General features: G+C 66.3%; 54 protein-coding genes, 4 tRNA genes and 1 pseudogene. 35 read left to right on the top strand and 24 right to left on the bottom strand.

Annotation, left to right across the window (positions count from 1 at the left end; all coding sequences use genetic code 11):
• Positions 1–70: 70 nt before the first annotated feature.
• From AC5Y36_RS21795 to fdxA, 3 genes are read right to left on the bottom strand one after another with little or no spacing between them, the layout of a single operon-like run.
• Positions 71–496 (bottom strand): hypothetical protein, encoded by a 426-nt coding sequence (locus tag AC5Y36_RS21795; RefSeq protein ID WP_500043041.1) that lies wholly within the window; start codon positions 494–496, stop codon positions 71–73.
• On the bottom strand, positions 493–1,167 hold the full coding sequence (locus tag AC5Y36_RS21790; protein ID WP_500043040.1) for a helix-turn-helix transcriptional regulator: 675 nt from the start codon (positions 1,165–1,167) through the stop codon (positions 493–495). Before AC5Y36_RS21790 ends, AC5Y36_RS21795 begins: the two co-directional genes overlap by 4 nt.
• Positions 1,167–1,520, bottom strand: a complete 354-nt coding sequence (gene fdxA / locus AC5Y36_RS21785) for a ferredoxin (protein WP_500043039.1) — start codon at positions 1,518–1,520, stop codon at positions 1,167–1,169. The genes AC5Y36_RS21790 and fdxA overlap by 1 nt, the downstream gene beginning before the upstream one ends.
• Positions 1,521–1,616: 96 nt before the next feature.
• Between fdxA and AC5Y36_RS21780 the strand changes: the two genes are divergently transcribed.
• From AC5Y36_RS21780 to AC5Y36_RS21770, 3 genes are all read left to right on the top strand, one after another.
• Entirely contained in the window at positions 1,617–2,213 is a 597-nt protein-coding gene (locus AC5Y36_RS21780) for a DUF2249 domain-containing protein (protein ID WP_500043038.1), read from the top strand.
• Positions 2,213–3,007, top strand: a complete 795-nt coding sequence (locus AC5Y36_RS21775; protein WP_500043037.1) for a class I SAM-dependent methyltransferase — start codon at positions 2,213–2,215, stop codon at positions 3,005–3,007. The genes AC5Y36_RS21780 and AC5Y36_RS21775 overlap by 1 nt, the downstream gene beginning before the upstream one ends.
• A 129-nt stretch (positions 3,008–3,136) precedes the next feature.
• Complete coding sequence (locus AC5Y36_RS21770; RefSeq protein ID WP_500043036.1) at positions 3,137–3,931, top strand: enoyl-CoA hydratase/isomerase family protein; 795 nt, start codon at positions 3,137–3,139, stop codon at positions 3,929–3,931.
• Here AC5Y36_RS21770 and pcaC read toward each other — a convergent pair.
• Positions 3,921–4,304, bottom strand: a complete 384-nt coding sequence (gene pcaC / locus AC5Y36_RS21765) for a 4-carboxymuconolactone decarboxylase (RefSeq protein ID WP_500043035.1) — start codon at positions 4,302–4,304, stop codon at positions 3,921–3,923. The two genes, AC5Y36_RS21770 and pcaC, sit on opposite strands and share 11 nt — an antisense overlap.
• Positions 4,305–4,384: 80 nt before the next feature.
• Here pcaC and AC5Y36_RS21760 point away from each other — a divergent pair, with 80 nt between their 5' ends.
• The 3 genes from AC5Y36_RS21760 to AC5Y36_RS21750 all read left to right on the top strand — a co-directional run bounded on the left by AC5Y36_RS21760 (position 4,385) and on the right by AC5Y36_RS21750 (position 8,420).
• Complete coding sequence (locus tag AC5Y36_RS21760; RefSeq protein ID WP_500043034.1) at positions 4,385–4,990, top strand: TetR/AcrR family transcriptional regulator; 606 nt, start codon at positions 4,385–4,387, stop codon at positions 4,988–4,990.
• A 146-nt stretch (positions 4,991–5,136) separates the two neighbouring features.
• Positions 5,137–5,541, top strand: coding sequence for an MmpS family transport accessory protein (locus tag AC5Y36_RS21755; RefSeq protein ID WP_500043033.1), 405 nt, complete (start codon positions 5,137–5,139; stop codon positions 5,539–5,541).
• On the top strand, positions 5,538–8,420 hold the full coding sequence (locus tag AC5Y36_RS21750; protein WP_500043032.1) for an MMPL/RND family transporter: 2,883 nt from the start codon (positions 5,538–5,540) through the stop codon (positions 8,418–8,420). Before AC5Y36_RS21755 ends, AC5Y36_RS21750 begins: the two co-directional genes overlap by 4 nt.
• A 40-nt stretch (positions 8,421–8,460) precedes the next feature.
• Here the strand turns inward: AC5Y36_RS21750 and AC5Y36_RS21745 are convergent, their stop codons facing one another.
• Genes AC5Y36_RS21745 through AC5Y36_RS21730 form a run of 4 tightly spaced genes read right to left on the bottom strand, consistent with a single transcriptional unit; the run spans position 8,461 to position 11,725 of the window.
• On the bottom strand, positions 8,461–9,702 hold the full coding sequence (locus tag AC5Y36_RS21745; protein WP_500043031.1) for a lyase family protein: 1,242 nt from the start codon (positions 9,700–9,702) through the stop codon (positions 8,461–8,463).
• Positions 9,702–10,229 (bottom strand): protocatechuate 3,4-dioxygenase subunit alpha, encoded by a 528-nt coding sequence (pcaG, locus tag AC5Y36_RS21740; protein ID WP_500043030.1) that lies wholly within the window; start codon positions 10,227–10,229, stop codon positions 9,702–9,704. The genes AC5Y36_RS21745 and pcaG overlap by 1 nt, the downstream gene beginning before the upstream one ends.
• Positions 10,222–10,992: a protocatechuate 3,4-dioxygenase subunit beta gene (gene pcaH / locus AC5Y36_RS21735; protein ID WP_500043029.1), complete on the bottom strand. Its 771-nt coding sequence runs from the start codon at positions 10,990–10,992 to the stop codon at positions 10,222–10,224. Before pcaH ends, pcaG begins: the two co-directional genes overlap by 8 nt.
• 10 nt (positions 10,993–11,002) lie before the next feature.
• Positions 11,003–11,725 (bottom strand): hypothetical protein, encoded by a 723-nt coding sequence (locus AC5Y36_RS21730; RefSeq protein WP_500043028.1) that lies wholly within the window; start codon positions 11,723–11,725, stop codon positions 11,003–11,005.
• Between the two features lie 183 nt (positions 11,726–11,908).
• Here AC5Y36_RS21730 and AC5Y36_RS21725 point away from each other — a divergent pair, with 183 nt between their 5' ends.
• Genes AC5Y36_RS21725 through phtC form a run of 5 tightly spaced genes read left to right on the top strand, consistent with a single transcriptional unit; the run spans position 11,909 to position 15,440 of the window.
• Entirely contained in the window at positions 11,909–13,204 is a 1,296-nt protein-coding gene (locus tag AC5Y36_RS21725) for a Rieske 2Fe-2S domain-containing protein (RefSeq protein WP_500043046.1), read from the top strand.
• Positions 13,201–13,725, top strand: a complete 525-nt coding sequence (locus AC5Y36_RS21720) for a 3-phenylpropionate/cinnamic acid dioxygenase subunit beta (RefSeq protein WP_500043027.1) — start codon at positions 13,201–13,203, stop codon at positions 13,723–13,725. Before AC5Y36_RS21725 ends, AC5Y36_RS21720 begins: the two co-directional genes overlap by 4 nt.
• Positions 13,722–13,946 (top strand): dihydrodiol dehydrogenase, encoded by a 225-nt coding sequence (locus AC5Y36_RS21715; RefSeq protein ID WP_500043026.1) that lies wholly within the window; start codon positions 13,722–13,724, stop codon positions 13,944–13,946. Before AC5Y36_RS21720 ends, AC5Y36_RS21715 begins: the two co-directional genes overlap by 4 nt.
• Positions 13,943–14,731, top strand: a complete 789-nt coding sequence (gene hcaB, locus AC5Y36_RS21710; RefSeq protein ID WP_500043025.1) for a 3-(cis-5,6-dihydroxycyclohexa-1,3-dien-1-yl)propanoate dehydrogenase — start codon at positions 13,943–13,945, stop codon at positions 14,729–14,731. The genes AC5Y36_RS21715 and hcaB overlap by 4 nt, the downstream gene beginning before the upstream one ends.
• Positions 14,718–15,440: a 3,4-dihydroxyphthalate decarboxylase gene (gene phtC, locus AC5Y36_RS21705; protein WP_500043024.1), complete on the top strand. Its 723-nt coding sequence runs from the start codon at positions 14,718–14,720 to the stop codon at positions 15,438–15,440. Before hcaB ends, phtC begins: the two co-directional genes overlap by 14 nt.
• On the opposite strand, the gene AC5Y36_RS21700 is transcribed toward phtC, so the two are convergent.
• Positions 15,428–16,207: an IclR family transcriptional regulator gene (locus AC5Y36_RS21700; RefSeq protein ID WP_500043023.1), complete on the bottom strand. Its 780-nt coding sequence runs from the start codon at positions 16,205–16,207 to the stop codon at positions 15,428–15,430. The two genes, phtC and AC5Y36_RS21700, sit on opposite strands and share 13 nt — an antisense overlap.
• A gap of 111 nt (positions 16,208–16,318) precedes the next feature.
• On the opposite strand from AC5Y36_RS21700, the gene AC5Y36_RS21695 reads away from it, so the two are divergent.
• From AC5Y36_RS21695 to AC5Y36_RS21685, 3 genes are all read left to right on the top strand, one after another.
• Complete coding sequence (locus tag AC5Y36_RS21695; protein WP_500043022.1) at positions 16,319–17,908, top strand: HNH endonuclease signature motif containing protein; 1,590 nt, start codon at positions 16,319–16,321, stop codon at positions 17,906–17,908.
• Positions 17,909–18,229: 321 nt separating this feature from the next.
• Positions 18,230–18,340, top strand: coding sequence for a hypothetical protein (locus AC5Y36_RS21690; protein ID WP_500043045.1), 111 nt, complete (start codon positions 18,230–18,232; stop codon positions 18,338–18,340).
• A gap of 51 nt (positions 18,341–18,391) precedes the next feature.
• Positions 18,392–19,048 (top strand): DedA family protein, encoded by a 657-nt coding sequence (locus AC5Y36_RS21685; RefSeq protein WP_500043021.1) that lies wholly within the window; start codon positions 18,392–18,394, stop codon positions 19,046–19,048.
• A gap of 13 nt (positions 19,049–19,061) precedes the next feature.
• Here AC5Y36_RS21685 and AC5Y36_RS21680 read toward each other — a convergent pair whose 3' ends face one another.
• Positions 19,062–19,541 carry a VOC family protein gene (locus AC5Y36_RS21680; protein WP_500043020.1) on the bottom strand — a complete coding sequence of 160 codons (480 nt, stop codon included), beginning with the start codon at positions 19,539–19,541 and terminating at the stop codon, positions 19,062–19,064.
• A 198-nt stretch (positions 19,542–19,739) separates the two neighbouring features.
• Between AC5Y36_RS21680 and AC5Y36_RS21675 the strand changes: the two genes are divergently transcribed.
• On the top strand, positions 19,740–20,360 hold the full coding sequence (locus AC5Y36_RS21675) for an antibiotic biosynthesis monooxygenase (RefSeq protein ID WP_500043019.1): 621 nt from the start codon (positions 19,740–19,742) through the stop codon (positions 20,358–20,360).
• A gap of 97 nt (positions 20,361–20,457) precedes the next feature.
• A complete protein-coding gene (locus tag AC5Y36_RS21670; protein ID WP_500043018.1) occupies positions 20,458–23,241 on the top strand; it encodes an FAD-binding and (Fe-S)-binding domain-containing protein in 2,784 nt (927 codons plus the stop codon).
• On the opposite strand, the gene AC5Y36_RS21665 is transcribed toward AC5Y36_RS21670, so the two are convergent.
• Both AC5Y36_RS21665 and AC5Y36_RS21660 read right to left on the bottom strand, forming a co-directional pair.
• Positions 23,224–24,327 carry an AurF N-oxygenase family protein gene (locus AC5Y36_RS21665; protein WP_500043017.1) on the bottom strand — a complete coding sequence of 368 codons (1,104 nt, stop codon included), beginning with the start codon at positions 24,325–24,327 and terminating at the stop codon, positions 23,224–23,226. The two genes, AC5Y36_RS21670 and AC5Y36_RS21665, sit on opposite strands and share 18 nt — an antisense overlap.
• A gap of 76 nt (positions 24,328–24,403) precedes the next feature.
• The gene (locus tag AC5Y36_RS21660; RefSeq protein ID WP_500043016.1) at positions 24,404–25,582 is read right to left on the bottom strand and encodes a DUF7159 family protein; all 1,179 of its coding nucleotides are present in this window, start codon (positions 25,580–25,582) and stop codon (positions 24,404–24,406) included.
• Positions 25,583–25,675: 93 nt separating this feature from the next.
• Between AC5Y36_RS21660 and AC5Y36_RS21655 the strand changes: the two genes are divergently transcribed.
• A complete protein-coding gene (locus AC5Y36_RS21655) occupies positions 25,676–25,972 on the top strand; it encodes a DUF732 domain-containing protein (RefSeq protein ID WP_500043015.1) in 297 nt (98 codons plus the stop codon).
• A gap of 660 nt (positions 25,973–26,632) precedes the next feature.
• Here AC5Y36_RS21655 and AC5Y36_RS21650 read toward each other — a convergent pair.
• From AC5Y36_RS21650 to AC5Y36_RS21625, 6 genes are all read right to left on the bottom strand, one after another.
• The gene (locus tag AC5Y36_RS21650; RefSeq protein WP_500043014.1) at positions 26,633–28,921 is read right to left on the bottom strand and encodes an AAA family ATPase; all 2,289 of its coding nucleotides are present in this window, start codon (positions 28,919–28,921) and stop codon (positions 26,633–26,635) included.
• Positions 28,922–28,971: 50 nt separating this feature from the next.
• Positions 28,972–29,229, bottom strand: a complete 258-nt coding sequence (locus AC5Y36_RS21645) for a hypothetical protein (RefSeq protein ID WP_500043013.1) — start codon at positions 29,227–29,229, stop codon at positions 28,972–28,974.
• Between the two features lie 282 nt (positions 29,230–29,511).
• On the bottom strand, positions 29,512–30,216 hold the full coding sequence (locus AC5Y36_RS21640; protein ID WP_500043012.1) for a hypothetical protein: 705 nt from the start codon (positions 30,214–30,216) through the stop codon (positions 29,512–29,514).
• Positions 30,216–31,238: a PIN domain-containing protein gene (locus AC5Y36_RS21635; protein ID WP_500043044.1), complete on the bottom strand. Its 1,023-nt coding sequence runs from the start codon at positions 31,236–31,238 to the stop codon at positions 30,216–30,218. Before AC5Y36_RS21635 ends, AC5Y36_RS21640 begins: the two co-directional genes overlap by 1 nt.
• A 2-nt stretch (positions 31,239–31,240) precedes the next feature.
• The gene (locus AC5Y36_RS21630; RefSeq protein ID WP_500043011.1) at positions 31,241–31,705 is read right to left on the bottom strand and encodes a helix-turn-helix domain-containing protein; all 465 of its coding nucleotides are present in this window, start codon (positions 31,703–31,705) and stop codon (positions 31,241–31,243) included.
• Between the two features lie 169 nt (positions 31,706–31,874).
• A complete protein-coding gene (locus tag AC5Y36_RS21625) occupies positions 31,875–32,078 on the bottom strand; it encodes a hypothetical protein (RefSeq protein WP_500043010.1) in 204 nt (67 codons plus the stop codon).
• 900 nt (positions 32,079–32,978) lie between these two features.
• Here AC5Y36_RS21625 and AC5Y36_RS21620 point away from each other — a divergent pair.
• The 5 genes from AC5Y36_RS21620 (at position 32,979) to AC5Y36_RS21600 (ending at position 37,311) form a co-directional block, all read left to right on the top strand.
• Positions 32,979–33,491: a hypothetical protein gene (locus AC5Y36_RS21620; RefSeq protein ID WP_500043009.1), complete on the top strand. Its 513-nt coding sequence runs from the start codon at positions 32,979–32,981 to the stop codon at positions 33,489–33,491.
• A gap of 18 nt (positions 33,492–33,509) precedes the next feature.
• The gene (locus tag AC5Y36_RS21615) at positions 33,510–33,965 is read left to right on the top strand and encodes a hypothetical protein (RefSeq protein ID WP_500043008.1); all 456 of its coding nucleotides are present in this window, start codon (positions 33,510–33,512) and stop codon (positions 33,963–33,965) included.
• 479 nt (positions 33,966–34,444) lie between these two features.
• Positions 34,445–35,221, top strand: coding sequence for a GntR family transcriptional regulator (locus AC5Y36_RS21610; RefSeq protein ID WP_500043007.1), 777 nt, complete (start codon positions 34,445–34,447; stop codon positions 35,219–35,221).
• Positions 35,222–35,929: 708 nt separating this feature from the next.
• Positions 35,930–36,154, top strand: a complete 225-nt coding sequence (locus AC5Y36_RS21605) for a helix-turn-helix transcriptional regulator (protein WP_500043006.1) — start codon at positions 35,930–35,932, stop codon at positions 36,152–36,154.
• Positions 36,154–37,311: a site-specific integrase gene (locus AC5Y36_RS21600; RefSeq protein WP_500043043.1), complete on the top strand. Its 1,158-nt coding sequence runs from the start codon at positions 36,154–36,156 to the stop codon at positions 37,309–37,311. Before AC5Y36_RS21605 ends, AC5Y36_RS21600 begins: the two co-directional genes overlap by 1 nt.
• 353 nt (positions 37,312–37,664) lie before the next feature.
• Here AC5Y36_RS21600 and AC5Y36_RS21595 read toward each other — a convergent pair.
• Positions 37,665–37,736 (bottom strand) — tRNA-Val (locus tag AC5Y36_RS21595).
• A 159-nt stretch (positions 37,737–37,895) separates the two neighbouring features.
• Here AC5Y36_RS21595 and AC5Y36_RS21590 point away from each other — a divergent pair.
• The 4 genes from AC5Y36_RS21590 (at position 37,896) to AC5Y36_RS21575 (ending at position 39,242) form a co-directional block, all read left to right on the top strand.
• Positions 37,896–37,968, top strand: a tRNA-Gly gene (locus AC5Y36_RS21590).
• Between the two features lie 29 nt (positions 37,969–37,997).
• Positions 37,998–38,071 (top strand) — tRNA-Cys (locus AC5Y36_RS21585).
• A gap of 14 nt (positions 38,072–38,085) precedes the next feature.
• Positions 38,086–38,160, top strand: a tRNA-Val gene (locus AC5Y36_RS21580).
• A 155-nt stretch (positions 38,161–38,315) separates the two neighbouring features.
• On the top strand, positions 38,316–39,242 hold the full coding sequence (locus AC5Y36_RS21575) for an HNH endonuclease family protein (RefSeq protein WP_500043005.1): 927 nt from the start codon (positions 38,316–38,318) through the stop codon (positions 39,240–39,242).
• Positions 39,243–39,339: 97 nt separating this feature from the next.
• On the opposite strand, the gene AC5Y36_RS21570 is transcribed toward AC5Y36_RS21575, so the two are convergent.
• A complete protein-coding gene (locus AC5Y36_RS21570) occupies positions 39,340–40,818 on the bottom strand; it encodes an alanine/glycine:cation symporter family protein (RefSeq protein WP_500043004.1) in 1,479 nt (492 codons plus the stop codon).
• 165 nt (positions 40,819–40,983) lie between these two features.
• Between AC5Y36_RS21570 and AC5Y36_RS21565 the strand changes: the two genes are divergently transcribed.
• Entirely contained in the window at positions 40,984–41,730 is a 747-nt protein-coding gene (locus tag AC5Y36_RS21565; RefSeq protein WP_500043003.1) for a Clp protease N-terminal domain-containing protein, read from the top strand.
• Between the two features lie 97 nt (positions 41,731–41,827).
• On the top strand, positions 41,828–42,349 hold the full coding sequence (locus tag AC5Y36_RS21560; protein WP_500043002.1) for a hypothetical protein: 522 nt from the start codon (positions 41,828–41,830) through the stop codon (positions 42,347–42,349).
• On the opposite strand, the gene zapE is transcribed toward AC5Y36_RS21560, so the two are convergent.
• Complete coding sequence (zapE, locus tag AC5Y36_RS21555) at positions 42,334–43,407, bottom strand: cell division protein ZapE (RefSeq protein ID WP_500043001.1); 1,074 nt, start codon at positions 43,405–43,407, stop codon at positions 42,334–42,336. The two genes, AC5Y36_RS21560 and zapE, sit on opposite strands and share 16 nt — an antisense overlap.
• Here zapE and AC5Y36_RS21550 point away from each other — a divergent pair.
• The 4 genes from AC5Y36_RS21550 to msrB all read left to right on the top strand — a co-directional run bounded on the left by AC5Y36_RS21550 (position 43,406) and on the right by msrB (position 47,687).
• Positions 43,406–44,170, top strand: coding sequence for a pyrimidine reductase family protein (locus AC5Y36_RS21550; RefSeq protein WP_500043000.1), 765 nt, complete (start codon positions 43,406–43,408; stop codon positions 44,168–44,170). The genes zapE and AC5Y36_RS21550 overlap by 2 nt on opposite strands.
• 134 nt (positions 44,171–44,304) lie before the next feature.
• On the top strand, positions 44,305–45,861 hold the full coding sequence (locus AC5Y36_RS21545) for an alpha/beta fold hydrolase (protein WP_500042999.1): 1,557 nt from the start codon (positions 44,305–44,307) through the stop codon (positions 45,859–45,861).
• A gap of 129 nt (positions 45,862–45,990) precedes the next feature.
• The gene (gene aftC / locus AC5Y36_RS21540) at positions 45,991–47,277 is read left to right on the top strand and encodes an arabinofuranan 3-O-arabinosyltransferase (protein ID WP_500043042.1); all 1,287 of its coding nucleotides are present in this window, start codon (positions 45,991–45,993) and stop codon (positions 47,275–47,277) included.
• Positions 47,274–47,687 carry a peptide-methionine (R)-S-oxide reductase MsrB gene (gene msrB / locus AC5Y36_RS21535; RefSeq protein WP_500042998.1) on the top strand — a complete coding sequence of 138 codons (414 nt, stop codon included), beginning with the start codon at positions 47,274–47,276 and terminating at the stop codon, positions 47,685–47,687. The genes aftC and msrB overlap by 4 nt, the downstream gene beginning before the upstream one ends.
• A 75-nt stretch (positions 47,688–47,762) precedes the next feature.
• On the opposite strand, the gene hemQ is transcribed toward msrB, so the two are convergent.
• From hemQ to hemE, 3 genes are read right to left on the bottom strand one after another with little or no spacing between them, the layout of a single operon-like run.
• Positions 47,763–48,458: a hydrogen peroxide-dependent heme synthase gene (hemQ, locus tag AC5Y36_RS21530; protein WP_500042997.1), complete on the bottom strand. Its 696-nt coding sequence runs from the start codon at positions 48,456–48,458 to the stop codon at positions 47,763–47,765.
• Positions 48,459–48,473: 15 nt separating this feature from the next.
• Positions 48,474–49,835 carry a protoporphyrinogen oxidase gene (locus AC5Y36_RS21525; RefSeq protein WP_500042996.1) on the bottom strand — a complete coding sequence of 454 codons (1,362 nt, stop codon included), beginning with the start codon at positions 49,833–49,835 and terminating at the stop codon, positions 48,474–48,476.
• Positions 49,832–50,893: a uroporphyrinogen decarboxylase gene (gene hemE, locus AC5Y36_RS21520; RefSeq protein ID WP_500042995.1), complete on the bottom strand. Its 1,062-nt coding sequence runs from the start codon at positions 50,891–50,893 to the stop codon at positions 49,832–49,834. The genes AC5Y36_RS21525 and hemE overlap by 4 nt, the downstream gene beginning before the upstream one ends.
• 130 nt (positions 50,894–51,023) lie before the next feature.
• On the opposite strand from hemE, the gene AC5Y36_RS21515 reads away from it, so the two are divergent.
• The 3 genes and pseudogenes from AC5Y36_RS21515 to AC5Y36_RS21505 all read left to right on the top strand — a co-directional run.
• Positions 51,024–51,626 carry a DUF3000 domain-containing protein gene (locus AC5Y36_RS21515; protein WP_500042994.1) on the top strand — a complete coding sequence of 201 codons (603 nt, stop codon included), beginning with the start codon at positions 51,024–51,026 and terminating at the stop codon, positions 51,624–51,626.
• A gap of 1 nt (position 51,627) precedes the next feature.
• Positions 51,628–52,857, top strand: a complete 1,230-nt coding sequence (locus AC5Y36_RS21510) for an HRDC domain-containing protein (protein ID WP_500042993.1) — start codon at positions 51,628–51,630, stop codon at positions 52,855–52,857.
• A gap of 198 nt (positions 52,858–53,055) precedes the next feature.
• Positions 53,056–53,481: pseudogene (locus AC5Y36_RS21505) on the top strand (IS30 family transposase); the annotation flags it as partial.

The raw sequence follows: 53,481 nt of genomic DNA, 5'->3' as shown, positions 1-53,481 counted from the left end.
GCTTTTCGGAGGCCAGGCTGGTCAGCGAGATGGTGTCCATGGTCAAGTCCTTCCGTTGGCGGATCGGCCGTCAGCTGGATAGTAGGAGTATCCCGGCCGCTAACAAGCTGAACATCTTGATCGCCTCAAGACCCACGTAGTAGTAGTGGCCGTGCGATCGGGGGCCTTCGGCTCCGGCGAGCACGCGATCGGATCGCCGATTCAACCGGGGACGCACCACCACCAATTGAACGGCCAGCGCCGCAACGGCGATCGCGTAGGCGACCAGTGCCGCCGTCGACGGCGGCCGCAGCACGACAGCCACCGCCAGCACCACCGCGAAGACGAGCTCGATGCGGTTCAGCGCCCGAAACACCAGCCGGCCGATACCCAACCCGACCTGCAAGGTCACACCGGGCGCCCGAAACTTCAACGGCGCCTCCAGAAATGAGATCGCCGCGACCATGCCCAGCCAGACGAAGACGACGGCTATCCCGACGCCCTGCGCGGTGCTCACCGGGCGCCTCCCTTCACCATCGACAGGTGGGCCAGGCACAGGTCCGGTTCGACGAACGCGTCGAGTCGATCCACGGCGACCGGGGCCTGCCAGGATTCCAGCGCGCCCTGCATCAGACCCAGATGAATCGGGCAGATCACGTTCCTGCGGGTGTCGGCAAGCTCCAGGAACGGGCAGTGCCGCAGCCCGACCTGCTGCTCCCCGGCGACGTCACGACGTTCCGGCGCGAACCCGAGTTCGTCGAGCAGGTCGACCAGATGGTCGATCGATTCCTCGGCCTCGGCCGGAGCCGACCGGGCATTCGGCGCGTCGAGCCGCTGACCCCAGGCCCGGCCCGCGGCGAGCGCCTTGGTACTGGGATCCTGGTCAGCCGCCAGGCCGATGGACAGAATCTCGGCCAGCAATTGATAACTGCGCGGGCCGCCGGGGTCCATCTGGCGAACCGGACGAAACATCAGCGCGGGCCGCCCGGGGCCCTGGTGATCGCGTTCGGCATGCTCCACCCGGCCTTCACCGAGCAGGGTATCCAGGTGGAAACGGACGGTGTTGGGATGCACACCCAGCGCCTCGGCGACCTGGTTGATGCTCATCGGCGCGGACGCGGCCTTCAACACCCGCAGGACGTCGAGACGACGGCCAGCGGATTCACTGGTTGCCTTGGCGATCTCCATCACCCTTCCTCCGCGTCCCCTCTAGGCAGATTAGCCACCAGCGGGGTGTCGACGCCCAGCGGACCGATTTTGGCGGCACCACCGGGCGATCCCAACGGTTGGTCGCGGCCCGGCAGGGTCTCCGCGAAGAAGGCCGCGTTGTCGGCCTGGTAGGGCTGCAGATCCTCGGGCAGGTCGTCCTCGTAATAGATCGCCTCGACCGGGCAAACCGGTTCGCACGCCCCGCAATCCACGCACTCGTCGGGGTGGATGTACAAGGCACGGCCACCCTCGTAGATGCAGTCCACCGGACATTCCTCCACGCAGGACCGGTCCATCACATCCACACACGGCTTGCCGATCACGTACGTCATGCGTTGGAGTTTACACAAGCTATATTGTAAAAACTAGCAGGTTTGGTTACCCTAAGGACCTACCCTCGGCGGTAGCGGCGACAGACAGGAGCGGCAATGAGCGACGGCGAACTCGATGTGCGGGAACTACGCAAGCCGGACAAACACCCGACGATCTTCGCCCGCTACACCAAATTGGGTGTCGGAGAGTCGTTCGTGCTAGTCAACAACCACGACCCGAAGCACCTGCGCGACGAATTCGACGTCGATCACCCCGGTAGCTACGGCTGGGAGTACCTGGAGCGCGGCCCGGTCTGGCGGATCCGGATCAGCAAGCTGACCGCTACCCCGCTGCCGCGGATTCTGGTGAACACCGCGGCCCTGGCCGAGGCGGAGGCCGACATCACCGGGGCGGCGTGGAAGCTGCAACTGCGGGATCGGGATCTGGACTCCAACCTGATCGCACTGCCGCCCGGCGGCGGTATCGGGGAGCACACCGGCGCCGATGTCGACGTGCTGATCCACGTGCTGGCGGGCAGCGGGGAGCTCACCACCGAGCAGGGGGTGATCGAGTTGCAGCCCGGCGCACTGCTGTGGCTGCCACGGCTGTCCCGGCGACAGCTATCCGCCGGACCGGACGGGTTGCGGTATCTGACCGTGCACCAGCACCGGGAGATCGGCGGGCTGATGCCAACAGTGAGGCAGGCGATCTGATGACCGACACCACGTTGCCGTCCGGCGGTCGCGCCGACGAAGACATGCAGGGCCACTGGATCCTCGCCCGGCTCGGCAAACGCGTGCTGCGCCCCGGCGGCATCGAGCTGACCCACACCCTGCTCGGCCGGGCTCGGCTGACCGACGCCGACGTGTTGGAGTTGGCGCCGGGCCTCGGCCGCACAGCAACCGAGATCCTGGACCACCGCCCGCGCTCGTATGTCGGCGCCGAACAGGACCCCGACGCGGCCCGGCTGGTCGAGGGGATCGTGTCCGGACACGGCGGGAGCGTGCGGGTCGCCGACGCACAGGACACCGGACTGCCCGACGCCAGTCGCGACGTCGTCGTCGGCGAAGCCATGCTGACGATGCAGGGCGCAAAAGCCAAGGGCGCCATCGTCGCCGAGGCGGCGCGGGTGCTGCGTCCGGGTGGCCGCTACGCCATCCACGAACTCGCGTTGACCCCGGATTCGCTGTCCGACGACATCAAGACCGATGTCCAACAGGCGCTGGCCCGCTCGATCAAGGTCAACGCCCGCCCGCTGACGATCGCCGAATGGACGCGGCTGCTGGCCGATCACGGCCTCGTCGTCGACCAGATCGAAACCGCCCCGATGGCGCTGCTGCAGCCCCGGCGGCTGATCTCCGACGAGGGCCTGCTGGGTGCGCTGCGGTTCGCGAAAAACCTGCTCATCCAGCACGACGCCCGACGCCGCGTGCTCACCATGCGCGGAGTCTTCCGCAAATACCGCAGGGAGTTGGCCGCGGTCGCGATCGTCGCGCACAAGCCCTGACGTTCGTTGCACCGAAATTGCACACAGGTACCCGCCTCTCGAACTTCTCGTACCTAGACGCAATCTCGCGGCAGTAGGCGCCCGCCCGTATCGTCGGACCGAACGGTTCACCACGGGAGGAGCGACGAGATGCCCCAGGACTACCAGGATTTCCCGAGTCTTCGATTGGAGCGGGGCGGCCACGGGGTGCTTCATCTGGTCCTGGACGCACCCGGGCTCAACGCGGTCGGTCCGCAGATGCACCGCGACCTGGCCGACGTCTGGCCGGCAATCGACCGCGACGACGAGGTGCGCGCGGTACTCGTGCGTGGTGAGGGTAAGGCGTTTTCGGCCGGCGGCAGCTTCGATCTGATCGACGAGACCATCGGTGACTACGCCGGGCGGATCCGCATCATGCGCGAAGCCCGCGACCTGGTGCTCAACATGGTCAACTTCTCCAAGCCGGTGGTGTCGGCGATCCGCGGCCCGGCCGTGGGGGCCGGCCTGGTGGTGGCGTTGCTGGCCGATATCTCGGTCGCCGGGCGCGGTGCCCGGATCATCGACGGCCACACCAAACTGGGGGTGGCCGCCGGCGATCACGCCGCGATCTGCTGGCCGCTGCTGGTCGGCATGGCCAAAGCCAAGTACTACCTGTTGACCTGCGAGCAGGTGCTCGGCGAGGAGGCCGAACGGATCGGGCTGGTGTCCAAGTGCGTTGACGACGACGAGGTGCTCGACACCGCCACCCAGATCGCGGAGAACCTGGCGCAGGGAGCGCAGCAGGCGATCCGGTGGACCAAGCACAGCCTCAATTACTGGTACCGGATGTTCGCGCCGGCCTTCGAAACGTCGCTGGGGCTGGAGTTCATCGGGTTCGGCGGGCCCGATGTCGTCGAAGGGCTGGCCGCCAACCGGGAGAAGCGACCGCCGCGGTTCACCCCGTGACCGGTCCGTCGAGTTCGTCGAACACCCGCTGGGCGACCCGGAACGCCGAGTTGGCGGCCGGCACACCGCAGTAGACGGCGGACTGCAGCAGCACCTCTTTGATCTCGTCGCGGGATAACCCGTTGCGCAACGCACCCCGCAGGTGCAACGCGAGTTCGTCGTGGTGGCCGCCGGCGACGAGCGCAGTCACCGTGATCATCGACCGGCTGCGCCGGTCCAGGCCGGGGCGTGTCCACACGCCGCCCCAGGCGAATTCGGTGATGAACGCCTGAAACTCGCGGGTGAAGTCGCTGGCCTGCGCCTCCGCGCGCTCGACATGCGCATCGCCGAGCACCTCGCGCCGTACCGCCCGGCCGTCGTCGTAGTGATCCATAGCGGTCCAGCCTGCCCGCCCCGCCGGGCGCGGCCACCGCCGGGTCAAGTAGTACTGGTCAGTACCGCCTCTGCGGTTCTATGGTGGGCGCTGTGACTGAGCTTGTCGATCCCGCTACCAACGCCTCGCCGTGGTCGCCCCGCGAGGCGGAATTGCTGGCCGTGACATTGCGGCTGCTACAGGAGCACGGATACGACCGGTTGACCGTGGACGCGGTCGCGGCGGAGGCCCGCGCCAGCAAGGCCACCGTGTACCGGCGTTGGCCCTCGAAGGCCGAACTGGTGCTGGCCGCGTTCACCGAGGGCATCCGCCAAGTCGCGGTTCCACCCGAAACGGGGACGTTGCGAGGCGATCTGATGCAGCTCGGGGACGTGATACGGCAACAGACCCAGCAACACGCAAGCACGATTCGCGCCGTGCTGGTCGAGGTGTCGCGGAATCCGGCACTCAATGACGCGATGCAGGGTCAGTTCATCCAGCAGCGCAAGGCCCTGCTCCGCCACATCTTCGGGCAGGCTGTCGATCGCGGCGAGATAGCGGCCGAGGCGATCAACGACGAGCTCTGGGATCTGCTGCCCGGCTACCTCATCTTCCGGTCGATCATCCAGGGCCAGCCCCCTACCCGGCAGACCGTCCAACTGCTGGTCGATGACGTCATCATGCCCAGTCTGACGCGCCCCTTGTGACAGTACGGTCCAGTACCGTATTGTGAGGCGATCGGTCCTCGGACGTGTACTGGAGCCCCGGTCGCGCCGGGACGGTCTGTTCACCGGCGTCGAAAGGCTAGCGGGTGCAGAAGTTTTCGGTGATTCGCCTGATACGACGTGGGTGGATGGTGTTGGTCGCGGTGGCCGTCGTCGCGGCGGCGGGCGGCGCTGTCTATCGGCTGCACGGCATCTTCGGCTCGCAGGCCGACGCCTCGGCCGAGGGAGGCATCGCCAACGAGATCAAGCCGTTCAATCCCAAACACATCACCCTTGAGGTCTTCGGCGACCCCGGCGCGGTGGCCACCATCAACTATGTGGACATCAAGGTCGAGCCGAAGCAGATCCTCGACGCTCCGCTGCCCTGGTCGCTGACCATGGTCACCACCCAGCCGGGGGCGTTCACCAACCTCGTTGCCCAGGGCAACGGCAGGTCACTGGGCTGCCGGATCACCGTCGACGACGAGGTCAAAGACGAAAGGGTCGTCGCGCAAGTGAACGCCTACACCTACTGCCTGGTGAAGTCGGCATGACCGACGAAATCACGCGGCGACCCCGGTCGGTACATGCGCTGCGCCGCCTGGCGGTGCCGATCGTGTTGATCTGGATCGGCCTGGCCGCCGTCACCAACATCTTCGTGCCGAACCTCGAGGAGGTCGGCAAGGCCCACAATGTGGCGCAAAGCTCCCCCGATTCGCCCTCGCTGAAGGCGATGCTGCGGATGGGCAAGGTTTTCCAGCAGTTCGACTCCGACAGCGCGGCCATGGTTGTGCTGGAGGGTGAGCAGCCGCTCGGCGACGAGGCGCACCGCTACTACGCCACCCTGGTGCACAACATCGAGCAGGACACCACCCATGTTCAGCATGTCGAGGACTTCTGGGGAGACCCGCTGACCGCGGCAGGTTCGCAAAGCAACGACGGCAAAGCCGCCTACGTCCAGGTGTATCTGGCCGGCAACCAGGGTGAGGCGGAGTCCATCGCGTCGGTGGATGCGCTGCGCCACATCGTGGAGAACACGCCACCGCCACAGGGAATCAAGGCCTACGTCAGTGGCGCGGCACCGCTGATCACCGATCAGTTCGAAGTCGGCAGCGAAGGCATTCTGAAGGTCACCCTGGTCACGCTGGTGGTGATCCTGCTGATGTTGTTCTCCGTCTATCGATCGGCGTTCACCACGATCATGACGCTGGTCGTCGTGCTGGTCGAGTTGGCCGCGGCACGCGGAATCGTTGCGTTTCTGGCGAACTCCGGGTTGATCGGGCTGTCGACCTATTCGACGAATCTGCTGACCCTGCTGGTGATTGCGGCGGGCACCGACTATGCGATCTTCTTCCTCGGCCGCTATCACGAGGCCCGGCTCGCCGGGGAGGACCCCGAAACCGCCTTCTACACCATGTATCACGGGACGTCCCATGTGATCTTGGGGTCCGGGCTGACGGTGGCCGGGGCGGTGTTCTGCCTGCAATTCACCCGACTGCCGTACTTCCAGAGCCTGGGAATTCCCGCCGCGTCCGGAATTCTGGTCGCGCTGGTGGCCGCACTGACCCTGACGCCCGCGGTGATCACCATCGGTAGTCGTTTCGGCCGATTCGAGCCCAAGCGCGCGATGCGCACCCGGGGGTGGCGGCGGGTGGGCACCGCGATCGTCCGCTGGCCGGGCCCGGTCCTGGTGGCGACGTGTGCGGTCGCCGCGATCGGCCTGCTCGCCCTGCCCGGCTACCAGACGAGCTACGACGCGCGGGAGTACATGCCCGCCACCTCCCCGGCCAACATCGGATACGAAGCGGCGGACCGGCACTTCTCACAGGCCCGGCTCAACCCCGAGCTGCTGATGGTCGAGGCCGATCACGACATGCGCAATCCGGCCGACATGCTGGTGATCGATCGGATCGCCCGCGCCGTCTTCCATTTGCCCGGGATATCCCAGGTGCAGGCGATGACGCGGCCGCTGGGAACGCCGATCGAGCACACCTCGATACCGTTTCAGATCAGCGCCGGCAACATCGGCAACGTCGAGAACCTGACCTATCAGAAGAATCGGGCCGACGATCTGCTGGTCCAGGCCGGCGAGCTGCGCAAGACCATCGACATCCTCAATCAGCAACTCGCCCTGCAGCAGCAGCTCGCCGGCGCCACCCACGACGAGACGCAGAGCTTCCACAACACGATCGACACCATCACCCAATTGCGGGACAGGATCGCGAACTTCGACGACTTCTTCCGGCCGGTGCGCAACTACTTCTACTGGGAACCGCACTGCTACGACATCCCGGTGTGCTTCGCGTTCCGGTCCGTCTTCGACACCATCGACGGCATCGACCAACTCACCGAACAGTTCCAGAACCTGACCGCCAGTCTGGACAAGCTCGATGCCATCCAACCGCGGCTGGTGTCGCTGCTGCCCGAACAGATCGCCAGCCAGCAGAAGAATCTGGACCTGGTGCTGTCCAACTACGCCACCAACTCCGGGATCAACGCTCAGGCCCGGGCCATGACCGACAACCCGACCGCGCTGGGACAGGCGTTTGACGCCGCCAAGATCGACGACTCGTTCTACATGCCGCCGGAAGCGTTCGACAACCCCGAATTCAAGCGCGGCATGAAGCTGTTCTTCTCCCCCGACGGCAAGGCCACCCGGATGATCATCTCCCATGACGTGGATCCGGCCACCCCCGAAGGTATCTCGAGCATCGACCCGATCCGCAACGCTGCCCGTGACGCGGTCAAGGGCACCATCTTGTCCGGTGCCAAGCTCTATCTGGCCGGCACCGGCGCCACCTACAAGGACATTCAGGACGGCGCCAAGTACGACCTGATGATCGCCGGGATCGCCGCGCTGAGCCTGATTCTGCTGATCATGATGATCATCACGCGCAGTCTGGTTGCCGCACTGGTCATCGTCGGGACGGTGGCGCTGTCGCTGGGCGCCTCATTCGGGTTGTCGGTGCTGGTCTGGCAGGACCTGCTCGGCATCAAGCTGTACTGGATCGTGCTGGCGCTGTCGGTCATCATCCTGTTGGCGGTGGGTTCCGACTACAACCTGCTGTTGATCTCACGGTTCAAGGAGGAGATCGACGCCGGGTTGAAGACCGGCATCATCCGGGCGATGGCCGGTAGCGGCGCGGTGGTCACCTCGGCCGGTCTGGTGTTCGCCGCCACCATGTGCGCGTTCGTGGTCAGCGATTTGCGCATCCTGGGCCAGGTCGGCACCACGATCGGGCTGGGACTGCTGTTCGACACGCTGATCGTGCGGTCGTTCATGACGCCGTCGATCGCGGCGCTGCTCGGCCGCTGGTTCTGGTGGCCGCAGGTGGTGCGTCCCCGTCCGGCCAGCCAGATGCTGCGCCCGTTCGGGCCGCGGCGCCTGGTCCGGGAACTGCTGCTGGCGGAACCTGAACCCAACCGGCGGTGACGGCGGGACGACTACCGGGCAGAGCCAGGCAGAGCCCGGTCTAGCGCGATGCGGCGGCCGCGCGTCCCGTTGTGACCACCCGCCGCGCCCGCTCCAGCGTCTCGTCGATCAACACGTCCGTCACACCGGAATAGGTTGGTGACGGCGGCTTTCCGACGAATTCGGCGATCGCGCGCTGTTCGCCGAGCGCCTCAGCGCTGGCCAGGTTCTGCGCCATGCGCTCGGGGTGCACCTGCAGGCCGGCCACCAGTTCTCGGCATTGCGAGCCGGCGACGACGCTGCGCCGGGCCAAGATTCGCAGGGTGTCCCACTCGACGTGCCAGGCGCCGTCGGGGCGTTCGTCGTTGGCCAGTGCGGCGGCGGTGTGCAGGGCGGCCGCCAGCGGTGGCGCGGCGATGGCCGCCCGCCGGATCAGGATGGACAGTATCGGGTTGTGCTTGTCGGGGATGGTCGACGACCCGCCCCTGTTGCCCGACTCGCTGAGTTCGCCGATCTCCGGGCGGGCCAGGGTGACCACATCGGAGGCGATATGCCCCCAGGCGTCGGTGCAGCCCAGCAGTGCGTCGGCCGCGGCCGTCACCGGGGTGCGCGTGGTGTGCCAGGGGCGCCGCTCCGGCAATCCCAGGATTCCCGCGGTGTGGCGCACTATCTGCTGGGTGACCTCGGCGGCATCACCGGGGCACCCGCGCAGGGCGGCCAATTCCGTTATTGCCGCACGTGTTCCGACCGCGCCGCCGATCTGGACGGGAGTCTCCAGCGCGGCCAGTCGTTCGTGGGCGTCGATGACACCGTCGAGCCAGCCGGCCGCCTTGGCCCCGAACGTCGTGGGCGCCGCATATTGGGTCAGGGTGCGCGCCACCATCGGAGTCCCGCGGTGCGCGCCAATCAGTGCCGACAGCGCCGAAACCTGCTCGGCCAGCTGTGATATCAGCGTCACCACCACTGTGCGCAGCGTGGTCATCAGGGCGGTGTCGAGAACGTCCTGACTGGTCAGACCGCGGTGGATCCAGCCGCTCACGTCGGGTGTCGCGCGCTCGCGCAGCAGTGCGACCAACCCGATCACCGGGTTGCCGCCGTCTTCCGCGATCTGCGCCAGCAGGTCGCCGTCGCCCGGACCGATCAGCGGCCTCAGGTCGGCGCCCGCGCATCCCGGCGGCGCCACGCCGGCGTCGGCCAGCGCCGTCAGCCAGGCGGATTCGACCGCGACCATCGTCTCGAGCAGCGTCGCATCGGTCATCAAATCTGCGGCGCGCTGTTCGCCCGGCCACAGCAGGTTGTTCATCACGCCTCCCTGGCAAAAGCCAAAAACACCGTCTCGTCCGGTCCTTGCAGGTGGATGTCGAAGCGGTAGCCGGCCGGATCGTCGATGCAGATCAGGGTTTCACGTCGATCCGGAGCCAGGTCACCCAGCAGATCGTCCGATGCGCCCGGCAGGTAGGCGCGGGTGAACAGTACGTCCAGCAGTCCCCGCGCGAAGACCGCCAATGCGAAGAACGCCGGCCGACGGCCCGGTGCCAGCGTGGTGAACGAGTAGCGTCCGTCGATGTCCGTGGCGCATCTCCCCCAGCCGGTGAAGGCGCCGCCGCGGTGCAGCGATCCCTTCTGCTGCACGATGTTTCCGCTGGGGTCGGGCTGCCACAGTTCGACCAGGGCGTCGGGAACGCCGACCCCGGCCCCGTCGTACACCGTTCCGTGCAGCCGGATCGCACCGGGATCCGAGGCACCGACCAGGCTGCTGGCATCGGGATAGGGCAGCGCGCAGTGGAAGAACGGGCCGACCGTCTGACCCGGGCTGGCGTGATCAGACATGCCGATCCCCCGGGTCGGGCCAGGTCCGTCGGCTTCCGGACAGCACGATGTCCCAGCGGTAGCCGGTGGCGTACTCGGGCTCGGTCACGCCGTGGTCGTATCCGGCGATCAGCCGGGCGCGGGCGGCAGGGTCGATGATCGATTGGCAGATCGGGTCCAGTCCGATCAGCGGATCGCCCGGAAAGTACATCTGGGTGACCAGGCGCTGGGTGAATGCGGTCCCGAAGATCGAGAAATGGATGTGCGCCGGGCGCCAGGCGTTGCCGTGGTTACGCCATGGGTAGGGCCCGGGCTTGATGGTGACGAACCGGTAGCTGCCGTCCGACGCGGTCAGGCACCGTCCCGTGCCGGTGAAGTTCGGGTCGATCGGCGCCGGGTGTTGGTCGCGTTCGTGCCGGTAGCGCCCGGCGGCGTTGGCCTGCCAGACCTCCACCAGCTGGCCGGCGACCGGCCGGCCGGCGCCGTCGAGGATCCGCCCGGTCACGATGATGCGCTCCCCGATCGGTTCACCGGCATGCCCGGCGGTCAGGTCGGCGTCCCGCGGTTCGACGTCGCCGTCTCCGAAACACGGCCCGTACCGCTCGATCTCCTCCGGATCGACCGATACCAGCGGCGATTCGGGATGACGCAGGCGGCTGCTGCGGTACGGCGGGTAGTTCAGCCGCGACTGTGTCCTGGCGCGATCCACGTGGTGCAGCGCGGAGATGTGGGCGATCTCCGCGCTGATCTCACGCTGGGACGCCGCCGGATCCGGTGCAACCATACGGCTGACGCTAGCCCTGGTAGACCGTCGAGACCCAGGGTTGCGTGCAGAATCGCCGCTGCGCGGTGTCCGGGTCGACGCCGGCAGCCCGCAGTGTGGCGCTCTGGTCACCGGCGCTCAGCGCGCACAGGGTGTTGCCGTTGCGCACCCGGTCCCGCGTACGCGGGGCGTCCCCGGCGACCTCGACATCCAGTCCGGCCACGGTGGTCAGCTTGTCGTCCACCCATCGATACAGCGAGACCACCCCCGATACCGCGCTGGAGTGTGCGTAGAGGCCGAAGAAACCTTCCGGGGTCTGATAGAAACGCCGCTGCCCGAACATCTCACCGGCGCGGACGAATTGCTGCGAGCTCTTGGCCAGGCGCCACACCGCCATCGGCTCGCCGCCGGTGCCACCGCGGTCGGTGACCACCAGCAGTTCGGGTGTGCCGTCCCGGTCGATGTCGGCCAACAGCGGCAACACACCGGTCTGGCCGATGGCTTCGGAGGATTCCCGAAATCTCTGCGTGGACACCCCATCGCTCCACCGGGTGAACGACCAGGCCGGGTCGCTCGATACCTCCAGGGCCGTGTCGGTCGTGGGCCGCAGCTGGCAACGGATGTGCTGCTCCGCCAGGTCTTGGCCGTAGTCGAGGCTGACCGTGTTGCAATCCGGGGCCGTCGGGTCAGCGGCGGCAGGCCCGGCCATCATTGCCAGCAACGCGATCGAAACCGCAGCGCAGCGACCGAACATTCAACCCCCTCCGTCGTTGCTGGTGGCTATCGATTATCTCGTGCTCGGGTGCACCCTGTGGGTCGGTTGACCACATCACCGCCGTCGGGCATTCTCTAATCATCAGAGTATTGTTCTGCTTAGCAGATAATTGGAGCTTGCGTGACCAACCTCGATCGCGTCCTCGCCGACGTTCGGCGCGGGATGATCCCGGCCCACATCTACAACGACGCCGAGATCTTTGCGCTGGAAAAGGAGCGGTTGTTCAGCCGGGCGTGGATGTTCGTGGCCCACGAATCCGAGATCCCGTCCGACGGCGACTACGTCGTGCGCCGGGTCCTCGACGATTCATTCATCCTGACCCGCGGCGCGGACGGCTCTGTGCGCGGCTTGTTTAACATGTGCCTGCACCGCGGGATGCAGGTGTGCCGCGCCGAGATGGGCAACGCCTCCAACTTCCGGTGCCCCTACCACGGCTGGACGTATCGCAACGACGGTCGCCTGGTGGGCTTGCCGTTTCACCGTGAGGCCTACGGCGGTGAGGACGGATTCGCCAAGGACGGCCAGGCGCTGCTGCCGGCGCCGAACCTGGACAGCTACAACGGGCTGATCTTCATCAGCCTGGATCCCAACGCCCCGCCGCTGGCCGAGTACCTCGGCGACTTCCGGTTCTATCTGGACTACTACACCAAGCAAAGCCACACCGGCCTGGATGTCCGCGGTCCTCAGCGTTGGCGGATCAAGGCCAACTGGAAGATCGGCGCGGAGAATTTCGCCGGCGACATGTACCACACCCCGCACACGCATACCTCGGTCGTCGAGATCGGCTTGTTCCGAGAACCAAAGGCGCACAAGCGTAAAGATGGCGCCACCTACTGGGCCGGGCGAGGCGGCGGGACCACTTACAAGCTGCCGGACGGTACCTTCGAGGAGCGGATGCGCTACGTGGGGTATCCCGACGACATGATCGCCAGGGCCGGTGAACTGTGGTCTCCCGAACAGCAACGCATGGTCGGTGAGGACGGGTTCATGGTGTCGGCGGCATCCTGCTTTCCCAACCTGAGTTTCGTGCACAACTGGCCCAAGGTCGACGACGGTCCCAGTAGCGACGCCGTGCTCCCCTTCATTTCGATCCGGTTGTGGCAGCCGATCAGCGCCAACGAGACCGAGGTGTGCTCATGGTTCGCGGTCGACGCCGACGCCCCCGACGAGTTCAAACGCAAGTCCTACCAGGCCTATTTGATGTGCTTCGGGTCAACCGGGATGTTCGAGCAGGACGATGTGGAGAACTGGGTGTCGCTGACCAACACGGCCGGTGGAACCATGGCGCGCCGGTTGCTGCTCAACAGCCGGATGGGGCTGCTGCACGACGACAGTCCCGTGGTGGACACGTTGTCCCCGCAGGCATTTCACGGCCCGGGACGCGCCCAGGTCGGTTACAACGAACACAACCAGCGCGCCCTGCTGCGGCTGTGGGCCGATCACCTGGAGACGCCGTGAAGCCCTTGCCCTGCTTGCCTTTCAGCGACACCCGACACCTTGAGGCGCACCAGTTCCTGGTCGACGAAGCCTATCTGTTGGACGCGCAGGACTACGAGGACTGGCTGGACACGTTGACCGAGGACATCCGCTACCTCATGCCGGTGCGCGTCACCACTGCGCTGGGCGCCGGTTTCGACACCTCGCCCGGGATGGCACATTTCGACGAGAACAAGTATGCGCTGCAGCGCCGGGTGGCCCGGTTCCGCACCGAGCACGCCTGGACGGAGGACCCGCCGTCGCGGCTGCGGCATTTCATCACCAACGTGCGCACGTTCGCCGACGGTGGTCCCGACCAGCTGAGCGTGCAGTCCGCCGAGTTGCTGTTCCGCAGCCGCGGCGACGTCAACGAAGCGGCGCTGGTGTCGTGCGGCCGCGACGATGTGCTGCGTCGCGAGGACGGGCGGTGGAAGTTGGCCGGCCGGACCATCACCGTCGACGAGTCGGTGCTGCGGATGCAAAACCTGGCGGTGTTCCTGTGAACGACCACGACCTGACGATCGCCAACGAGTTCACCGAAGTGGTGGTGCGCCGGGTGGATACTCGTAACGGATCGCGGCTGCTGATCATCGCACCCAAGTCGGGGCGGTCGATCAGCCTGGACGCTCTGGAGGTCGAGGCGTTGACGTGGCAGAACGCCCGCACGTTGGCGGCGATGGTCGGTGCCGTCAACGCTCCCCTTTTGCCGGACGACGCGGCGTGACCGGCTGGCTGGCGGGTAAGCGGGCCCTGCTGGTCGGCGCCGGGTCCGGCATCGGGCGTGCCGTGGTCGACGCCTTCCTCAACGAGGGCGCCGACATCGCTGTGCTGGAACGTGATCCGGACAAATGTGCGGCATTGCGCGAGGACGCTCCCGGTGTGGCGGTGGTGCAGGGCGACGCCACGACCCGCGACGCCAATCAGACGGCGGTGGCCGCTGCAATCGATGCGTTCGGCGGACTCGACACGCTGGTGCACTGCGTCGGCGTCTTCGACTTCTACCGGGGCGTCGCCGATATCGACGCCGCCGATCTGCCGGCGGCGTTCGACGAGATGTTTCACACCAACGTGCTCAGCGCCCTGCTGTCCGTGCAGGCCGCCCTGCCGGCGCTGCGGAACCAGGCCGGATCCTCGATCGTGTTGACCGAGTCGACCTCGTCGTTTCATCCCGGCCGCGGCGGGGCGCTGTATGTCGCGTCGAAGTTCGCGGTGCGGGGGCTGGTGGCCACGCTGGCACACGAACTGGCCCCGGCGATCCGGGTCAACGGTGTTGCGCCGGGCGGCACGCTGAACACCGACCTGCGCGGCCTGAACAGCCTCGGCCTGCGCGACACCCGACTCGACGACACCCCCGACCGGGCCGCCGACCTGGCCGCCCGTACCCCGTTGCAGGTCGCCCTGTCGGGGGCCGACCATGCCTGGAGTTACGTGTTTCTCGCCTCGGACCGATCCCGTGGCATCACCGGCGACACCATTCATCCCGACGGGGGTGTGCATGGCGTTCGATGACGAGCGTGAGTTGCTGGCTGTGGCGTGCCGGGTGGCGGCGAATCGCGGGCTTGTCGACGGCATGTTAGGACACCTGAGTCTGCGGATCGACGACGACCGGCTGCTGATCCGCTGCCGCAGCGACGCCGACACCGGGGTGGCCTTCACCCGGGCCTCCGACATCCGGCTGGTCGGATTCGACGGATCGCCGGGCGCGGCCGGCGAACTCGACGGCTACCGGGTCCCCAACGAACTACCGATCCACAGCGAAACCCTGCGGTCCGCACCCGAGTACCGGGCCGTCGCCCACCTGCACCCGCCGTCCGTCGTCGCCGCCGATCTGGCCGGCATCACGCTGCGACCCTGCTACGGAGCGTTCGACATTCCCGGCGCCTGGCTGGCCCGCGGCGGCGTGCCGGTATACGAGCGCGCGGTGCTGATCCATAACCGCGACTTGGGGCAACAGATGGTCGCCGCCATGGATGGACGACCCGTCCTGATCTGTCGAGGACACGGAATCGTCAGTGCCGCCGCAAGTGTGCAGCAAGCTGTGCTGCAGGCGATCGGCTTAGACCGATTAGCACGGATGTCCCTGGCGGTGCGAGCCGCCGGCGGAACGCTGCGCGAGATCGACGAGGCGGATTGGGCGGACCTACCGGATCTGGGTGTCGGATTCGCCGTCGATGCGGCATGGCGCCACGAAGTGGCCCGGCTTGGTCAGGCGAGCTGATCGGCTATCTCGGCGGCGGATTCGGTCAACTCCGCGGCCACCCGCGGGTAGTCCGCCTCGGCCAGTCGGTGCAGCGGAGCCGCGGCGTTCAGGGCCAGCCGCAGCCCTGGTGCCCGCGTCGGGACCGCGACAGCGACCGAGGCGACGCCTTCTTCGCTTTCCTCCCGGTTGGTGGCATACCCGCGGTTGCGGATCAGCGAAAGCTGCTCCAACAGTTGTGTTCTACGGGCGATCGAGTGCTCGGTGACCTTCTGAAGCTGCTCAGCGGGCAGGAGCCGGTCCAGCTCCGGTTCGGTCAACTGAGCCAGCATCGCCTTGCCGGTCGAGGTGCAGTGCGCCGGCATACTGCGACCCAACCGGGACGCGACACGCACGGCCGCCGGTCCCTCGACCGCGGCGACAAAGCGCACGTTGGAGCCGTCGAGCACACCGAGGTGCACGGTCTCCCGCAACCGTTCGCTGAGCTCGCGCAGCACCGGACCGGCCACCCGCGGAATGTCGAGGCGACCGAACACCGCGAACGCCACACCCGTCAGGGCGGGTCCGGGTCGGTAGACCTTCGACGCCGGGTCTTGGCGGACGAAGCCACGGTAGGCCAGCATCGCCAACAGCCGGTGCGCCGTCGATGACGCCACCCCCAGATACCGGGTGGCGTCGGTCAACCGGATCTCGGGTTGGTCGCCCAGCAGCAACAGCAACTTCAACGCGTTGTCGACCGATTCGATCGGGTACTGCGGCGGCGAGCCTTCCAGACCCTTTTTCTGCATAGCAGAGAGGCTACGCGGTGGTCCTGTGGATGAACTTCCAACTGTCAATAACTGGGTTGACCAGGAAATTCAGTCACAGACTTGTCAGATGTCTCGGGCATAATCAAACACATGTTCGACCGGAACATCATCCAATCGTCAGACCTGGACACCGTCACGGCGGCCGAGCTGGTGGACGCGATCGGCCGCACTTACCGCATGGAATCGGCACTGACGGGGCGACGACTGGCCGCGGTGGCCGCGTTGCTGCGTCGGCGCCGCACCGTCGAAAGCGGCGACCCCGAGCGCGCCTACGCCACCATCGACGCCGTGGAGCAGACATCGGCTGAAGTGGCGGCAGCGCTCAACATCTCGCCGATGGCCGCGTCCTACCAGGTGTATTACGCCGAAGCACTCGACATCCGGCTTCCGCAAGTCGGCGCACTGCTCGCGCAGGGCCAAACTGATTGGCGCACTGTCCAGCTGATCATCAGTCGCACGGACCTAGTGCTTGACGAGGCGCTAATCGCCAAGCTCGACGCGTCGCTTGCGGCCCGGATCGGCAACTGGCAGGGCTGGTCACGGCAGCGGGTCGTCAACGCCATCGACAAGCAGGTGTTGAACATCGACCCCGATGCCGCACGTGAGCGCCGCCGCCGCACCGACCAGCACCGCGAGATCGGCATCACCCCATTGGCCAACGGCGTGGCGGACCTGTGGGGAACTGTGAACGCCGTCGACGCAGCCGCATTCGACCGCGCGCTATCCCAGCTCGCCAAGTCGGTGTGTCGCAATGATCCGCGCACCATGATGGAACGCCGAGTCGACGCGTTGGGAGCCTTGACGGCCGGCACCTCGCTAACCTGTCGTTGCGGCGAGCCGGGCTGCCCGGCACGCAACACCGACGAAAGCGCACGGAGCAGCACCCCGGTGGTAGTCAACGTCATTGCAGGTGCCGACACGTTGGCCGGTCGTGACGACGAGCCCGCCTACATCGAGGGTTACGGCGTGATCGACGCCGAGCAGCTACGCGAATTGGCGACCGACGCTATCCGCCGCATGGTCGATATCTCGGCTTTGAACGCTGATCCGTCGCGCTATCAGCCGTCGGCTGCACTCGAGCGGGCCATCCGCTGCCGAGATCTGACATGTCGATTTCCGGGCTGCGACCGACCCGCCGAATTCTGCGATATCGACCATACGATTCCGTTCAATCACGCCGACCCTGCCGCCGGTGGGCTGACCGTCCCGGGAAACCTGAAATGCCTTTGCAGGCTTCATCATCGAATCAAGACGTTCTTCGGAGGCGTCACCGGATGGCGCGATATTCAACTGCCCGACGGGACGGTGATCTGGACCTCTCCGACCGGGAAGACCTACCGCACCGCACCGGCCGGTGCCGACCTGTTCGGTGGGACCCCGCCGCGCCGGAAGCGAACGCGCGCACAGGAACGCGCCGCCCGGATCGCCCGGTCACGGGCCGACAACCGGGTTCAGCGACGAATCAACGACGCCGAACGCGAACTACGGGAAGCCCGCAAGGATGAGATCGAAGCCCGTAGATTCCGAAATCACATGCGCGACATGCTGTTCACATTCAAAGGAACACCCAGCACCAGCCCGTTCTGCAGCTGGGTGAACGATCCGCGCGAATCCGAGGAGCTTCCGCCGGACTGGCGACCACCGCCACGGCCCGAGGCTCCGGACGATCCACCCTTCTGAGCGCCGGTTCCCCGGCACCAGCCCTATCGTGTTCCGGTGGATGGAACACCGTTCGGCCGAGAGCAGCTGATCGAGTTGTTGGGCCGCGGCGGCATGGGCGAGGTGTGGCACTCATCGCCTGCGCCACAGTGGCCGTCGCCGTGATCGCAGCGGCCGAAAGCATCCCCTCGTTGCTGCCATTGAGCGGGCTCGACACACCCGAAGGCGTGGCGGTGGACGGTGCTGGCAGCGTCGACCTCGCCGACTTCGACAACCGCCGTGTACTGAGGCTCCCCGCGGGTCGTCCACTCCGGACGCGCCGATTCCTCCGCCCCGGCCTCGCTGCCCTTCGTCGGCCTCCACGCGCCCCACGGTGTCGCGGCGGATTCGACCGGCAACGTCTACGTCGCGGATGCTGGCAACAACCGGGTGCTGAAGCTGTTCCTGCAATAGCGTTACGAACCTGTCGGGCGTCAACCGGCACAGTCAGGCATGCTTACCGGCATGGACGTGGATGCCCTGCTGCAGTCGATCCCGCCGCTGCTGGTGTACGTAGTGGTCGGCGGGGTGATCGGGGTCGAGAGCCTGGGCATTCCGCTGCCCGGCGAGATCATGCTGGTCGCCGCTGCGCTGCTCTCCTCGCACCACGACATCGCGGTCAACCCGGTGGGCGTGGGCGTCGCTGCGGTGATCGGCGCCGTGGTCGGCGACTCGATCGGGTACACGGTCGGCCGAAAACTGGGCATGCCGATGTTCGACTGGCTCGGCCGACGGTTCCCGCGCCACTTCGGCCCCGGCCACGTCGCGCTGGCCGAACGGCTGTTCCACCGCTGGGGTTCGCACGCAGTGTTCTTCGGTCGCTTCATCGCGCTGTTGCGCATCTTCGCCGGACCGCTGGCCGGCGCGCTGAAAATGCACTACCCGCGGTTCTTGTTCGCCAACATGTCCGGAGCCATCTGCTGGGCAGGTGGCACCACGGCCCTGGTCTACTTCGCGGGCATCGCCGCCGAACGCTGGCTGCAGCGATTTTCCTGGATCGGGCTGGTCATCGCGGTGGTGGCAGGCACCACCATCGCGATCGTGATGCGCAACCGCGCCGCGCAATTGGTCGCCGAACTCGGCGAAGAACAGGACCAGGAGACCGATCCGACAGCGGCCTGAGGGCCCTTAAGGATCAGCCCTGTTCGGCGGCCGCCTCCAACGCGGCGACGTCGAGTTTGCCCATCGTCATCATCGCCGCGGTGACCCGCCGGGCCAGCTGCGGATCGGGATCCTTGAGCAGGTCGGTGAGCTGGCGCGGCACGATTTGCCAGGACAGGCCGAAACGGTCCTTGAGCCATCCGCAGGGGCCCTCACTGCCGCCGCCGGCGGTCAACTCCGTCCAGTATCGGTCGACCTCCTGCTGGTCGGCGCAGTCGATCTGGAACGACACCGCCTCGGTGAACACGAACTGTGGGCCGCCGTTGAGGGCGACATACGGCTGGCCGTCCAGTTCGAACTCGACGGTCATCACCGCGCCCTCGTTGCCGCCCGGGCTGTCCGTCTGGTAGCGGGTCACCGCGGTGACCCGCGAGTTGGGCACCACGCGGGTGTACAGTTCGGCGGCCTGCTCAGCCTGGCCGTCGAACCACAGGCAGGGCGTAATGGTGGGCATGGCAGATTCTCCATTCACTGGTCGGTCTAAAGGTCAGACCTGGCGGGGCGGCCAAACTCATCGCACGGATACCCGGACCGACAAAACCGACTCGTCAGTAACCGTTGAAAGGGCGCGGCGATCGGAGCAAGGTGGAGGGTGGCCCGCAACGGTGCCGGGCACATACCACTGGAGGCTCGCAACCGACGGAGGCAGACCATGTATGCACGTTCTTCCACCATCCAAGCGCACCCGTCATTCATCGACGAGGGAATCACTCACGTCCGTGACGTGGTGATGCCGACCCTCGCCGACATGGACGGCTGCATCGGGATGTCGATGTTGATCGATCGCGACAGCGGCCGATGCATCATCACCTCGTCGTGGCGGGATGAGGACACGCTGCAGGCCAGCGAAAGCCGGGCCACAGCGCTCCGTGACCACGCGGTCGCGATCTTCCACGCCAAGGCCGAGATCTCCCGCTGGGAGATCGCCGCGCTACGCCGCAACCACCGCTCGGACCGCCGCGCCGGGGTGCGTGCCACCTGGCTGCGGATCGAGCCGGAGCGGCTGGACCGTCTCGTCGACGCCTACAAGCTGGCGTTGGTTCCGTTGCTGGAGGATCTTGACGGGTTCTGCAGCACCAGCCTGATGATCGACCACGCCACGGGTCGCGCCGTCGCATCGGTCAGCTTCGACGACCGGGCCGCGATGATCGCCAGCCGCGCCGCCGAGCAGACCATCTGGTCCGGAGCTGTCGCCGACACCGGCATGCAGATCGCCGACGTCTACGAGTTCGACCTGGCGATCGCGCACCTCAACGCCCCCGAGATGGCCTGACAGGAGCACACAGGGACGCTGAGCAACGTTACATTTTTCATCAATATCGTTACGCGGCGCCGCTTGACGGCGAATTTGGTTCTGCCAGGATGAAGGCGTGAGTCCGCGCGCCGTCGATCTGGTCGCGGCGTTGCGCCGCGTTGGTGTCACCGAGGCTGACGATTCCGTCCGTCGGCGCGCGGAGTACTCCACCGACGCATCGTTGTACCGGGTGCTGCCCGAGGTCGTGGTGTTTCCACGTCACCGCGACGAGATCGCTGCGATCGTCGAGGTGGCCCGCTCCACCGGAGCACCGCTGACCGCCCGCGGCGCGGGCACCTCGATCGCCGGCAACGCGGTCGGTGCGGGCATGGTGATCGATTTCTCCCGGCACCTCAATACGATTCACCACATCGACCCGGAATCGGCCACCGCACTGGTCGCACCCGGCGTGGTGCTCGACGATGTGCAGCGCGCCGCCGCCCGCCACGGGCTGCGGTTCGGTCCGGATCCTTCCACGCACAGCCGCTGCACCATCGGCGGCATGATCGGCAACAACGCATGCGGCTCGCGCGCCCTCGGATATGGCCGTACTGCCGACAACGTCGTTGCCCTCGAACTGGTCACCGGAACCGGGGAAATCCTGCGGACTACCGACGATCACTCCCCCACCCTCGAGGCGCTGCGCGCACTGGTCCGGACGCGGCTTGCGGTGATCCGCACCGAGTTCGGCCGCTTTTCGCGGCAGGTGTCAGGTTATTCGCTGGAACACCTGTTGCCCGAGGCCGGATTCGACGTCGCGAAGGGATTCGTCGGCTCCGAGGGAACCTGGGGTATCGCCACCGAAGCGACGCTGCGACTGGTACGCACCCCGCGATGCCATGCGCTGCTGGTGCTGGGCTACCCCGACATGGCTACCGCCGCCGACGCGGTGCCGGCGCTACTGGCGCACAAGCCGATCGCGTTGGAAGGCATCGATGCCCGCATCGTCGACGTGGTGCGGCGCCGCAAGGGAACGGTGCCCGCGCTGCCCGACGGCCAGGGCTGGTTGTTCGTCGAGTTCGGCGGGGAAGACGAGGGCGAGGTGTCGGCGCGTGCTCACGCCGCGCTGGCAGACGCGGCGGCCCACGACGGTTGGGTGGTGCCCGAGGCCAGCGCGGCGATGGCGCTGTGGCGCATCCGCGAGGACGGCGCCGGACTGGCCGCCCGCGCCACCGACCCGCCCGGGCTGGCCGGCTGGGAGGATGCGGCCGTCCCACCGGAGCACCTCGGCGCGTACCTGCGCGCCTTCGAAGCGTTGATGGCCGAACGCGACTTGACCGGGGTGCCCTACGGACATTTCGGTGACGGCTGCGTGCATATCCGTCTCGACTTCCCGCTGCAGCGGCCTGACGGTCGCCGCATCTTCCGCGATTTCCTCACCGACGCAGCACAATTGGTCGCCCATTACGGCGGGTCGATGTCCGGTGAACACGGTGATGGTCGCGCCCGGGGCGAGCTCCTACCGCTGATGTATTCGCCGGCGGCCATCGAGGCGTTTGGCGCGGTCAAGGCCGTGTTCGATCCGGCCGACGTGCTGAACCCCGGTGTGATCGTGCGCCCCCGGCCGGTCGACGCGGAGCTGCGTGACGTCGCCGCGGCGCCGGTTCGGACCGGCCTCGGGTTCGGCTACCACGCTGACGGCGGCGATTTTTCCGCGGCTGTACACCGCTGTACCGGGGTCGGCAAATGCCGCGTGGCCGAGGGGCCGGGGGTGATGTGCCCGTCATATCGGGCCACTCGGGACGAGAAGGACTCCACCCGCGGCCGAGCGCGGGTGCTGCAGGAACTCGCCAACGGCTCGGTGGTGCGCGGCTGGCGTTCCCCCGAAGTACTCGAATCGCTGGATCTGTGCCTGTCCTGCAAGGCGTGCTCCTCGGAATGCCCCACCGGCGTCGACATGGCCACCTACAAATCTGAGGTGCTCTATCAGCGCTACCGGCGGCGGCTGCGCCCGGCCTCGCACTACTCGCTGGGCTGGTTGCCGCGGTGGGCGCGATTGGCGTCGCTGGCACCGGGACCGGTGAACCGGTTGGCGGGCAGTCGATTCGCCGCGGCCGGCAAGCGATTGGCCGGGGTGGATTCGCGGCGAGACCTGCCACTGTTCGCACCGCAGACGTTTCGGCGGTGGTTCGCCGGGCATCCGGTGGCCGACGGAGTTCCGGTGCTGTTGTGGGTGGACACCTTCACCAACCACTTCACCCCCCAGGTGGGCATCGCCGCGGTCGCCGTGCTGGAATCCGCCGGCTATTCGGTGCGTGTCCCGCAACACCGGCTGTGTTGTGGGCTGACCTGGATCTCCACCGGACAGCTGGGTACCGCACGAAAACAGTTGCGCACCAGCGTGAACGCGTTGGCCGATTCTGCTGCGGCCGGAATTCCGATCGTCGGACTGGAGCCCTCCTGCACCGCCGTTTTCCGCGGCGATGCGGTTGAACTGCTGGGCGCCGACGACGCGGTGAGTGCGGTGTCCGGATCGGTGCGGACATTGGCCGAGCTGCTGTCCACCACCGAGAGCTGGGTGCCGCCTGATCTGTCCAGCACGTCCGCTGTTTTCCAAACCCACTGCCACCAGCACGCCGTGCTCGGCGCCGAGGCCGATCTGGCGCTGCTACGCACGGCCGGGGTCGACATCCGAGTGGTCGACGGATGCTGCGGCCTGGCGGGCAATTTCGGCGCGGAACGCGGCCACTACGACGTCAGTGTCGCCGTTGCCGAGAACGATCTGCTGCCCGCCGTCCGTGACCACCCGGACGCCACGGTGCTCACCGACGGCTTCTCCTGCCGGACCCAACTCGACCATCTGGCGTCGCGGTCGGGCGTGCACCTGGCCGAGTTGTTGTGGTCAGCCGCCCAGCGCTAAATCGGGTGTCCGCTCGCGGAGGTGCGCACGCTGCGGTTCGCCGCGATACCGCGACGGCCGACCGCCGATCTTGCAGATCCGCCACATCAGCTGCGAAGCAGGGTTCATCAACCCGAGTTCGTGGCACAGCAACCGGATGTCGGCGAACATCGCCCGCAGCACCTGGCGCGACTGCGCCCCGGCGAAGAACGCCTCCCTGCGCACCGAACGCGGAACGTCGAACTGCCTGAAGAATCGTCGCGGCGGCACCACCATCGCCTGGCCCAGCAGGCGCATGATCATCGGCACATACAGCGACAGCAAGAACCTGCTGCCCCACAGCAGGTTCGGAACGCGTTTGCGAAGGTACTCATGGGCGAACGAGATATGGCGCGCTTCCTCGGCGACATGGATCGCGATCACGTTCCGTACGACCGGAGGCAGCGGCCGATCCTCACGCAACGCATTGGTCTGCAGGTGATCGAACGGGACTTCTCCGGCCAAGACGCCGAAGAAGAACGAGCTCGGCATGGGCCCGGCGTAGAGCGGGACCAGTGGTGAAAGCCAGCGCAGCCAGCGCGGCATCCCGGGCACATCGAACCCGATTCGGTTCACCATCTCCTGAAACATCAAGGTGTGGTTGCACTCTTCGATGGCTTCGTGCAGGCAGTACCGATACTCCGGGGAGCCGTTGGGCACCCAGGCCGCGTAGTTCAACAGGCCCCGGATAAGGATGCCTTCGAAGTGGACACCGACCTTGGCCATGTTGGCTTGTCTCCACATGCCGATCGCGATCTGCCGGTCGAGTGGCTGAGCTCGATACCACGGGTGACGCCCCAGCGGATCGGTCTCCGATAGGACCCAACGCGCATCCTCATGACTGACGGTGAAATCCGGTTCTTCCCAGTGGACGTCGTCGTATGCGTCGAAGGAGTGCCGCGCTGAGCTTTCGGAGAGCCTGGTGAGATTGGCGCAGTAGGACGCGTCATCGCTGACATCCAGGTGGCGCCGCCACCGGCCGAGACCCCACCTTCCCACAACCAGCAGGCCACCGGCCCCCAACAGGGCGCCGAGCAGCCAGCAGGCATCACCTAATAAGACCGCCATGAGACCCCCCTCGCCGGACATTCTAATGCCCCCATCGCGCCGGCGCGCGTCCAGCGCCGTCCGGTGACCATGGCTCTCACGAGCTGTGATCGGGCGTAGCTGCCGGCGCCGCGGCACGATCCCCGATCATGCCGTCGTTGTCGACGTCGATCCCGAGCGCTTGCTCTAGATGCGCGATCACGTCCTGAATCGGCGACGGTGCCGGCTCCTCGACGGGTACCGGTACCGGTGCACCGCCGACAGGCAACGCCACCGGCGCCGGGGCAGGGTCCGCCAGCGGCTCGGCCATCTTTCGGAACTGCGCGTCGCCCGGTTGCGTCGATCGAGGCGCGGGGTCCGGCAAAACCGGCGGCACCACGACCGAAGCCGGCGGAGCAGCAACGCGACGACCGGGCACCGCCGTGGTTTTGGCGACGCCGACGCTGGTACTCGCCCCGGCCGGCGCTCGGTCTCCGAACAACGCTCCTCGTGCCTCCGCCACCATCATCGCCGCGACCAGCAGGGTCAGTGCGACGGCGGCGACCAGCAGCCAGTCACCGCGGTAGAGCCCAGCGGGCACCCGCCGTGCCGGCGCGGCCATCCCCTCGTCGATGGGGCCGTGCGCGACGGCGGCTTTTCCGGCCGCGATCGCCGCCCCGCGGGCCAGCGCCAGTTCGGCATCAATCAACGAAATTGGTTGCGCGGACAGGGCGTGTCGAAGTCGCGCCGAGAACCCGTCGACCGCCAAGGGGCGCGAGACCATGACGAATACATCGTCCGGTCGCCAGTCGGCAACGAGCGTGCCCAGCGATGTCAATGGCGCGTCGTCGCGGTGCATACAGATCGCGGTGCGATGCGCGCCATCGCGGCCGTCGGACAGTACCGCGATCGTCTTGTCCTCGGCGATCAGGCTGACGGCCGTTCGTCGGCAACGCTTACTCACACCGATCGTCGCGGCCAGCGCCGCCGCGGCGTCGGTCAGCTCGAACGCCTGTATCTCGCCGATGTCCGAGCCGGCCAACAGGGCTGCCAACGTCAGCCCATGCTGCTCGGCTTCGGCCGTGCAGGTCAGTCCGACCGCACGCACCGGGTAGCCCTGCTCCGCCGCGTCGCGAACAGCCGCCACGACCGACGCCGCAACGGCTTCCATTCCCGCGATGGACAGCACAACGGTGTCGCGGGTCACGGTGTCCGCGTCGGCGCCGACGTCGCCGACCACAACTAGACCCGCACGCGTCGCCGACAGTGATATTCCCAGCACAGCCGCCACCGACATCCCCCTCGGCGTTACCGCCCAAGCCCCCCCGGATTAGGCTAGGTTAGCCTAACCCCATCGGGGGTTCGCGTGTCAAACCGATACCCTGTAACCATGCTGAACAAGATTGGGATGGGTGCGGCTGCGATCGTCACCGCATTCGCCTTCGCCGCACCCGCACAGGCCGACGACGCAACCTACCTGGACTATCTGCGGTCGCATGGCCAGAACGTGTCGACCTATGCGCCGGCCAACAATGACTGGGTGACGGCCGGGCATTTCGCCTGCGCCCGGCTGCGAGACGGTGAGAACCCCGCCCAGGCCGCAAACCACCCGCAGCACCCGTTCAAAGAGAACGGTCCGCTGGTTGTCGAGGCCGCCCAGCACGAGCTGTGCCCCGACCAGCTCTGAGCTGGACTCAACGCGGTCACGTGGCGTTTGCCGGTTGCCGACATCGGCGATCATCCTGGCGTATTCGCCGTACTGAAGCCTGCGCACGTCATAGGTGTCGACCGATGTGGTCAGCCCATCGCGCGACATCGTGTCGACTTTTCAACACCTGCGATGCATCCGGTAACGGGAGAACTTCCCTTAGCAGGGGCATTCTTGTGGTCCCGACTGGGATCGAACCAGTGACCTTCCGCGTGTGAGGCGGACGGAATAGCCACTGAGCTGCAGTTTATCTACTTCTATGCGTCGAATGCGGCGCACTGAACGCGTCTGACGCAAGCCACTCGCCCGACGACCGGACACAAACCGGACACGGTGACCGAACTCCCGACGAGGGTGCCTCCACCCAGCTGGCCACCCCGATCGGCGCCGCCTGGGCTGAGAGAACAGGCTCCCTAAAGCCCGGCACCACCAACCCTACAAACACACCACTACGGGGCGACCCACCCGCCTCACGCAGCCACACCCCGAACGGCCAACCGGAACGCGGCCGGAGCGGCGCCCAGACTGCTTCACGGCGCACGCCGGGGAGTGCTGGTGACCACCCAGCCGTACTGACCGCCGGGACGTGTCAGACATCCCCATCTGTGCTCTCGTGAACGAGAGCACAGATGGGGATGTCTAGGGCAGGCTCGTCGGATCGATACCGGCCGCCGTACACATGCGCTCGAAGTGCGTCGGGTCGCACTCTCGCAAGAACTGCATGCACCGGCGGATCTGTCCGTGCACCGCTCGTGCGTCGAGCACGTCAACGCTCTCGCTTCCCTCGCCGTGGGAGTGCTTGTTGCAGAAGCTGAACACGTCGCGGTAGGGCTCACCTGGCTGCGCCTGAACCAGAACTTCGAGCTGCTGCGCGAAGTCTGTGCGGTGCGGCGCTTTGTAACTGGCGAAGATCTCAAGAACCCGTCGGACCGCGTTCGGCAGCAGGAATAGGCGGTCGTGGTCCTCGGAATCAAGGACCCCGGCCATCACCATCGAGAAGAGATAGGCGTACTCGGAGGTGTTCTTCACCAGGACTTGGGGCAGCACTCCCATCTTCGATGTTCGCTCGCCGTCCGTTGCGGATGCGTAGACCTCTAGGAAGGAAGCCCTGGGAAACAGGAGTTCGGCAGGGTCTTGGTCCCGGATCGCCTTCATCGACTTCCCCCACATCCCCTTGTGGGACAGAAGGAACAGCCGGAGCAAGCCGAAGTCGTGGGTCAGGACGATGTACTGGCCGAACTTCTCCAGGGTGTCGAACAGCCACTGATGCGTGGCGAACAGGGCTTCGCGGTCCAGCGAACTCGACGGATCGTCGATCACGACAATGCGCTGCGCCTTATCGATTCCGGGGGTCTGTCCGTCCTCCAAGTTCCGAAGAAAGTAGAGCAGGGACAGGGTTGTCCGCTCGCCGTCACTGAGATCGGTGCCCGGCTGATCACCTCGTCGACACGCATACGACTTGCCGTCGTCGGTGACGGCCACGCTGATGTGGTCGTTGCCGTAAACGCGGGCAAGATCTCTGGTGAGTGTGTCTGCCATGTCCTTGGTCGTGAACTGCGCCTGACGCACCTCGTCGAGTCGCTTCTCGGCGAGCTGGGCAGACTTGGCGCTCGCAGATACCTGCGCAGCGTGCGCGGTTACCTGCCCGTCGAGTTCACGGAACGCTTCGGCTTGAGAACCCGTGATGTGGTCCAGAACGGTCTTCTTGCGATCCGCACTTAGGTCAGCGTGGTCGCGCACCTGCTGGTTGTGTTCGGCGATCGCCTGCGTCAGAACCGTGGTCGCTGGCGGTGAACCGAGGACGGACCATACAGGTGGTTCGGGCGTGCAGCTCGGATCCGCGATCTTCAGATCGAGGGAAGCCTCGACCCGTTCGCACGCTGCCACTCGTTCGCCGACTTCGGTGGAGAGCCGTTCGGCTGCCAACCGATATGCCGCCTGGAGGTCGCTCGCCAGACTCGTGGAGTCGGGGATCGAGTTCATCCACGCCGTGAGCGCCTTCTTCTCCCTGGTGGCGGATTCCTTGAGCTGCGTGGCCCTGCCTCGAATGTCGAGCCAGCTCTCGTCGAAGTGTCGTGCCAGCTGCGTTCGGCGTTCCGGGGTGATCGCTCCGGCGCAGAACAGGCACTCATCACTCTCGGCGTGCAGCTGTAGTCCCTGCTCGACCCAGGTCTGTGCGGCCGAGCTGTTCTCCAGCGCCTCGATCGCTACTCGGGTAGGGGTTTCGGACAGGAGGTCGGCCAGGGCCGCCAGGTCTGACGCAACCGCTGAGGGCGGCGTGGGCACCTCGGCTACTGGGGACGGCTCACCCTCTCCGAGTCGCTGCAGGGCCTCGGTCTGGCTGGCCGCGTTAGGGAAGTCTCCCTTGTAGGCGCGCAGGTTCTCTTCGATCTTCGGGATCGAGTAGCGGCTTCGGGTGAAGTGCTGATAGTCGAAGGTCTGCAGTTCCGAGACGATCCGCTCCTGCACCGCTTTGGCGAGCTCTTTGAGCTTCTTTTCGGCGGTGTCCTGACCCTTCTTCGCCTCGCGCGCCTCGGACTTCAGGCGATCAACCTCCCCGACGAGTCTCTCCTCCTCCCCCTTGGCGTCGATCGCCTCCTTGCCGAGGGTGACGATCGCGGCGGCGCTGGCGCCGTCGAGGAACGCCGACAGATTCTCCTCGACCCATCTGCGGGTGTAGACGGCCATGTGAGGCGACGGGCTGTTGCCGCCCGCGCGAACGGCTGTCTTATGCCCCTTCTCGTCCTCCCAGATAACGCCGGTCGCGGAGCTTGATTCAGCCAAGCTCAGAAGGAGTTCGGAGACCGTAGACTTGCCGCTCCCGTTGTGTCCGTAGACGATTGTTCGCTTACCAAGGGGGAAATCGCTTGACCAGAATCCGGTGTTGAGGGAGCGCCACGGGGCCTTGACGTCGAGTCGGCGGAGCATTGTCGGATTTTAGGTCAGCGGTATGACACGTCGATCGACGGCGGCGATCGTCAGTCCCATGTCGAGCAGGTACTGCCCGTCTTCCTCCGGGGGTGATCCTCATCTCCCACTACTCGCTCGCCGGTGTCCGGGTCGACCTGCCAGAGCACGGCGTCGTCGCCCTCCCACTGCAGCTCGGTGCGCCAGTCGCCGCCTTCTTCATCGCGGAAGCTCATCCGGTCGATCACCGCGGGATTGAAAATCAGGCGAGTCGCGCCGGAATCACCTGCTCGCATTTCGTCCGGAACTGCACCCCACCCCAAATCCACCCACCCACCCACCTCACGCGACCACACCCGAACGGCCAGTCGGAACACGGCCGGAGCCGCGGACGCCGGGAGACCGCGAGCGCCCGCGGCCTGCAAGGCCGCCGGGTGCAAGCCGGCCGGACGGCGGGAGCGGCGTAGGCCGTGTTCCGGCTGGGACCAACAGACTGGGCATATCTGCCCAAAGCTCCCCGAGGGACCGCCCACCCCCATCCCCGTCCACCAGTCGATGTTCCCACCGTTGACAATCACGCTCGGCGCTTGGATGGCTCTCGCACGCTAACGCTAACGCAAAGCGATATCAATCAGGTGCGGAGTCCCGTCGTCAGCCACATCTCCCCAAGCCACCATCGACACCGGGTCCTTCATCGATCCGCTTGACCCAGACGCCCGGAGATCGGCGATCATCTTGAGTTCCGCCTGGTTGAGCTCGACTACCGTTGCGAATACCGCCACCACGTGACCCGCCCCATACCGGATGAATCCAACTGGGCCAGCGACATCTTCCAACACGACATCCCGTTCAGCGTTCGGCTCACCGATGAGTACATGAAACTGCAGATTCTGGTATTGGGGCGGTGCTGGCCACCATTGAATGTCGTCAGCCGACTCAACACCGCCAGTTGTCAGCGACCTTCCTAGAGTTGTTGTCGGCGTGAGGATCACCGCGGCTCGCCGCCACCCCCGTGCTATTTCGTTCGGCGGTGTGAACTTCGTTAGTTGTCGATCCACATCCGGCGGCAATCTCGATATCGACTCAGCCGTGAACGCGAACTGCCAGCACCCCTCATGAATGCTCAGCTTCACGGCGCCCATCTGACGGCGTGTGCCAATGTAGACGCTCGTCTGGCCGCGCTGGTTGAAGTGCGCCTTGACAACCCACGCTTCCGAACGAGGACCATCGGGACATCCGACCGCCCAGATCAAAGACTGCTTATTGCCCGCCAACAGCCACGGCTCGGGCGGGCACTGAAAACGATCTGCCTGCATCAGCTCTCGGACACCTGTTCAACCCCGGGCTTCACTTCAATCGCGGTGGGGAAATAGTTCTCTGACAATCCCCAGGCGCGCCAAAGGCCGTCGGGGCACAACACCATCGTCAGAATGTGAACTTGCTCCAGCGGCACTTCGCCGAAGGCCCTCATCGCGTGGTTTGCGTTGGGCATGAATTTCACGTAGGCGATCGTGTCGTCGTCCGGACACGCCACCACGAACTGCATCATCCCGCATCCGGCCAGGCGTGCCAGTGGTTCTTCGAAATCCCCCCATGCAGGTGGATGGAAGGTCAGATTGTATAGGGCCGTGCGCAATTCGGGCTTGTCGAGCAAAGCCGTCCACCATAGGAAGGCCGCTCCGAGGGGCGTGGCTGGGTCAGGTCCACCGCTGGGAAAGAACGCTTCCATCGACTCCTCTGTGGAAACCGTCACCAGAGGAAAGGGCCCGTCCTTGTCCGATTCGTTCGTTTCAGCTGCTGCAGCAAGGTGCGCGAAGAGAGGCACCGTCTTCCGTAGCGTCAGGTAGTACTCCGCGACACTGAAGTGCGGGCGGGTGTAGGCGGCACGTTGCGCCCGCATGCACCCGATGGTCACCGCTGGCGCAAGGTCGAGCTGGTCCTGCAGGAAGTCATCGGGATGCACAACGTCGATGTCGTAGGGATCCAATGCGGCAGTTGGGAAATCGCCGACGTTAGCGGTGACGATGAGCGCAGCGCCACCGCGTACCGCGGCCGCCAGCACGTGACGATCCTTGGGGTGGTTCGACATCGCCGCTACCAGGCCCTGGTAGCCGTCGACCGCCGCATTCGGGAATGCCGTACGCATTAGAGTCAGTCGCCGCGCCGCCTTCTGCGATGGGACGCCAAGCTTCCCCGTTAAGTTGCGTTGGACCTCGGCAAGGATCTCCTCCGACCACAGGGGCTCATACAGATCCGCCTCGCCCAGCCGAAGCAGCAAGTCCGCGAGCTGATACGGCAGCAATACGCAGGCGTCCAGCAGGACCCGGATCTTCGCCACCGTCAACGTGTTGCGATGAAGCCGTTGACTGTCCGGTACCCGTCATCTTCGGACGCCTCGGCGCTCATCGCGGCCAGCGCTTCGCGTCGACGGGCGCGAGTCCGCTGCTGGTAGTCCAAGACGTCCTCCAGCTGCACGCGGCGATGCCGGCCGGGTTTCGTGAAAGCGATCTGGCCTGACTCCAGCAGTTTCACCAGCGTAGGGCGGGAGACACCCAAGAGATCAGCCGCTTCCTGCGTGGACAGCACCGTGCGGCGAGGCTCGACGATCACAGCCTGCCCATCGCCGAGCGCCTTGCCCACATAAACGAGGACATCGCGGAGCTCCTCGGGCAACGGATACGTCCGGCCGTCGGCAGTGACCAGCGACAAAGCGACGTCGGATCCCAAAAGGTCACTCACATCGCACAACGAAGACGCACCGTCGGTGCTGGGAGGAAGCACCGTGTGATCAGCAAGCGCAGTCATAGTGACCATGGTAATTCGAAACAAACGAAACGGCTAGTGGCGGGTTCGTGACACGCGCCGGTACCGCATTACATGGCATAGCTACTCCCCTGCCAGGAACGCGACCCCTCACCGACGATCCCGGAGGCTACCTAGCACGAGGGGACGCTAAACGAGTGCTCAGGCACGATCAGTCCAGATCGCAGATCCGGTCGATGTCGGCCACGGATAGGTTCGCAGCACTCGCGATGGCGGCCTTAGCGCGGCCTTCTTCAACCGCGTCACGGATCAGGTGGTTCCGATGGTCCTCGGCCTGATCCGCCGCGACTTGTCGGAGTGCGCGGTCGCCCTCGGCTGCTTTGATGGCGGCGAGCAGGTCATCCGTTTCGCTCACAGCAACTCGCTTTCGTAGTAGATCCAGTGCAAACCCGTATATGCCGCCGCCTATCCGGCCGGCGAGCTATGCCGTTTCGATCCTTCTCGCCCCGGCCCCTGCGGAACGCGCCTTTCGCTCACGGCGAACTCTGTACGGCATGTCGCTGCGCGGCGTCCAGCCCTACGGTAAGTAACGTCGCTGGCCATGGCGGATGCCTGCCGATACCGGGAGTAGTCCTCAACAGACAGGATCGTCGGCTGCTCCATCGACACCGCGTTTGGGTCTCCCGAAACCGGTTCAAGGAGAAGAACTCCCCGCGGATCGATGGGCAGGTCAACGCCGCTCGTCACGGGATTCTCCTAACCGCATAGCAAGACAAGACGACGGTAGTCGACGATCCACTGGCTGGGTCGAAGACGTTCGACATGCTCGTTCAGTGGGCGACCGCTCGCCTGAGGGTGAGAGTGACGGAGCAACTCCGCACCGCGATGTGGGGATCGCCTATACGCATCGTTCGCGCTACCGTCACGCCGCCGGTCATCAGTTGCTGCCCATCTTGCCGGAACTGATAGCCAGGCTTGCGCAAGTGTGCCGCAGATCGTGCGGCGTGATCGTCTGCACCTTAACGCGCTCGACGGCCCGGTTGAACCAGCCTGTTTCGTCATAGCTGGGCCGTTTCAGGTAACCGCCGGCACGCGCGGGGAACAGTAGATCGTCGGGCCCTTGCCCTCGCACCGTGTCGCCAACCGAGCAGCGCGAGCTGGCGCTGCTGCGGGAGATGGTGCGGCGAGTTCCTGGTGCGCTGCACCGAACACGGCCTGACGCCCGACAAGCACCGACTTTGGGTCCGCATAGGTCCCCCGCCCGGTAGTTGGAATTGGCAGTTGGCGCCGGCCGAGTCGGGCTAGTCTCCGCAGGATGTGCTCGATTGACTGGGGGCTCGTCATCAATGCGCTCGCGGCATTCGGATCGATTGGTGCCGCGGTCGCTGCCTTATACATCGCGACGAAAGACCGTCGCGAACGAATGCGAGAACGAGCGGCCGGCGCCGAAGCACAAGCCAAGCTTGTCATCCTGAACATCACTTCCAGCACCGGACGTGTCGGATGGGATGCACCGGAGTATTACGTCGGATGCGTGAATCACGGCAGCATGCCGATTTTGGATGTGAAGCTCGAGTCCGCGCACATGCGCGGATTCCCCCAAGCTCAACCGAGGCTTTCCGATGCCGTGACGCGGGTGCTGCCGCCGGCACCCGGGTCCAGTACATCGTTCGTCACGCGCTGGGTGGACGAAAAGGACCAGCAGTTCCCTCTGGATGAGAACCAGCAGCACGTCAACACCGTCGACATCGAGGCCACCGTGAGCTTCTCCGACGCCAGCGGCAACCACTGGCGTCGGTCGAATACCGGCACACTGAGACGGCTCTAGAGAGGGGCAGCAGCGGTCATGGCTGACTTCAAGTTCAATTCCGGCTTCTTCGAAAGTCTCTCCAAGGGGTTTCGAGTCCCACTCGATGGAACCGAGCATGATGCGATCCACAGCGTTCGACAGCAGCTCAGGGATATGGGTCTCACGGTCGACGACGCCGAGATTGTGAGAATCGTCCACGAGGCGCGAAGCGGCGCGCTAGCGTCCCCCGATATGTGGGAACTCATCCAGCCTTCTAATGCGCAGACCTTTCTGCGGAATCCGTCGGATGCTAACCGTTACAGCGTGGTGGTCAGAAGCCCGACGATCCGCAACAGTGAGCACGAGGCTAGCTTCGCTGTCGTCCACGCAAGGGCCCAGGTGAAGTTAGACACCTTCAGCGCCATGGGTGTCGACAAGACCTTCGATATCACTTGGCACAACCAGCAAGACGAGTCGGACGATCCGCAAAACTGGAGCACCGAACTCTACTGATCCGGGACCAGGAGCAGGCTCGGTCACCCCAATTCGTTGAGTATCTGATGGCACCGAAGATCATCGAGAAGGCGCTCGCTACCCACCCGCAATGCGGAAAGGATGCGCCATACACGCTCGTGGACCGCAACGGCGATGGCGAGGTGGTCGACCGCGTGTGGATATGCCCCCGGTGCGGAAGGTGCGTCGATGAGACGTCTACGAGCGCTAGTCCCTGAGCGCAGGTGATGGCCTAGCGTGCCCAACCGTGGACACACTTTGGACACAAACTTGCGTCGGCGACCGACAGCCAGCGTTGACTGTCGTGACGCGTTCTCCCAGTTAGAGCCATATTCAGCCTCCTTCGGAAAGCCCCAGACTGTGCGCGCGGCTGTGGGCTACTGCATCGGCGTGCTCCAGGCGGCCCCGGCATGAGGAGTGACACAGGTCGGCCAACCCTCTAAGCTAGTCGTCTAGATGTGGTGGCGGGAGGCGGGTAAGTGCTCGAACTTGGTCAGGTCGATCGGACCGTGGACAGCCCGCCCTATCGGCAGATCGCGCACATGCTGCGCGAGGCTGTCCGCTCAGGCCGACTAGCCCCCGCAGAACGGCTGCCGTCGGAGACCGAGTTGATCGAGCATTTCGGTGTGGCGCGTATGACAGTCCGGCAAGCGGTCCAAGAGCTTCGTGCCGAAGGGCTGGTGATCGCCGAGCGCGGTCGCGGTGTGTTCGTCCGCCCGGCGCCTCAGATCCAGCGCGTGGCGTCCGATCGATTCGCACGGAAAAGCCGGACCGACGGCACCGCCTTGACGGTCGAAACCGAAGACTCTGTGCACTCGCTGCAAACCGACAGGAGTGTGGTTTCCCGCGAGAAGTCGAACCCGCTTGCGGCCGAACGTCTTCGAGTGCGCGCGAACGCTAAGGTCGTCGTGTGGTCGAGGCGGTACCTCATAGATGGGCGACCCGTTGAGACAACGGTCTCCTACCTGCCGTTGGCGGTCGCCGACGATGCGCAAATCGAGGAGGCCGATCTCGGGCCCGGTGGCATCTATGCCCGCCTGGAAGAAAGTGGGCACCCACTCGCCCGCTTCACCGAGGAAGTCACCGCGCGGATGCCCACCCCCGAAGAACGCCGAGAGTTGCAGCTGGAATCGGGAGTTCCCGTCCTGAGCGTGCTGCGGACCGCCTACGGCACCAACGACGTGGCCGTTGAAGTCTGTGCCAGCGTCAAGGTTGCCTCCGCCTATGTGCTCGAATACGAGTTCCCAGCTCACTGAACCACACCATCCCGGGTCGCCTGGATCAGAACGTCCACCCCTGCTGCGTTCGGGCACTGGTGCAACTCGGACTGCATCCCGAAGAACCGCGCCATCCGTTCAGCCCAGCCGGGACCACGTAGACGCCGGTCATGATGTGGGTCCCTGCGTCGCCCTCGTCGAGTCTCTCAAGACGCTTTGGCCGGTGTGGCAAGTCTTTTGATCCCAGCCGAAACACGGCCTACGCCGCTCCGCGGCTCCGGCCCTGTTCCGCCTGGCCGTTCAGGCGAGGTTGCGCGAGGTGGGTGGGTCCGTCTCCTGGGGGCGAGCGGGGTTCTGGCTGCGGTTTGATGGTTGCCGGGCATTGAGTGAAATGATGATGCCCAACCCCACTCACAAGTAAGCGTGTTCTTGCCCGATGCCGGGCTGAACCGCACTGATCTACTTCGACTCTCCCCCTTGAGTTCTCACGTCGCTACATCTCGGATAATCAATCGCCGCGATACGTTGCACTGCTCTAGATAACTAGGTATGATGAACCTATATAGAGCAGTTCCCGAGAGGCTTGACCAATGCTTATGCCGAAGGCGCCCCAGCAGGGGGTTTTCGCACACCGCAGGTGTGTCCACGCCGACCACTGGCTCCATAAGCCAATTCGTTCTGCCACAAGGCGATACGAACTTCTGGGCCGTACGCAGACAGTGCCCGGCCGGAGCTGAGGACATCGCCATGACAATCCTCAATACCAACCCCGCGACCGCCGTATTTCCGGAGCTGCTGACGGCCGAGCAGGTCGCTGACTTGCTTGGCGTGTCCACGGCCACCGTCAGCCGCTGGGGCGCGATGCGCGACCAGGGCCAGGAAGTGGGACCACCGTGCTACGCACTTTCTGATCGGATAAGACGTTGGGAAGCAGCCGAAGTCCGCACATGGCTGCACCGGGTGCGACGCTAATGGCCGGCGCAGCACCTCCCGGAATCCGAAAGCGGACCAACGCCGCCGGCCAAGCCCGCTATCAAGTGCGCTACCTGGTGCACGACTCCACCTCACCGTCCGGGTGGGTGGAAACCTCCTCGACATTCGCCACGCTGCGAGAAGCCCGGGCATTCAAGGCCGACCGCGATAGTGAAATGGCACTTGGAACCAGACGTTTCGATCCGCGCCTCGGCCGGGTCCGCCTCTCGGCGATCTGGACGCAATACAGCGCAACGAAACGCCCCGCCGTATCCCCCAAAACGTGGAGCGGTTACACCCAGCACTGGGAGCTACGCATCGGCCCACGCTTCGGCCATGTCCCTGTCGATGAGATCAGCCGCAGGGATATCCAGGCCTTCGTCAACACCCTGACCGTCGGCCCCTGGGCCAAGATCTCCACGCTGCGGCTCCTGCGGTCGATACTCGACATGGCACGCGAGGAGGGCCGGATTCACAGTAACCCGGCACAGGGCGTATCGGCAGGACGGTTGCCGGTACGGGAACGCCATCGTTACCTCACCACCGCCGAAGTTACGGCCCTGGCCGCGGCATGCGGTGAGCAAGGCGACGTCGTCACGGTCCTGGCCTACACCGGACTGCGGTGGTCTGAGCTGGTGGGCTTGCGCGTGGGTGACATCGACTTGGCGGCACGCAGACTCTACGTGCGCCAAGCCGCACCCGAGGTCGAAGGACACATCATCGTCGGCCCGCCGAAAACCCGGGCGGCCGTGCGAACCATCCCGCTCCCCCAGGTCGTCGTCGATCTTCTCAAGGCGCGCATCGCCGGCCGTGAGCCGGCCGAGCAAGCCATCACATCACCCAACGGCGGCTTCCTGCGATCCAACAACTGGCGCCGCCACACCCACTGGTCGCAAGCATTGCAGAAGACGCACATCGCGCCGTTGACGATCCACGAGCTACGGCACACCTACGCCAGCTTGGCCCGGGCCTCGGGCGCCGATCTGCGCTACGTCCAAAAGACCATGGGCCATTCGACACCCACCGTCACCGCCAACATCTACAGCGATCTGTATTCCGATGAGCTCGACCAGGTGGCGGTCAACCTCGACCGGCTCCACGCGTCGGACGGGACTAACTCGAACCGGCAGGAACCGGATACACCGAATCAGCGGTAGAGTGCCGTCGCCGCATCCATGGGCGTCAACACTGGCGGCTACGGCCGCCGGTCCAGCAGTAGCGTGAGGGTCGCCGGCGCCCGGCGGAGAATATCGAGATTCAGCTTCCAGCCGGTTCGCGAGGTGACCCACTCCCCTTCGTCCCGCATCACGTGGCGAACGGGTACCCGGCGGTTACCGGCCCAATTCGACGCGGTCGCCGGTCCCATGAAGTCCGCGATAATACGGCGTGTGCGCACTGCATCCTGGAAGCCGACACCGGCGCCAGTCACAAAGCAGGCGAACGGACAGAAACCGGACACGCCGCATCAGCGAAAGTGTGGCATCACCGCGTCCGTGCAGATCAAACCCTGTGGTCCCGACTGGGATCGAACCAGTGACCTTCCGCGTGTGAGGCGGACGCTCTCCCGCTGAGCTACGAGACCCGATGAACGAGGTCGAAGACTAGCACGCCGACAGTGGTCAGCCCCAACGCGCAGGCCAAAATACGCGCGACGCGCCGGTCGGACGGGGCGAGTTGTGCTGCTTGACATCGGTGGACTAGTGTCGTGCATCGCGACGGGCGACGATCTCGCCCGTGGCACGCGGATGTAGCGCAGTTGGTAGCGCATCACCTTGCCAAGGTGAGGGTCGCGGGTTCGAATCCCGTCATCCGCTCGGAGGATGCAAACTGGCATCAGCCCAGCGGTGGAGTGGCCGAGTGGTGAGGCAACGGCCTGCAAAGCCGTGCACACGGGTTCGATTCCCGTCTCCACCTCCACGAATATTTCCCCGGCGCGGTTAGCTCAGCGGGAGAGCGCTTCCCTGACACGGAAGAGGTCGCTGGTTCAATCCCAGTACCGCGCACCACGTGTGACCTGCGCGAACAGTCGAATATCGACGGTAAGCGGCAAGCGGCCCCAATGATCGGTGGCGGCTGATCGACGACGTCGACACGGCAGAGATCATTCACGACTGAACGAATCCTCGAGGCTTGTCGCCGCCATCTCATACACTCCCCCACGATGAGGGACTGGAGGCCATTTCGCGCTGGATCCGGCGGCGGCCCGCCACACGGTGCGGACCGGCCACAGGAGCCAGAACCAGCCGTCGCAGGACCAGCAGAATCCGAGCCGCCAGCACCGGCGACGACCGAACCACCACCGCTATCGGCAGCCAAGGGCCACATCGCGCTCAATAAGATCGTTCTGAGTGCGTCCGGATTGTTGGCCCTTCTCTTGCTCATCATTTTTGCGGTCGGAAACTACAACAAGACAACCGCCAGCGAGGGCTACTTGGTGGCCCAACCGGCGCTAGTACAACTGGATTGGATCCCGATCAAGGGACGAGCACCAAAAACTGGCTACCAACGCAGTCAATTCGGGCGGCCGTGGACCGACGATGCCGATGTCGAAGGCGGCCACAATCACTGCGACACACGTAATGACATCCTTCGACGTGACCTGTCGAACGTCGTCACCGATGGTGCCTGCGTAGTCTTGTCCGGCGTCCTCCGTGACCCGTACACGGGGCGATACATCTCGTTCAACCGAAGCGAGGGCACCGACGTCTTGGTGCAAATCGACCACATAGTGCCGTTGTTGGACGCCTGGCAGAAGGGCGCTCAGGCGTGGGATTCCGCGAAACGTGTTCAATTCGCCAATGACCCGTTGAATTTGCTTGCCGTGGGAGGTCAGGCCAACCGAAGGAAGAACAGCGGTGACGTTGCAACGTGGCTGCCCGATGCCGATGATTTCCGCTGCACCTACGTGACGAAGGTGGTCGACGTCAAAGTTAAGTACGGCCTGTCGATGACCCAGTCCGAGCACGACGCTGCAGCTCTGATCCTAAGCAAGTGCCAGCTTGCCGCCGGCCCATCATCGGCGCCGCTGCCCTCAACAGGACGCATCCCGTCCGGATCGGCGATTCTTACCAGCACATATCGAGGTTGACGGCGCCATGTCGTGGCGCCCATGAACTCCACGTTCTTGTGGATTCACGTGTCACCGCTGATCAGCGGGCAGGACACGACACGCACAGGCCCGGCGATCAGCCCGCCGGAATCAGCTGCACCCGGCCGGTGTGGGCCGGGACGGAATTCGGGCGCGCCGTCCACACATCACCCGCCAATGCCCCCGGCAGACCGGCCTCGGAAGCCACGAACACCGGCTCCACGCCGCGCACCGCCTGACGGTGAAAGTCGTTGAGCGCAGCGAACGCCCACCGGCCCAGTCGGCAGATCGCGACCAGGTTGACGATCGCCATCAGCGCCATGCCGATATCGGCGAGCTCCCAGACCAGCGATAGCTTGGCCATCGCCCCATACGCGACCGCGATCAGCGTCCACACCCGCAGCGCATGGATCATCCGACTCTTGGCGCCCAGGAACACCAGATTGGCTTCCGCGCAGACGTAGCCGCTGATCACCGAGGAGAACGCGAAAACGAACACCACGGCCGTCATCACGCTGGTGCTCCACGGCCCCAGCCCGACTGCTACCGCGGCCTGGGTCAGGCTGGCGCCGGCGACCGCACCGGCTTGCCCCGGGTCGTAGACATCCGGCCCGGCCACCAGCACGATGAACGCCGTCGCGGTGCAGACCACCATGGTGTCGACGAACACGCCGAGTGACTGAATCAGCCCCTGCTGCACCGGATGTGAGACGGCCGCGGTCGCTGCGACATTAGGGGCACTGCCCATCCCGGCCTCGTTGGCGAACAAGCCGCGTTTGACGCCGTTGAGCATGGCGGCCGCCAGCCCCCCGCCGAAACCGCCTGCCATCTGCCGGATTCCGAACGCGCCGCCGACAATCTGCTCGATCACCCCGGGCAGGCTGGTGATATTGGCCAACACGATCGCGCCTGCCAGCGCCACATAAACCAACGCCACCATCGGCAGCACGACACCGGCGACGCGGGCGACCCGTCGCACCCCGCCGAACAGCACCGGCGCGGTCAGCACCACCAGCACCAGCGTCGTCCATCCCGATCCAACCGAATGCGACGACCGCAGAACGTCACTGACCGCGTTGGCCTGCACCATGTTGAACGCGACGCCCGAGGTGAAGACCAGCAACACGGCGAAGACCACACCGCCGGCCGGCGACCCCAGCCCACGCCGGATGTAGAACGCCGGGCCGCCCCGGAAACCGCCATCGGCGGTGCGGACCTTGAAGATCTGCGCCAGCGTCGCCTCGATCAGCGCCGTCGCCATCCCCAGCGCCGCGGTCACCCACATCCAGAACACCGCGCCCGCGCCGCCGAGGGTGAGGGCGACGGCCACCCCCGCGATGTTGCCGGTACCGACCCGCGACGCGAGCCCGACGCAGAACGCCTGAAAGGACGAAACCTCGCCGTCGTGGCCGCAGGACCGACGCAACTGGCCGATCATCCGCGGAAAATAGCGGACCTGGACGAAACGCGTGCGCACCGTGAAATAGATGCCCGCACCGATCAGCAACGCCAACAGCACGTACGTATACAGAAATCTGCCCAGCGGACCGAGGAACTGCTGCGCAAGATCGTCCATATTCACTTTCTTCAACGACGGCGGATCGCACCGGGCGATCGGGCCATCCTCCGCGCGTTCTAGGCGATTTACGGCGACGAATCGATAACGAATCGACCACCGCCGCGCGTCGTTATCGTCAACCATCAGTTGACGAACCGATGTCGTCAACCTATCGTTGACGCCATGGTTGATTCCGCTCCCGACCCGACTCCCATCGGCTATCCCGTCCGCCTCGACGACCTGATCAACGGCATCAAGCAGGTACACCCCGACGCATTGGACCAACTCACCGACGCCGTACTGGCTGCCGAGCACCTCGGCGAGGTGGCCGACCACCTGATCGGCCACTTCGTCGACCAGGCCCGTCGTTCCGGGGCGTCGTGGACCGAGATCGGCCGGTGTATGGGCGTCACCAAGCAGGCCGCACAGAAGCGCTTCGTGCCCCGGCCCGAAGCCGCACCCCTGGACCCCGAGCAGGGCTTCGGCCGGTTCACCCCGCGAGCCCGCAGCGCGGTGGTGGCGGCCCAGAACGCCGCACACGAGGCGCGCAATCCCGAGATCACGCCGGATCACCTGGTGTTGGGGATGCTCAGCGACCCGCAGGCGTTGGCCACCGCGCTACTGACCGCGCAGCACATCGGCGCGCAACACATCCGCGCAGCGGTGACACTGCCGCCTGGCGGCGACGACCCCGGCACGCTGATCCCGTTCAGCGGCCCGGCGCGCAAAGCCCTCGAGTTGACCTTCCGAGAAGCACTTCGGTTGGGCCACAACTACATCGGCACCGAACACCTGCTGCTGGCGCTGCTCGAGTTGGAGGACGGTACCGGGCCGCTGCACCGGGCCGGCGTCGACAAGCAACGGGTCGAAGCCGATCTGCACACCATCCTGCAGTCGATCGTCGTCACCGCCAAGACCGACCCCACCTGACGGTCGGCCTTCCACTGACCGGGACATTGTCGTCCGCACCCGCCGGGCGATGTGCCATCATGCGACAGTCAGTGACACCAAACCGAAGAAGGCAATGATGCAGCGCTGGTGGCTGGCCCTGGTGGCCCTGTTCATCCCGATTGCCGCGACCATCGTCGTCGCACCGCAGGCGACCGCCCAGGACGCGCCGATCGGCCGCCTCGGCGACACCCTGCGGGTCGAGTACAACGACCCGGCGTTCGGCAAGATCGTCGCCGATGTCGCCGTCCACGACGTGCTGCCGGTCGAGGAGCCGCCGGGCTGGGGCTGGAACGGGACGCCGCGGTGGCGGGCCCAGGGTGGGCCCTGGCGTGCCGGGGTAACCGTGCACACCATCTCCGCCCCCAACCCCTACACCATGTCGGTGGCGTTCACCTTCGACGGTGTGACTCCGGGTGCCGACGCCTACGTGTCCAAGCACACCGACGCCCCCGATTCGCTGGAGAACGTGCTGACCAATGCGCCGGCCGGGGCCACCGTCAACGGCGGTGTCTACTGGGACGTCTACCGCGGACTGGTCACCAACGTGGTGCTGCTGGACAAAACCAACGGCACCCACCTGGCTCAGTGGAACTTGTGAGCCGCGGCGGTCAACGCCAGCAGCCGTGAGGTGGCCCGCAGGTACTTCTTGCGGAAACCACCGGCCAGCATCTCCGCGCTGAAGATGCCGTCCAGCTTTGCCCCCGAGGCGACCACCGGGATACCGGCGTCATAGAGCCGGTCGGTCAACGCCACCAATCGCAGCGCCACGTTCTGGTCGTCGATGGCGTGCACGCCGGTGAGGAACACCGCGCTCACCCCTTCGATCAGGGTGAGGTAGCGCGACGGGTGCATGGTCGCCAGATGATCACACAGCGCGTCGAAGCCGTCCACGGTCGCCCCCGGCACCCCGTCGGCCTGGGCCAGCACCTGCTCGTCGGACAGCGGCTCGGGGGCCGGCGGCAGGTCGCGGTGCCGGTAATCCGGCCCTTCGATGCGCACCGTGGTGAAAATCTGTGCCAGCGTATGTATTTCACGCATGAAATCCTGCGCGGCGAAGCGGCCTTCGCCGAGCTGCTCGGGCAGCGTGTTCGAGGTGACCGCCACCGACACCCCGCGCTCGACCAACTGCGACAGCAGCCGGGAGATCAAGGTGGTGTTACCCGGGTCGTCGAGCTCGAACTCGTCGATGCACAACAGGGTGTAGTCACCGAGCAGATCGATGCATTCGAGGAAGCCGAACACCCCGGCCAGCTGGGTGAGTTCCATGAACGTCGCGAACACCCGGCGCTGTTCGCCCATCTGGTGATACGCCGAGGCCAGCAGGTGGGTTTTGCCGACCCCGAAGCCGCCGTCGAGGTAGAGCCCGAGGCCGGGCAGCACCTCCCGCTTGCCGAACAGTTTCTTGCGACCAGCCCGACGTTGCACCGCCTCGGTGCAGAACGCGGCGCAGGCCTGCACGGCCGCGGCCTGACTGGGCTCCGACGGGTCGGGCCGGTAGGTGGCGAAACTCACCTCGGTGAAGGTGGGAGGCGGTGTGAGCTGGGCGATCAGCCGTTCCGGTGAAACGCTGGGATGCCGATCGACCAGATGTCCTATTTGAGCGGAACCGGGGTCATGCATGCAGGAACTGTAAACACGTGCTGCACTGATGGTCATGGAGGTCGCGCAGTTGGGGTCGGTACGGCGCATCGACGCCGACACCGATCACGCCGAACTAGCCCAGCTCTACGCCTACCCCACCGATGTGCAGCGCAGCTGGGTGCGGGCGAATTTCATCAGCAGCCTGGACGGTGGCGCCACCGCCGCGGGGCGGTCTGGAGGACTGGCCGGGCAGGGCGATCGGGTGGTGTTCGGTCTGCTGCGCGCGCTGGCCGACGTGATCGTGGTCGGCGCCGGCACGGTGCGTGTCGAGAACTACGGCGGTGCGCGGCTCAGCGTCGCGCAACGCCGGGATCGCCAGGCCCGCGGGCAATCCGAAATCCCACAGCTGGCCATCGTCACGAAATCCGGTCAGCTGGACCGGGATATGCGGGTGTTCACCGACACCGAAGTGCCGCCGCTGGTGCTGACCTGCACAGCGTCGGCGGCACCGACCCGGCGGGCACTGGCCGGGGTGGCCGAGGTGCTGGATTGCTCGGCGCGAGACCCCGGGCAGGTTGACGAAGCCACCGCGGTGGCGACACTGGCCGGGCGGGGACAGCGTCGGGTGCTGACCGAAGGCGGTCCGATGCTGCTGAGCTCGCTGATCGAGAACGAACTCCTCGATGAGCTGTGCCTGACGATCGCCCCGTGTGTGGTCGGCGGCACCGCACGCCGGATCGCGACCGGGCCGGGGCAGGTGCTGACCCAGATGCGCTGCGCCCACCTGCTCAACGACGACGCCGGCTACCTCTACACCCGCTATGTGAAAGAGGCCTGACGGCGCCGATGCGCGCCGGACCGGCGCGAGGAGAAGCCGGCACATCCAGTACCGACGGCGCCGATGCGCGCCGGACCGGCGCGAGGAGAAGCCGGCACATCCAGTACCGCGAGCGCAGTCGCTAGTGTGGTCGCATGCGCGCCACATCCGCCACCGTCCTGCTCGCGGCGGGCGTCTTGTTGGCGGGCTGTGCGCCGCTGGGCCTGGCCGCTGATCCCCGGTTCGCCACCGACTCCGGCGCCGGCCCGCAGGGACAGCCCGCCACCACCGCGCAGACCAGCGGGCCGCCGCCGATCGAAGCCCCCAAGAACAAGCTGACCTGGAAGGACTGCACGTCGCGGGTGTTCGCCGGCGCCGCGGTCCCGGCGGCGCCCGGCATCAAGTTGGACTGCGCCAGCTACGACGCCGACCTCGACTCGCTCAACGGTGCCTCCGGATCGATCAACATCGGTGTGGTGCGTGCCCGGTCGGTGAAAACCCCCGAGGATGCGGGGCCGCTGGTGCTGACCACGGGTTCAGACCAGCCGACGTCGCTGCAGCTGCCGGTGTGGCTGTCGCGCGCGGGAGCAGACGTGCTGGGTGGGCACCCGATCGTCGCCGTCGACCGCCGCGGCATGGGCATGTCGAGCGCGGTGGACTGCCGCGACACCTTGGAACGCCAGGACATGTGGGATCAGGCCCAGTTCGATGTCGGCGACGACCCGGTGGCCAACCTGGGCAACATCACGGTGGGTGCCACCACCAACTGCACCGACACCATCTCCCCCGGCGACTCCGCCTACGATTCCGCCCACGCCGCCGAGGACATCGAACGGTTGCGGAGCCTGTGGGACGTGCCGCAGCTGGCGCTGATGGGCGTCGGCAATGGCGCCGAAGTGGCGCTGGCCTACGCCGCGTCGCACCCGACCAAGGTCGCCCGGCTGATCCTCGACTCCCCCAACCCGCCGGGGGTCGCCGCCGAGTCCGCGGCCGAGCAGGCGGTCAAGGGGCAACAGGGCGCGCTGGACGCGTTCGCCGCCCAGTGTGCCGCGATGAACTGCGCGCTGGGGCCCGATCCGAAGGGCGCCGTCGACGCGCTGCTGGCCGCCGCCCGGTCCGGCAACGGACCCGGCGGGGCATCGACGGCCGCGGTGGCCGACGCCATCACCGCCGCGCTGGGCTATCCGTCCGGCGACAGCGCCGGCACCACGCTGAACCTGGCCAACGCACTGGCCGCGGCGCGCTCCGGCGACGCCAACCTGCTGACCAACCTGATCAACCAGGCGCACAACGGCCGTGACACCGACGGCCAGTTCATCAACTCCTGCAGCGACGCGGTCAACCGCCCGACCCCGGACCGTGTCCGAGAACTGGTCGTGGCCTGGGGCAAGCTGTACCCGCAGTTCGGTACCGTCGGCGCGCTCAACCTGGTGAAATGCCTGAACTGGCCGAGCAGCTCGGCGCCGCAGCCGCCCAAGGACCTCAAGATCGCCGTGCTGCTGTTGGGCGTGCAACACGACCCGATCGTCGGCGATGAGGCGGTCGCCGCGGCCGCCGCGACCATCATCAACGCCGGCACGGCCAGCAAGCGGGTGATGTGGCAGGGCACCGGCCACGGTGCCAGCATCTACTCGTCGTGCGCGGTCCCGCCGCTGATCGGGTATCTGGACAGCGGCAAGCTTCCCGAGACCGACACGTTCTGCCCGGCCTGACGCCGCCTGCGGAACTTCGGACCGCCGAGCGAGAAGCCAAGTTCACACCCGGCGCCCAACGTGAAGCCAACTTCACCCTCGGCCGCCGATCCTGACCGGTGAGCAGCCACCCGCTCGGTATAGGGTGCGCTGGTGACGGCTGTTGACTCGTTCCGTACCGCCATTCTGGCCGCATTTCGTCCCCGCACCAGCGCACCGAGCACCGCGACCCTGCTGCGTTCGATTCTGTGGCCGGCCGCGATCCTGTCGGTGATCCACCGCAGCGTGGTGTTGACCACCAACGGCAACATCACCGACGACTTCAAGCCGGTGTACCGCGCGGTGTCGAACTTCCGGCACGGGTTGGACCTGTACAACGAGCATTTCAACTATGTCGATCCGCATTACCTCTACCCGCCCGGCGGCACCTTGCTGATGGCGCCGTTCGGGTATCTGCCGTTCGCGGAGTCCCGATACCTGTTCATCCTGATCAACACGATCGCCATCCTGATCGCCGCCTACCTGCTGCTGCGGCTGTTCGACTTCACCGTGACCTCGGTGGCCGCCCCGGCGCTGCTGCTGGCCATGTTCTGCTCGGAGAGTGTCACCAACACACTGGTGTTCACCAACATCAACGGGGTCATCCTGCTTCTGGAGGTGCTGTTCTTCCGCTGGCTGCTGGACGGCAAACCGGGTCATCAGTGGTGGGCCGGCGTGGCGATCGGGCTGACCCTGGTGGTCAAGCCGGTGCTGGCGCCGTTGCTGCTGTTGCCGCTGCTCAACCGGCAGTGGCGGGCGCTGGTGCCCGCGATTGGGGTGCCGTTGGCGTTCAACGCGGCGGCCTGGCCGCTGGTGCCCGACCCGATGGACTGGATCACCGGCACCCTGCCCTACATGCTGGGTACCCGTGACTACTTCAACAGCTCGATCCTGGGCAACGGGTTGTTCTTCGGCCTGCCGCCCTGGCTGATCCTGTTCCTGCGGATCGGATTCACGCTGCTGGCCGCGGCCAGCCTGTGGCTGCTGTACCGCTACTACCGGGTGCGCGACCCGCGGTTCTGGCTGCTGACCAGCTCCGGGGTGCTGTTGGTGACGTCGTTCCTGGTGATGTCACTGGGTCAGGGCTACTACTCGATGGTGCTGATCCCGTTTTTGATGACGGTCGTGCTGCCCAACTCGGTGATCCGCAACTGGTTGGCGTGGCTGGGCGTCTATGGCTTCATGTCGTTGGACCGCTGGCTGCTGTTCAACTGGATGTTCATCGGTCGCCCGCTGGAATATCTGCGGATCACCTACGGCTGGTGCCTGATCGACATCGTGGTCTTCGTGGTGCTGCTGTACCGCTACCTGGACGCCAAGGCCGACAACCGGCTTGAGGACGGCATCGATCCGGTCTGGCTGACCGATACGGAAGAGCGCGTTAGCGTGGAGGCATGAGCACCCCGCAGCCGAAGGTTAACCTGAGCGACGACGAGTGGCGGCAACGGCTCAACCCCGCCGAGTTCGAGGTGTTGCGCCGTGCCGGCACCGAGCGCCCGCACACCGGTGAGTACACCAACACCAAGACCGAGGGCGTCTATCAGTGCCGGGCCTGCGGGGCCGAGCTGTTCCGCAGCACCGAGAAGTTCGAATCGCATTGCGGCTGGCCGTCGTTCTTCGATCCGTCCAACTCCGACGCCGTGGTGTTGCGGTCCGACGATTCGCTGGGAATGACCCGCACCGAGGTGCTGTGCGCCAACTGCCACAGCCATCTCGGTCACGTTTTCGCCGGCGAGGGCTACCCCACCCCCACCGATCAGCGCTACTGCATCAACTCGATCTGTCTGACGCTGGTCCCCTCCAGCTAGGCGGCGAGTCGGAAATTCTCGACGCCCCACTCGGCGTGTCACGTCGCAGAATTCCGGCTCGGCGAAGCAACCCGGTTAGGGCAGCGACGCGACCAGTCGCTCCACCTCGACGCGCGGGCCGGTGAAGAACGGGGTCTCCTCGCGGGTGTGCCGACGGGCGTCGGTGGCCCGCAGGTCCCGCATCAGGTCGACGATGCGGTCCAGCTCAGGTGCCTCGAACGCCAGGATCCATTCGTAGTCGCCCAGCGCGAACGCCGGCACGGTGTTGGCGCGCACGTCCTTGTATCCGCGCGCGGCCATCCCGTGCTCGGAGAGCATCCGGCGGCGTTCCTCGTCAGGCAGCAGATACCACTCGTAGGACCGCACGAACGGGTACACGCAGACGTAGGCGCCGGGCTCCTCACCGGCGATGAAGGCCGGGACGTGGCTCTTGTTGAACTCGGCCGGCCGGTGCAGCGCCACGCTGCTCCACACCGGTGTGCTGGCCCGTCCCAGCGTGGTGGTGCGCCGGAAGTCGGCGTAGGTGGCCTGCAACGACTCCACCTTCTCGGCGTGGGTCCAGATCATGAAGTCGGCGTCTGCGCGCAGCCCCCCGACGTCGTAGAGCCCCCGCACCACCACACCGCGTTCCTCCTGCTGTTTGAGGAACGTCCCGGTCTCGTCGATGACGGCGTCCCGCTGGTCGCCGAGAGCACCTGGGCGCACCTGAAACACCGAGAACATCAGGTAGCGGAGCGTGGAATTCAGTGCGTCGTAGTCGAGGCGGGTCATAGCTCCTATCGTGCCCTATATTGCCGAGCCGCCGCCGAGCAGCTCCGAGACCGCCCGGCCGGCCGTCGCGACGCAGGCCGGAACCCCGATGCCGTCGAGGTAGTTGCCTGCCAGCGCCACCGACGGAGGCAGCTCGGCGCGCAACTCGGCGACCAGCGCGGCATGGCCGGGCCGGTATTGCGGCATCGCGGAGACCCAGCGCCGCACGCACACGTCCAGCGGGTCGACATCGACGCCGAATACCGTCGCGATGTCGGCCACCGCCCACGACAGCAGTTCCTCGTCGGTGGCGCCCTGCGGGGTGTCGCCGAAGCGACCGAACGACAATCGCATCAGCTCCACCTTGTCGCCGTACCCCCAACTGCCCCATTTGCGCGACGTCAAGGTGATCGCCTTGGCCTGCAACCGTTCTCCGCTGGCGACCAGCACACCGGATTGGTTGGGCAGTGCGGTGCCCGCCGGCACCGCCAGGGCGACCAGCGCCGAGGTCGCACACCCGATCCGGCTCGCCACCGCCGCGGCCCGTGGAGCGAATCCGGTGGTCAGCCGGGCCAGATCGGGTGCCGGGACGGCCAGGATCACCGCGTCGGCGCGCCAGTGGCCGCCGGCGGCGTCCCGCATCGACCAGCCATCGGGGCTCAGGTGAATCCATTCCACCGCGGCCCTGATCCACTGCGGCCGGCTGCGGCGAACCAGTTCGTCCACCAGCACGCCGTAGCCGCCGTCCAATGCCCCGAACACCGGCCCGAGACGGTCGGCCGGCAGCGCGGTCCGGACCGCCTCGGTCAGGCTTCGGGCGCCGCGGTCCAGCGCGGCGGCCACGGTCGGAACCGCGGCCCGCAACCCGATCGTCGCCGCTGAGCCCGCGTACACCCCGGCCAGCATCGGGTCCACCGAACGGGCCACCACCTGCTCACCGAACCGATCGGCGACCACGGTCGCCACCGCCGGATCGTCACCGGGCCGCCAGTTCAGCGGGCGGGTGGGTTCGGCATCGATGCGGGCGCAGGTCGCATCGTCGACCAGCCCCGCGACCGAGCGCGCCGACGACGGAATGCCGTTGACGGTGTCCGGCGGCAACGGGTGCAGCCGGCGTTGGCTGTAGATCAGCGGCCGCACCCCGGTGGTCCCGATCTGCCGGCTCGCCAGCCCGAGTTCGGACAGCAATGCAGGCACCTCGGGCCGACGCACTACGAACGCTTCGGCGCCGACATCCATGTGGTACCCGCCAACCTGCTCGGTGCGCAGCACCCCACCCAGTCGGTCAGCCGGGTCGAACAGGGTGATGACAGCGTCGCCGCCGACCGCCAGACGCAGCCGGTACGCGGCAACCAGTCCTGAAATCCCGCCTCCGACAATGCAATACGACCGCTTCACAGCGAATGCACCAGCGCCACCAGATCGGTGAGAATGCCCGGGTCGGTCTCGGGAAGCACCCCGTGGCCAAGGTTGAAGACGTGACCGCAGACTCCGGCCTGCACGGCCCGGCGTCCGTCATCGACCACCGCCCGCGCCGCACGTTCCACCACCGGCCAGCCGGCCAGCAGTACGGCTGGGTCAAGATTGCCCTGCAGCGCGGTACCGGGCGCGACCCGGGCCGCGGCATCGGTCAGCGACGTCCGCCAGTCCACTCCGACCATCCGGTCCGGGGCCGGCCGCACCGCTTCCGACATCGCCCCCAGCAGCTCGGCGGTGCCGACCCCGAAGTGCGTCGTCGGCACGCCGGCGTCGGCCAGCGTGGCGAACACCCGGGAACTGTGCGGCAACACGTAGCTGCGGTAGTCGGCCAGTGACAGCGCACCCGCCCACGAGTCGAAGACCTGGATGGCGTCAACTCCGGCGGCCAGCTGGACACGCAGGAACGCGATGGTCAGATCCGTCAGCGACTCCATCAGGGCATGCCAGCATTCCGGGTCGGCCAGCATCATCGCCTTGGTTCGGGCGTGGGTGCGGCTCGGCCCGCCCTCCACCAGGTAGGAGGCGAGGGTGAACGGCGCACCGGCGAACCCGATCAGCGGCACCTCGCCGAGCGCGGCCACCAACAGCGACACCGCCTCCGAAACCGCCTGCACCGCCTGCGGGTCAAGCGGCTTGAGCGCCGCGACATCGGCCGCGGCGCGCACCGGTTCGGCGATCACCGGCCCGACGTCGGGCACGATGTCCAGGTCGATACCGGCACCGCGCAGCGGCACCACGATGTCGGAGAACAGGATCGCCGCGTCCACATCGTGGCGGCGCACCGGCTGCAGGGTGATCTCGGTGACCAACTCCGGGTCGAAACACGCCGACAGCATGCTGTGCTGGGCTCGAAGCGCCCGGTACTCGGGCAACGAGCGGCCGGCCTGCCGCATGAACCAGACCGGCGGACGCCCGGGGATGCGCCCGGCGATGGCGGCCAGATACGGGGACTCGGACAGATCTCGACGGATACTCATCGGGCTCCATGCTGCCACGACGTGATCGCAACCGATTCCAGTCCCGCAATACCGACATATCCGCTGGTAGTGGGTGGTTACCCGGCCGTGATCGAGCCGAATCGGCGCGCCTGCTCCCCTGTGTCGGCGGATGGGTCTAGCGTCAAATGTTGTGAGTTCCGCCGAACCGGCCCCCTTCCGCGATGCGGTTGCGGCGCTGAATGCTGCGACGGTGCGGCCGGAGATCGAGTTGGGCCCCATCCGGCCGCCGCAGCGTCTGGCACCCTACAGCTACGCGTTGGGCGCCGAGGTCAAGCACCCCGAAGGTGAGGGCGTCCCCGAACAGTCCGAGGGCGACGCCTTCGGCCGGCTGATCCTGCTGTACGACCCGGAAGGCTCGGAAGCCTGGGACGGCACCATGCGATTGGTCGCCTACATCCAGGCCGACCTGGATTCGCAGGAGGCCCTCGACCCACTGTTGCCCGAGGTGGCGTGGAGTTGGCTGGTTGAGTCTTTGGAGTCACGCACCGAGCACGTCACCGCGCTCGGTGGCACCGTCACCGCCACCACCTCGGTGCGCTACGGCGATATCGCCGGGCCGCCGCGCGGCCACCAGCTGGAGCTGCGGGCCTCCTGGACGGCGACCGCCCTCGACCTGGACACCCACGTCCAGGCGTTCTGCGACGTGCTGGAACATGCCGCGGGCCTGCCGCCGGTCGGGGTGACCGACCTGAGCTCGCGGCCCCGCGCCTGACATGTGCCAGGCCGACAGCACCGAAACCGAACCCACCCCGCTGCCCCACCCGGCGGGTGGTGTGCCGGATTTGTCGGTCACCGTCGAGCAGATCGCCGCAGCCGCCACGCTGCTGGACAGCGGTCACGGGCCGTTCGCGGTGGACGCCGAGCGGGCGTCGGGCTTCCGCTATTCCAGCCGCGCCTACCTGATCCAGATCCGGCGCGCCGGCGCCGGCACCGTGTTGATCGACCCGGTCAGCCACGGCGGGGATCCGCTGGACGTACTGCGGCCCGTCGCCGCGGTACTCAGCCAGGATGAATGGATTCTGCACGCCGCCGATCAAGACCTGCCATGCCTGGCCGAAGTCGGCATGCGTCCACCCGCCCTCTACGACACCGAGTTGGCCGGGCGGCTTGCCGGGCTGGAACGGGTCAACCTGGCGGCGATGGTGCAGCGCCTGCTCGGGCTGGGGCTGGCCAAGGGACACGGTGCTGCCGACTGGTCCAAACGGCCGCTCCCCGCGGAGTGGCTGAACTATGCCGCGCTGGATGTCGAGGTGCTGATCGAGTTACGCGAATCGATCGCCGGCGTCTTGGCGGATCAAGGCAAAAGCGCTTGGGCGGCAGAGGAATTCAATCATCTCAAGCGCTTCGAGGCACCGCCCACCCGACGGGACCGGTGGCGGCGCACGTCGGGTATCCACAAGGTGCGCAACCAGCGCGGGCTGGCTGCGGTGCGTGAGTTGTGGACCGTGCGCGATCACATCGCCCAGCGGCGCGACATCGCGCCGGGCCGGATTCTGCCCGATTCGGCGATTGTGGCTGCCGCGATCGCCGACCCCAAGACCGTCGACGACCTGGTTGAGCTCCCGGTGTTCGGCGGACGAAAGCAACGACGCAGCGCGAACACCTGGTTCGCCGCGTTGGTGACCGCCCGGGAGAATCCCGAACCCCCGGACAGCGTCGACACGCCCAACGGCCCGCCTCCGGCGGTGCGCTGGAGTAGGCGCAAGCCCGAGGCCGCCGCCCGGTTGGAGGCAGCCCGTGCCGGTCTGGCGGCGCTGTCCGAGCAGCTTTCGGTACCCGCCGAGAATCTCATCTCACCGGAGTTGGTGCGACGGCTGTGCTGGGACTGGACCGGGGCCCCCGATGCAGCCGCCGCCATCGATGCGGTCCTGCGCGAGGGTTCCGCCCGGCACTGGCAACGCGAGTTGGTGGTGCCGGTGCTGGCTACCGCGCTGGGCGACTAACCAGGCGAGCAGCTATCCAGGGGGCTTCGCACCGTGGTGGACGATGAAAATTTCACCGAGTGTGCGGATTGGTACCCAACACGCCGCCTCAGACTCAAGTGATCGCTGCAACACCTGATCGAGAGGTGTTGGTGCGGTATGGGTCACGAGACTGGGTTTCGGGGTCACGGTGTTCATCTCGGTGCCGAGGCGGCGTCGGTGCGCCAGCGGTTCTGGGAGCAGGTGAGATCGGGGCTTTCGCCGACGGCTGCGGCGACGGTGGCTGGTGTGGCGGGCGGGACGGGCCGCGAGTGGGCTAGGCAGGCGGGGTATCAGACCAACACCAAGCACTACGGCATCCGGTATTCGCGGCAGGTCAAGGATGTTTTTTGGCGCGGGTTGCGCTCGGGTGCGACGCCGGCGCAGGCCGCTGTGACTGCCGGCGTGTCAGAGCACACCGCTCGGCGCTGGGTCGATCAGGCTGGCTATGTGCCAAGAACACCGATTGTCGCTGTTGGAGAGCCTGAATTGCCGTCGCGGTTGTTGTCGTTTACCGAACGCTGCCGCCTGGAACAGTTGTTGGAGGCGGGCACCGCACCGGCTGAGGCGGCGCGCCTGTTGGGGCGCCATGCGTCCACGGTCTCC

This window comes from Mycobacterium sp. NGS50 (assembly GCF_059812545.1).
Note: the sequence above shows the minus strand (reverse complement) of the source record. Positions and strands in the feature narration are given on the sequence as shown.

What these genes read in the sequence shown, in the direction of transcription:
- AC5Y36_RS21675 (WP_500043019.1), top strand. Translation starts at nt 19,740, where the DNA reads ATGTATGCACGTTCTTCCACCATCCAAGCGCACCCGTCATTCATCGAC.
- AC5Y36_RS21750 (WP_500043032.1), top strand. Translation starts at nt 5,538, where the DNA reads ATGACCGACGAAATCACGCGGCGACCCCGGTCGGTACATGCGCTGCGC.
- phtC (WP_500043024.1), top strand. Translation starts at nt 14,718, where the DNA reads ATGGCGTTCGATGACGAGCGTGAGTTGCTGGCTGTGGCGTGCCGGGTG.
- AC5Y36_RS21630 (WP_500043011.1), bottom strand. Translation starts at nt 31,705, where the DNA reads ATGACTGCGCTTGCTGATCACACGGTGCTTCCTCCCAGCACCGACGGT.
- AC5Y36_RS21600 (WP_500043043.1), top strand. Translation starts at nt 36,154, where the DNA reads ATGGCCGGCGCAGCACCTCCCGGAATCCGAAAGCGGACCAACGCCGCC.
- AC5Y36_RS21780 (WP_500043038.1), top strand. Translation starts at nt 1,617, where the DNA reads ATGAGCGACGGCGAACTCGATGTGCGGGAACTACGCAAGCCGGACAAA.
- hemE (WP_500042995.1), bottom strand. Translation starts at nt 50,893, where the DNA reads ATGAGTATCCGTCGAGATCTGTCCGAGTCCCCGTATCTGGCCGCCATC.
- AC5Y36_RS21775 (WP_500043037.1), top strand. Translation starts at nt 2,213, where the DNA reads ATGACCGACACCACGTTGCCGTCCGGCGGTCGCGCCGACGAAGACATG.
- AC5Y36_RS21550 (WP_500043000.1), top strand. Translation starts at nt 43,406, where the DNA reads ATGGAGGTCGCGCAGTTGGGGTCGGTACGGCGCATCGACGCCGACACC.
- AC5Y36_RS21790 (WP_500043040.1), bottom strand. Translation starts at nt 1,167, where the DNA reads ATGGAGATCGCCAAGGCAACCAGTGAATCCGCTGGCCGTCGTCTCGAC.
- pcaG (WP_500043030.1), bottom strand. Translation starts at nt 10,229, where the DNA reads ATGTCTGATCACGCCAGCCCGGGTCAGACGGTCGGCCCGTTCTTCCAC.
- AC5Y36_RS21680 (WP_500043020.1), bottom strand. Translation starts at nt 19,541, where the DNA reads ATGCCCACCATTACGCCCTGCCTGTGGTTCGACGGCCAGGCTGAGCAG.
- fdxA (WP_500043039.1), bottom strand. Translation starts at nt 1,520, where the DNA reads ATGACGTACGTGATCGGCAAGCCGTGTGTGGATGTGATGGACCGGTCC.
- AC5Y36_RS21560 (WP_500043002.1), top strand. Translation starts at nt 41,828, where the DNA reads ATGCAGCGCTGGTGGCTGGCCCTGGTGGCCCTGTTCATCCCGATTGCC.
- AC5Y36_RS21615 (WP_500043008.1), top strand. Translation starts at nt 33,510, where the DNA reads ATGGCTGACTTCAAGTTCAATTCCGGCTTCTTCGAAAGTCTCTCCAAG.
- msrB (WP_500042998.1), top strand. Translation starts at nt 47,274, where the DNA reads ATGAGCACCCCGCAGCCGAAGGTTAACCTGAGCGACGACGAGTGGCGG.
- AC5Y36_RS21545 (WP_500042999.1), top strand. Translation starts at nt 44,305, where the DNA reads ATGCGCGCCACATCCGCCACCGTCCTGCTCGCGGCGGGCGTCTTGTTG.
- AC5Y36_RS21605 (WP_500043006.1), top strand. Translation starts at nt 35,930, where the DNA reads ATGACAATCCTCAATACCAACCCCGCGACCGCCGTATTTCCGGAGCTG.
- AC5Y36_RS21685 (WP_500043021.1), top strand. Translation starts at nt 18,392, where the DNA reads ATGGACGTGGATGCCCTGCTGCAGTCGATCCCGCCGCTGCTGGTGTAC.
- AC5Y36_RS21575 (WP_500043005.1), top strand. Translation starts at nt 38,316, where the DNA reads ATGAGGGACTGGAGGCCATTTCGCGCTGGATCCGGCGGCGGCCCGCCA.
- AC5Y36_RS21695 (WP_500043022.1), top strand. Translation starts at nt 16,319, where the DNA reads ATGTTCGACCGGAACATCATCCAATCGTCAGACCTGGACACCGTCACG.
- AC5Y36_RS21570 (WP_500043004.1), bottom strand. Translation starts at nt 40,818, where the DNA reads ATGGACGATCTTGCGCAGCAGTTCCTCGGTCCGCTGGGCAGATTTCTG.
- AC5Y36_RS21655 (WP_500043015.1), top strand. Translation starts at nt 25,676, where the DNA reads ATGCTGAACAAGATTGGGATGGGTGCGGCTGCGATCGTCACCGCATTC.
- AC5Y36_RS21565 (WP_500043003.1), top strand. Translation starts at nt 40,984, where the DNA reads ATGGTTGATTCCGCTCCCGACCCGACTCCCATCGGCTATCCCGTCCGC.
- AC5Y36_RS21665 (WP_500043017.1), bottom strand. Translation starts at nt 24,327, where the DNA reads ATGGCGGTCTTATTAGGTGATGCCTGCTGGCTGCTCGGCGCCCTGTTG.
- AC5Y36_RS21510 (WP_500042993.1), top strand. Translation starts at nt 51,628, where the DNA reads ATGTGCCAGGCCGACAGCACCGAAACCGAACCCACCCCGCTGCCCCAC.
- pcaH (WP_500043029.1), bottom strand. Translation starts at nt 10,992, where the DNA reads ATGGTTGCACCGGATCCGGCGGCGTCCCAGCGTGAGATCAGCGCGGAG.
- AC5Y36_RS21770 (WP_500043036.1), top strand. Translation starts at nt 3,137, where the DNA reads ATGCCCCAGGACTACCAGGATTTCCCGAGTCTTCGATTGGAGCGGGGC.
- hemQ (WP_500042997.1), bottom strand. Translation starts at nt 48,458, where the DNA reads ATGACCCGCCTCGACTACGACGCACTGAATTCCACGCTCCGCTACCTG.
- AC5Y36_RS21730 (WP_500043028.1), bottom strand. Translation starts at nt 11,725, where the DNA reads ATGTTCGGTCGCTGCGCTGCGGTTTCGATCGCGTTGCTGGCAATGATG.
- pcaC (WP_500043035.1), bottom strand. Translation starts at nt 4,304, where the DNA reads ATGGATCACTACGACGACGGCCGGGCGGTACGGCGCGAGGTGCTCGGC.
- AC5Y36_RS21745 (WP_500043031.1), bottom strand. Translation starts at nt 9,702, where the DNA reads ATGAACAACCTGCTGTGGCCGGGCGAACAGCGCGCCGCAGATTTGATG.
- AC5Y36_RS21640 (WP_500043012.1), bottom strand. Translation starts at nt 30,216, where the DNA reads ATGCAGGCAGATCGTTTTCAGTGCCCGCCCGAGCCGTGGCTGTTGGCG.
- AC5Y36_RS21620 (WP_500043009.1), top strand. Translation starts at nt 32,979, where the DNA reads ATGTGCTCGATTGACTGGGGGCTCGTCATCAATGCGCTCGCGGCATTC.
- AC5Y36_RS21650 (WP_500043014.1), bottom strand. Translation starts at nt 28,921, where the DNA reads ATGCTCCGCCGACTCGACGTCAAGGCCCCGTGGCGCTCCCTCAACACC.
- AC5Y36_RS21755 (WP_500043033.1), top strand. Translation starts at nt 5,137, where the DNA reads ATGGTGTTGGTCGCGGTGGCCGTCGTCGCGGCGGCGGGCGGCGCTGTC.
- AC5Y36_RS21700 (WP_500043023.1), bottom strand. Translation starts at nt 16,207, where the DNA reads ATGCAGAAAAAGGGTCTGGAAGGCTCGCCGCCGCAGTACCCGATCGAA.
- AC5Y36_RS21515 (WP_500042994.1), top strand. Translation starts at nt 51,024, where the DNA reads ATGGGTCTAGCGTCAAATGTTGTGAGTTCCGCCGAACCGGCCCCCTTC.
- AC5Y36_RS21725 (WP_500043046.1), top strand. Translation starts at nt 11,909, where the DNA reads ATGATCCCGGCCCACATCTACAACGACGCCGAGATCTTTGCGCTGGAA.
- AC5Y36_RS21660 (WP_500043016.1), bottom strand. Translation starts at nt 25,582, where the DNA reads ATGTCGGTGGCGGCTGTGCTGGGAATATCACTGTCGGCGACGCGTGCG.
- AC5Y36_RS21760 (WP_500043034.1), top strand. Translation starts at nt 4,385, where the DNA reads ATGGTGGGCGCTGTGACTGAGCTTGTCGATCCCGCTACCAACGCCTCG.
- zapE (WP_500043001.1), bottom strand. Translation starts at nt 43,407, where the DNA reads ATGACCATCAGTGCAGCACGTGTTTACAGTTCCTGCATGCATGACCCC.